The 44,816-nt window shown below is 65.9% G+C and carries 44 protein-coding genes and 4 pseudogenes; 39 read left to right on the forward strand and 9 right to left on the reverse strand.

Annotated elements, in window-relative coordinates; genetic code table 11:
• Positions 1–152 precede the first annotated feature (152 nt).
• The 3 genes and pseudogenes from NHN26_RS14525 to NHN26_RS14535 all read left to right on the forward strand — a co-directional run bounded on the left by NHN26_RS14525 (position 153) and on the right by NHN26_RS14535 (position 1,240).
• Positions 153–647 carry an ArdC-like ssDNA-binding domain-containing protein gene (locus NHN26_RS14525; RefSeq protein ID WP_253090122.1) on the forward strand — a complete coding sequence of 165 codons (495 nt, stop codon included), beginning with the start codon at positions 153–155 and terminating at the stop codon, positions 645–647.
• A 15-nt stretch (positions 648–662) separates the two neighbouring features.
• Positions 663–1,034, forward strand: a pseudogene (locus tag NHN26_RS14530) (zincin-like metallopeptidase domain-containing protein); the annotation flags it as partial.
• Positions 1,031–1,240, forward strand: coding sequence for a hypothetical protein (locus tag NHN26_RS14535; RefSeq protein WP_354595941.1), 210 nt, complete (start codon positions 1,031–1,033; stop codon positions 1,238–1,240). The pseudogene NHN26_RS14530 and the gene NHN26_RS14535, both read left to right, overlap by 4 nt.
• Positions 1,241–1,351: 111 nt before the next feature.
• On the opposite strand, the gene NHN26_RS17745 is transcribed toward NHN26_RS14535, so the two are convergent.
• From NHN26_RS17745 to NHN26_RS14545, 3 genes are read right to left on the reverse strand one after another with little or no spacing between them, the layout of a single operon-like run.
• Positions 1,352–1,486 (reverse strand): VapC50 family PIN domain-containing toxin, encoded by a 135-nt coding sequence (locus tag NHN26_RS17745; protein ID WP_494338023.1) that lies wholly within the window; start codon positions 1,484–1,486, stop codon positions 1,352–1,354.
• Positions 1,440–1,850, reverse strand: a complete 411-nt coding sequence (locus tag NHN26_RS14540) for a PIN domain-containing protein (RefSeq protein WP_253090124.1) — start codon at positions 1,848–1,850, stop codon at positions 1,440–1,442. Before NHN26_RS14540 ends, NHN26_RS17745 begins: the two co-directional genes overlap by 47 nt.
• A gap of 54 nt (positions 1,851–1,904) precedes the next feature.
• Complete coding sequence (locus tag NHN26_RS14545) at positions 1,905–2,369, reverse strand: helix-turn-helix domain-containing protein (protein WP_132694221.1); 465 nt, start codon at positions 2,367–2,369, stop codon at positions 1,905–1,907.
• 964 nt (positions 2,370–3,333) lie between these two features.
• Between NHN26_RS14545 and NHN26_RS14550 the strand changes: the two genes are divergently transcribed.
• On the forward strand, positions 3,334–4,218 hold the full coding sequence (locus tag NHN26_RS14550; protein WP_132694237.1) for a recombinase family protein: 885 nt from the start codon (positions 3,334–3,336) through the stop codon (positions 4,216–4,218).
• A 20-nt stretch (positions 4,219–4,238) separates the two neighbouring features.
• On the opposite strand, the gene NHN26_RS14555 is transcribed toward NHN26_RS14550, so the two are convergent.
• Together NHN26_RS14555 and NHN26_RS14560 are read right to left on the reverse strand one after the other, a co-directional pair.
• Positions 4,239–4,634: a PIN domain-containing protein gene (locus NHN26_RS14555; RefSeq protein WP_132694238.1), complete on the reverse strand. Its 396-nt coding sequence runs from the start codon at positions 4,632–4,634 to the stop codon at positions 4,239–4,241.
• Positions 4,624–4,851 carry an AbrB/MazE/SpoVT family DNA-binding domain-containing protein gene (locus NHN26_RS14560; RefSeq protein WP_132694239.1) on the reverse strand — a complete coding sequence of 76 codons (228 nt, stop codon included), beginning with the start codon at positions 4,849–4,851 and terminating at the stop codon, positions 4,624–4,626. Before NHN26_RS14560 ends, NHN26_RS14555 begins: the two co-directional genes overlap by 11 nt.
• A 209-nt stretch (positions 4,852–5,060) precedes the next feature.
• Here NHN26_RS14560 and repA point away from each other — a divergent pair, with 209 nt between their 5' ends.
• The 12 genes and pseudogenes from repA (at position 5,061) to NHN26_RS14620 (ending at position 20,233) form a co-directional block, all read left to right on the forward strand.
• Complete coding sequence (repA, locus tag NHN26_RS14565) at positions 5,061–6,254, forward strand: plasmid partitioning protein RepA (protein WP_132694240.1); 1,194 nt, start codon at positions 5,061–5,063, stop codon at positions 6,252–6,254.
• Positions 6,238–7,170, forward strand: a complete 933-nt coding sequence (repB, locus tag NHN26_RS14570; protein ID WP_132694241.1) for a plasmid partitioning protein RepB — start codon at positions 6,238–6,240, stop codon at positions 7,168–7,170. The genes repA and repB overlap by 17 nt, the downstream gene beginning before the upstream one ends.
• Before the next feature lie 213 nt (positions 7,171–7,383).
• Entirely contained in the window at positions 7,384–8,598 is a 1,215-nt protein-coding gene (gene repC, locus NHN26_RS14575; RefSeq protein ID WP_132694242.1) for a plasmid replication protein RepC, read from the forward strand.
• A 169-nt stretch (positions 8,599–8,767) separates the two neighbouring features.
• The gene (locus tag NHN26_RS14580) at positions 8,768–10,939 is read left to right on the forward strand and encodes a ParB/RepB/Spo0J family partition protein (RefSeq protein WP_132694243.1); all 2,172 of its coding nucleotides are present in this window, start codon (positions 8,768–8,770) and stop codon (positions 10,937–10,939) included.
• Between the two features lie 99 nt (positions 10,940–11,038).
• Entirely contained in the window at positions 11,039–11,512 is a 474-nt protein-coding gene (locus NHN26_RS14585) for a UCP036055 family protein (protein WP_132694244.1), read from the forward strand.
• 400 nt (positions 11,513–11,912) lie between these two features.
• Positions 11,913–12,077 carry a hypothetical protein gene (locus tag NHN26_RS14590; RefSeq protein WP_009574204.1) on the forward strand — a complete coding sequence of 55 codons (165 nt, stop codon included), beginning with the start codon at positions 11,913–11,915 and terminating at the stop codon, positions 12,075–12,077.
• Between the two features lie 337 nt (positions 12,078–12,414).
• Positions 12,415–13,566, forward strand: a complete 1,152-nt coding sequence (locus tag NHN26_RS14595; protein ID WP_253090125.1) for an efflux RND transporter periplasmic adaptor subunit — start codon at positions 12,415–12,417, stop codon at positions 13,564–13,566.
• Between the two features lie 16 nt (positions 13,567–13,582).
• Complete coding sequence (locus NHN26_RS14600) at positions 13,583–16,705, forward strand: multidrug efflux RND transporter permease subunit (protein ID WP_253090126.1); 3,123 nt, start codon at positions 13,583–13,585, stop codon at positions 16,703–16,705.
• A complete protein-coding gene (locus NHN26_RS14605; RefSeq protein ID WP_132694247.1) occupies positions 16,702–17,400 on the forward strand; it encodes a response regulator in 699 nt (232 codons plus the stop codon). The genes NHN26_RS14600 and NHN26_RS14605 overlap by 4 nt, the downstream gene beginning before the upstream one ends.
• Entirely contained in the window at positions 17,390–18,472 is a 1,083-nt protein-coding gene (locus tag NHN26_RS14610) for an ATP-binding protein (RefSeq protein WP_132694248.1), read from the forward strand. Before NHN26_RS14605 ends, NHN26_RS14610 begins: the two co-directional genes overlap by 11 nt.
• 7 nt (positions 18,473–18,479) lie before the next feature.
• Positions 18,480–19,160: an ABC transporter transmembrane domain-containing protein gene (locus NHN26_RS14615; RefSeq protein WP_243641998.1), complete on the forward strand. Its 681-nt coding sequence runs from the start codon at positions 18,480–18,482 to the stop codon at positions 19,158–19,160.
• Positions 19,161–19,405: 245 nt separating this feature from the next.
• Positions 19,406–20,233, forward strand: a pseudogene (locus NHN26_RS14620) (ABC transporter ATP-binding protein).
• 380 nt (positions 20,234–20,613) lie between these two features.
• Here the strand turns inward: NHN26_RS14620 and NHN26_RS14625 are convergent.
• Together NHN26_RS14625 and NHN26_RS14630 are read right to left on the reverse strand one after the other, a co-directional pair.
• On the reverse strand, positions 20,614–21,165 hold the full coding sequence (locus NHN26_RS14625; protein ID WP_132694249.1) for a GNAT family N-acetyltransferase: 552 nt from the start codon (positions 21,163–21,165) through the stop codon (positions 20,614–20,616).
• A gap of 22 nt (positions 21,166–21,187) precedes the next feature.
• Positions 21,188–22,711, reverse strand: coding sequence for an MFS transporter (locus NHN26_RS14630; protein WP_132694250.1), 1,524 nt, complete (start codon positions 22,709–22,711; stop codon positions 21,188–21,190).
• Positions 22,712–22,787: 76 nt separating this feature from the next.
• On the opposite strand from NHN26_RS14630, the gene NHN26_RS14635 reads away from it, so the two are divergent.
• Complete coding sequence (locus tag NHN26_RS14635) at positions 22,788–23,336, forward strand: TetR/AcrR family transcriptional regulator (RefSeq protein ID WP_132694251.1); 549 nt, start codon at positions 22,788–22,790, stop codon at positions 23,334–23,336.
• 51 nt (positions 23,337–23,387) lie between these two features.
• Here NHN26_RS14635 and NHN26_RS14640 read toward each other — a convergent pair whose 3' ends face one another.
• Positions 23,388–23,708: an H-NS histone family protein gene (locus NHN26_RS14640; RefSeq protein ID WP_132694252.1), complete on the reverse strand. Its 321-nt coding sequence runs from the start codon at positions 23,706–23,708 to the stop codon at positions 23,388–23,390.
• Between the two features lie 428 nt (positions 23,709–24,136).
• Between NHN26_RS14640 and NHN26_RS14645 the strand changes: the two genes are divergently transcribed.
• The 13 genes and pseudogenes from NHN26_RS14645 (at position 24,137) to NHN26_RS14705 (ending at position 31,904) form a co-directional block, all read left to right on the forward strand.
• Positions 24,137–24,541: a single-stranded DNA-binding protein gene (locus NHN26_RS14645; RefSeq protein WP_132694253.1), complete on the forward strand. Its 405-nt coding sequence runs from the start codon at positions 24,137–24,139 to the stop codon at positions 24,539–24,541.
• Positions 24,542–24,684: 143 nt separating this feature from the next.
• Complete coding sequence (locus tag NHN26_RS14650; protein WP_132694254.1) at positions 24,685–24,939, forward strand: type II toxin-antitoxin system ParD family antitoxin; 255 nt, start codon at positions 24,685–24,687, stop codon at positions 24,937–24,939.
• A 46-nt stretch (positions 24,940–24,985) separates the two neighbouring features.
• On the forward strand, positions 24,986–25,381 hold the full coding sequence (locus NHN26_RS14655; protein WP_132694255.1) for a hypothetical protein: 396 nt from the start codon (positions 24,986–24,988) through the stop codon (positions 25,379–25,381).
• A 152-nt stretch (positions 25,382–25,533) separates the two neighbouring features.
• Positions 25,534–26,733 carry a DUF932 domain-containing protein gene (locus tag NHN26_RS14660; protein ID WP_132694256.1) on the forward strand — a complete coding sequence of 400 codons (1,200 nt, stop codon included), beginning with the start codon at positions 25,534–25,536 and terminating at the stop codon, positions 26,731–26,733.
• A gap of 125 nt (positions 26,734–26,858) precedes the next feature.
• Complete coding sequence (locus NHN26_RS14665) at positions 26,859–27,299, forward strand: JAB domain-containing protein (RefSeq protein WP_132694257.1); 441 nt, start codon at positions 26,859–26,861, stop codon at positions 27,297–27,299.
• A 108-nt stretch (positions 27,300–27,407) separates the two neighbouring features.
• The gene (locus NHN26_RS14670) at positions 27,408–27,926 is read left to right on the forward strand and encodes a DNA repair protein RadC (protein ID WP_132694258.1); all 519 of its coding nucleotides are present in this window, start codon (positions 27,408–27,410) and stop codon (positions 27,924–27,926) included.
• 100 nt (positions 27,927–28,026) lie between these two features.
• Positions 28,027–28,518 (forward strand): DUF6878 family protein, encoded by a 492-nt coding sequence (locus NHN26_RS14675; protein ID WP_132694259.1) that lies wholly within the window; start codon positions 28,027–28,029, stop codon positions 28,516–28,518.
• A gap of 10 nt (positions 28,519–28,528) precedes the next feature.
• Complete coding sequence (locus NHN26_RS14680) at positions 28,529–28,906, forward strand: DUF6915 family protein (RefSeq protein ID WP_253090127.1); 378 nt, start codon at positions 28,529–28,531, stop codon at positions 28,904–28,906.
• Between the two features lie 43 nt (positions 28,907–28,949).
• Entirely contained in the window at positions 28,950–29,105 is a 156-nt protein-coding gene (locus NHN26_RS14685) for a hypothetical protein (protein WP_435594212.1), read from the forward strand.
• A 75-nt stretch (positions 29,106–29,180) separates the two neighbouring features.
• Positions 29,181–29,601: pseudogene (locus NHN26_RS14690) on the forward strand (hypothetical protein).
• Positions 29,594–30,238 (forward strand): DUF8835 domain-containing pootine, encoded by a 645-nt coding sequence (locus NHN26_RS14695; RefSeq protein ID WP_132694140.1) that lies wholly within the window; start codon positions 29,594–29,596, stop codon positions 30,236–30,238. Before NHN26_RS14690 ends, NHN26_RS14695 begins: the two are co-directional and overlap by 8 nt.
• Before the next feature lie 57 nt (positions 30,239–30,295).
• Positions 30,296–30,889, forward strand: a complete 594-nt coding sequence (locus tag NHN26_RS14700; RefSeq protein ID WP_132694141.1) for a DUF6088 family protein — start codon at positions 30,296–30,298, stop codon at positions 30,887–30,889.
• The gene (locus tag NHN26_RS14705) at positions 30,882–31,904 is read left to right on the forward strand and encodes a nucleotidyl transferase AbiEii/AbiGii toxin family protein (RefSeq protein ID WP_132694142.1); all 1,023 of its coding nucleotides are present in this window, start codon (positions 30,882–30,884) and stop codon (positions 31,902–31,904) included. The genes NHN26_RS14700 and NHN26_RS14705 overlap by 8 nt, the downstream gene beginning before the upstream one ends.
• 22 nt (positions 31,905–31,926) lie before the next feature.
• Here the strand turns inward: NHN26_RS14705 and NHN26_RS14710 are convergent, their stop codons facing one another.
• On the reverse strand, positions 31,927–32,223 hold the full coding sequence (locus tag NHN26_RS14710) for a hypothetical protein (protein ID WP_132694143.1): 297 nt from the start codon (positions 32,221–32,223) through the stop codon (positions 31,927–31,929).
• A 177-nt stretch (positions 32,224–32,400) separates the two neighbouring features.
• On the opposite strand from NHN26_RS14710, the gene NHN26_RS14715 reads away from it, so the two are divergent.
• The 9 genes and pseudogenes from NHN26_RS14715 to NHN26_RS14760 all read left to right on the forward strand — a co-directional run bounded on the left by NHN26_RS14715 (position 32,401) and on the right by NHN26_RS14760 (position 44,384).
• The gene (locus tag NHN26_RS14715) at positions 32,401–36,759 is read left to right on the forward strand and encodes a strawberry notch family protein (RefSeq protein ID WP_253090128.1); all 4,359 of its coding nucleotides are present in this window, start codon (positions 32,401–32,403) and stop codon (positions 36,757–36,759) included.
• 3 nt (positions 36,760–36,762) lie between these two features.
• The gene (locus NHN26_RS14720; RefSeq protein WP_253090129.1) at positions 36,763–37,794 is read left to right on the forward strand and encodes a DUF7146 domain-containing protein; all 1,032 of its coding nucleotides are present in this window, start codon (positions 36,763–36,765) and stop codon (positions 37,792–37,794) included.
• Between the two features lie 367 nt (positions 37,795–38,161).
• Positions 38,162–39,094, forward strand: a complete 933-nt coding sequence (locus NHN26_RS14725; RefSeq protein WP_253090130.1) for a DUF2493 domain-containing protein — start codon at positions 38,162–38,164, stop codon at positions 39,092–39,094.
• 86 nt (positions 39,095–39,180) lie between these two features.
• Positions 39,181–39,456 carry a WGR domain-containing protein gene (locus tag NHN26_RS14730; RefSeq protein ID WP_253090131.1) on the forward strand — a complete coding sequence of 92 codons (276 nt, stop codon included), beginning with the start codon at positions 39,181–39,183 and terminating at the stop codon, positions 39,454–39,456.
• 48 nt (positions 39,457–39,504) lie between these two features.
• A complete protein-coding gene (locus NHN26_RS14735; RefSeq protein WP_132694147.1) occupies positions 39,505–39,753 on the forward strand; it encodes a FitA-like ribbon-helix-helix domain-containing protein in 249 nt (82 codons plus the stop codon).
• 3 nt (positions 39,754–39,756) lie between these two features.
• Positions 39,757–40,179, forward strand: a complete 423-nt coding sequence (locus NHN26_RS14740) for a type II toxin-antitoxin system VapC family toxin (RefSeq protein ID WP_253090132.1) — start codon at positions 39,757–39,759, stop codon at positions 40,177–40,179.
• A pseudogene (locus NHN26_RS17615) lies at positions 40,176–41,153 on the forward strand (type IIL restriction-modification enzyme MmeI); the annotation flags it as partial. The gene NHN26_RS14740 and the pseudogene NHN26_RS17615, both read left to right, overlap by 4 nt.
• Position 41,154: 1 nt before the next feature.
• Positions 41,155–41,361, forward strand: a complete 207-nt coding sequence (locus tag NHN26_RS14755; protein ID WP_207893975.1) for a transposase — start codon at positions 41,155–41,157, stop codon at positions 41,359–41,361.
• Positions 41,362–41,654: 293 nt separating this feature from the next.
• Entirely contained in the window at positions 41,655–44,384 is a 2,730-nt protein-coding gene (locus NHN26_RS14760; RefSeq protein ID WP_253090134.1) for a sensor domain-containing protein, read from the forward strand.
• Positions 44,385–44,816 lie beyond the last annotated feature (432 nt).

The following is a 44,816-nucleotide window of genomic DNA, read 5'->3' on the forward strand; positions in this document are numbered from 1 at the left end:
CATGAGCCTTGAAACGCTCGCCCGCGTGACCGACAATCCCACCGTCAGGCTGCCAGCCGTGGCTTCCTGATCAAGCCCTGACCTCTCCGAGGGGCGGCGCTCCTACACCACGACGTGGGACACTATCGGCGCACCAAAAGGAGCGACAGAAAATGGCTGCTGAGAAACGCGACATCTACCAGCATGTGACCGACCAGATCATCGGCCAGATCGAGGCGGGAACCCCGCCTTGGCGCCAGCCCTGGACCGGCGGCCAGTCCGGCGTCCACTTCCCCGTCCGCCACAATGGCGAGGAGTATCGCGGGATCAATGTCCTGATGCTCTGGGCGACCGCGGCGCGCAAGGGCTACGTCTCGGCGCGCTGGATGACCTATCGGCAGGCCCAGGAGCTGGGCGGGCAGCTCCGCAAGGGTGAGAAATCCGCCATTGTGGTCAAATACGGGACCATCGAGCGGGAAGACGAGGACGGCGAGGAACGCAGCATCCCCTATTGCCGCGCCTATCGGGTGTTCAACGCCGACCAGATCGAGGGTCTGCCCGAGGCCTGTTACATCCGGCCCGACCCCCCGCGCGACCTCGGCACGACCGCGGATCCCGCGCTGGACGCCTTCGTCCGGGCGACGGGCGCCGTGATCATCACGACCTAGGAGCCCCGCGCCTATTACGACCTGGCCCGAGACCTTATCCACATGCCGCCCATCGGCACGTTCTTCTCGGCCAGCGGCTATTACGGCACGCTCGCCCATGAACTGACCCACTGGACCGGGGCCGACGCGCGCCTGGCCCGGATCCGACGGTTTGCCGACCGGAAGACCTATGCCTTCGAGGAACTGGTCGCCGAGATCGGCGCCTGCATGCTCGGTGTCCGGCTGGGCGTCGAACCGCAATTCGACCAGAGCGGGGACTATGTCGAAAGCTGGCTTGCGGCCCTCAAGGAGGACAAGCGCGCGATCTTCCGCGCCGCCTCGGAAGCCCAGAAGGCGGTGGATTTCATCATGGCGCGGGCCGGTAAGGAAACGGAGGCGGCCGCGTGAGCGGCCCCCCTGCCCCACGTGTCAGTGCGCGGCGCGAAACCATGGGCGGCTCGTCAATGGTGGCCTGTACCGTGCCGATGACCGCTCTGGGCGGCGGGCTGATCGCACTTCAGGCCATGGCGGTCTCGACCGGGCTGCCCTCCACGCTGGTGCTGCTGGCGGCCTGCTACGCGATCATCCGCGGCCTGCTGAACGAGCCGCGCTGAGGCTTCGACTGAACCGGTGATCGGCCGCGTAACCACCGGGATCAGCCTCCGGCAAGCCCGGTGCGGTTCTCAACCGAGGCCAAAACGCATCCGGTCAGGACGGTCCTGCGATCAAAGCAGGTCGGCGAATTGCTCCAGATCGGCAACCGTGGCGACCAGCCCTTGCTGCGTCAGGATCGCGAGATACTCGTCAACGCTTTTAGGCGGGTTCAGTCGCGCGAACTCTGCGCAGCGCCGAGCAAACAAGACCGGGCGCGAGAGAAAGTTGATTTCGGAGAAAATCGTCCGGATGCTGGGTCTCTATGCCGAAGGGCGCAAGGGCCTCTGGCGAGAAGTCCTTCAGGTTCTGGGTCAAGATGGCGTCACAGCGCCCGACGATAGCCGCCGCCAGAACGTGGCGACCATCGGGGTCGGGTAATGTGATGACCGACACCAAGGCCTCATTGCCGGTGACCAGACAATCGCGTGTGGCCCTGTCCATCAAGTCGCGGGTTCGCTCCAGCGCCGCCCGCTCCCGATGAGGTTCGTTACGCAGAAGAGCGTCGATCCATTCCCGATGGATGTCGGCCGTCCACTTGGCCTTGAAAAGGTCCGTGACCGCCAACTGCATCGCGCATCGGCGCGGGATAAAGGGCGTTCGCGTCGAACAGTACCGTGTACTGGCTCATCTGGACCCATAGCCCATGTCCTGCTCTTGAGCGTCCGCGGCCAGTTGATCGAGCACCGCTTCGCGCTCGCTGTCGATCGCGGCCTTGTAGGACATCACGTCCTCCATGCGGACGCGGCGATGCTTGCCGACCTTCCGATGCGGGATGCTGCCATCCTCGAGCAGCTTGATCAGGAACGGCCGCGAGACGTTCAGGACCTCAGCTGCCTGCACTGTCGAGAGCTCGGCGTTCTCGGGGATGAGGGTGACCCCGCGCCCCGCTGCCATCGCCTCAAGGATCTCCATGAGCAGTGATACGGCGCCCGCCGGAAGCTCGATCGGCGTCGTCTGTTCCGAGTCTGTAACGCGAAGCTTCAACGGTGCCCGCGCCTGCACATAGCGTGACAACGCCTGCCCAGAGACGCGCGCGATCGCCGCGTCCTGCGGTGTCGGTGGCAGGTGCCGGTGTGCCAACATGGCCATGATGGTGTCCTCTCCTTCCTCTGCTGTCTATCACCATATATGAAATAAGTGCATTAAGTGCAGCGGTTTTTGTGCAAATCCTGCTTTGCGCGGGCTCTGACACCTCTTCCCTGCGGCCGAGCCGCTTGCCGCGCCGCAGGCCGAGGCCGGACTGACGGTTGCCGCGCTTGCGGAGCGCATCCAGAAGGTCCATCCGGGCGTCGAGCAGATTCGCCGATCGCCCTCGGGCCGGATCAGGTCGTTGATCTCGCCCGCGGCCTCGGTGGCGCGCTGCGCCAGCGCGCGAACTTCCGACGCCACCACGGCAACGGGCGGCGACCGCCAACGATGAATGCCGGATCCCGCTATCCCGCCATGGCACGCAAGTTGCCGCGCCCTGCGCCCGTCCCGCCCCCTCACACCGCCCAGAGCCGGAACCGTCCCTGTCCGGCCACTCGCGCACCAGGTCCATGCGGTGCAGCCGGGCAAGGCCGCGTTCGGCCGTGTCGCGCGACAGGCCGGCCAGCGTGGCGGCGGTGTCAGTGGTCAGCATCGGCCGGGCGGGCAGCGCCTCGACAAGTGCGGCGGTGGCGGGCGCGGCCACCGCGCCCTCGGCCGATTGCCTGGCGCATCGCCCTCGGGCAGTAACCACGGATCGGCCTCGGCCCGCGGGGCCGGATCATCGGGGGTATCGGAGGGGCAGCGGGTCGTCCTTTGTGGGCATAAAAGCAATGGGCTATCGTATCGCAGCCGCAGAATTGTATAGATTCGCGGATTACACGGAGGAGTTCCGATTGCGGCGTTTTCCGGCCTCTCGGTCCCCCTGCCCCGGATGCCCCGCACAAGGCCTCTAACGCCCGAAAACGGCTCTGTTCTGCCTAAAACCGTTGGAATCCGACCTCCCGCGTGCCCCGCGAACGCCCTTGCATGCGATACCAATCGGTCGTTTACTGGTGACATCGTGAATTGAAAGGCGCCCCACCCCATGCCCCTGATCGGCTATGCCCGCGTCTCGACCGAGGACCAGACCCCCCTGCCCCAGACCCAGGCCCTGAAATCAGCGGGCTGCGCCGAGATCCACGAGGAACAGGCCTCGGGCGGCAACCGCGCCCGCCCCGTGCTGGCCCGCGTGCTGGAGAGGATCGGCAAGGGCGACACGCTGGTGGTCGTGCGCATCGACCGGCTGGCGCGGTCGCTGTCGCATCTGCTCGAGGTGATCGAGCGGCTGGAGGCCAAGGGCGCGCATTTCCGCTCGCTGCAAGACCCGATCGACACGGCCTCGCCGCAGGGCAAGTTCACGCTTCAGGTGCTGGGCGCCGCGGCCGAGTTCGAGCGCGCCCTGATCCGCGAGCGCACCGTGGCCGGGCTGGCCAGCGCCCGCGCCCAGGGCCGGATCGGCGGCAATCCCGGCCTGCGCGCCCGCGATCCGGCGGCGCTGCGCAAGGTGCGCCTCGCCCGGCTGGACGGCTACATGCAGCGTCTGGGCGAGACCGCGCAGGACTGGGTGCCGCATGTCCGCCGCCTGCGCCCCGACATGGCGTGGGAGGATGTGCTGCGCATCGTCAACGCCCCCCTGCCCCCGGACCGGCGCTGGACGCAAAGCCGCCTGCTGCGCGCGGTCAAGTCCTATGTCCGCGACGGCTACCTGCCCGACACGGTCCTGGGCCGCGCCGGACGCCGCGAAACCGACGAACGCCTGCCCGCCATCGTCGCCGCGATCAAGGGCGCCGACCCCGACATCACCCTGCAAGCCATCTGCGACCGGCTTGAGGCGATGCGCGAACGCACCCCCCGCGGCCGGACCCGCTGGCAGGTGTCATCGGTCAAGATGCTGCTGGATCGGGCAGAACGGTTGGGCTTGCTCGGCTGAGCAAGGAGGAAACAACCCGCTCATGCAAACGGGTTCACAATCCGCAACTGGTTTTCAACGAGCAGGCCATCTTGCATGTCCTCGCTCCACAGCGTGGTGCAACCCGCAATCAATGCGCTTGCCACGATCATCGCGTCGTAGATCGAGAAGCCGTAGCGCTCCGCCAAGGCACGGCCTACGTCATGGGTGTGCAGCGTCAGGTCTTCGACGGGACATAATGCGCGCACGCCCTCGAGAAACGCCCCGGACTCCTCCCAACTGAGCCCGGCTTTGCGCCGACAGTTGACCAGCATCTCGTTCAGGACCTGGACGCTGATCCGGGGCCCCTGCCCCAGAATGACCTCGGCTCGATCGGACTTCGGGCCGTTGTCGAGCAGGTAGAGGACAATATTCGTGTCCGCGAACTCAGCGCTCATGCGTGACGTCGCGGCTCAGGCGTTCCGAAGCAGGCAACTTGCCCCGGAAGCGGCGCAGGCCGGTCAGCACCTCGTCCGCGCGCGCGAGGCGCCGTACTCTCACCTTCCCGTCGTCCTTGATCAGGTCGATCTGATCGCCTTCTTTGAGGTCAAGCTCACGGACAAGTTCCGCGGGCAAGCGGACGGCTAGCGAGTTGCCCCATTTTGCGACCTGCATCGTGACCTCCTGTAAGGATATACTTTCGTGAACGTATATCAATGGGGTTCGGAGGGCAAGCGAGACCTCTTGCCCGAGCCACTCTTGTGCGTGACTCAACGCCTGACACCAGATTTAGAAATAGCTTGCGCGAATCTGGTCGGTCAGGCAATAGTCTCGAAAAATACCGCGCGGTCACATAAAAATCGCGCCCACGGATCGAGGCAGAGATGAGCGAAGCCGAGCAAGACCTAGACATTGCTATCGGGCACTACGCAGAGCTTCTCGCGTCGAACCTTCACGCGCAACGTGCGGCTCACTTCCCTCCCGACGCCAAGAAGGTCATGCGCAGCCTGACCAGCGGCGAAGCGGCCGAGTTGCTCGGCGTCGATCATACCTATCTTCGCAAGCTTCATCGAGAAGGAAAGATCGCTGACGTCGAGACGACTGCGGGAAGTCACCGTCGGTATACGCTGGATGATGTCTGGGACATCCGCCACGCCCTTGAGGCAAATGCAAAAAAACCTGGCACCTACGTCCCGGGACGCCGTGCCGGGGACGAGCTTCAGGTTGTCTCTGTCGTCAATTTCAAGGGCGGGTCCGGTAAGACGACCACGTCGGCGCACCTTGCGCAACGCTTGGCGCTCAAGGGATATCGGGTGCTCGCGATCGACCTCGACCCTCAGGCCTCCCTTTCCGCGCTGCATGGCATCCAACCTGAACTGGATTTGATGGAGGGCGGCACCCTCTATGACGCGGTGCGCTACGATGAGCCGGTTCCGATTTCGGATGTGATCCGCAAGACCTACATCCGCGGTCTTGACCTGATTCCCGGCAACCTCGAACTCATGGAATTCGAGCACGAAACGCCCGCCGCCATTCAGCGTGGTGGCGCGCGTGCCTTTTTCGCGCGTGTGCGTGACGCGCTCGACAGTGTCGAAGCGGACTATGACGTCGTCGTCATCGACTGCCCGCCGCAGCTTGGCTTTCTGACCATGTCCGCCCTGTCTGCATCTTCTGGGGTCCTTGTAACCGTTCACCCGCAAATGCTCGATCTGATGTCCATGTCGCAGTTCCTGCGCATGACCGCTGATCTGCTTGGTGTCATCCGGGATGCCGGTGCAAATCTTCGTTTCGATTGGCTGCGTTTCCTCCCGACCCGATACAAGGTGGGTGATGCCCCGCAGACAGAGGTTATTGCCTTCATCCGCGGTCTGTTCGGTAGGTCAGTTCTGACCAACCATATGGTTGAGTCGACCGCGATCTCTGACGCAGGGCTGACGAAGCAGACGCTCTATGAGGCCGACAAGAAGGACTTCACGCGTCAGACTTTCGACCGCGCAATCGAGTCCATGAACGCTGTCAACGACGAGATCGCGACGATCATTCAGAACACGTGGGGCCGCAATGGCAAGAAAGCCTAAACTGGGGCTGCCGTTGCAGACCCTTCGCAACGCGCCCGACGCGCTCGAGGGGCGCAGGCTGCGCGGCGGCGTCTTCGAAATTGAGCCTGACCAAATCGAGGCCGCAGGTCGGCTCGATGACCGGCTGCAGATCGAGACTGAGGGTCTCAAAGCGTCGATTTCCAAGAATGGACAGCGCGTGCCGATCCTCGTCCGGCCGCTTGAGGGTGACCGCTACAGCCTGATCTATGGCCGTCGTCGACTGGAAGCTTGCAGGGAACTGGGGATCAAGGTCCGCGCCATCGTCACGGAGATGGAGGGCGATCAGGCGCTTCGCGATCAGCTTTTGGAGAACCAGGAGCGGCGGGATCTGAGCTTCATCGAACGCGCGCTTGTCGCCGCCGCCTTGCTTGACGGTGACCATCTGAGCGCATCCGAACGCACGAACAAGGGTGTCGCCGAGGTTCTCAATTTGACCGAGGCAGGAGTTTCTCAGCTGTTAGGCGTGGTTCGCACCGTTGGGGAGGACTTGATCCTAGCCATTGGTGCTGCGCCGGGTATCGGTCGGCCCCGATGGGAAGAGCTCAAGAAGTTGCTTGGGTCTACGGATGTCGAGCGCGAACGGCTCGCCGCTTTGGCCGGTGAGGCGAAGACCGCCCACCAAGGCGGTATCGACGAGAAATCCGATCATGCATTTTTGGCCGTCCTCTCTGCTGCAGGGAAGCCCGAACAGATCACATCCTCGTCTCGCCCTCGAGGGCAGCTCGGCAGGGTCATTCCGGGCGTCGGTGCCGCCACTGTCACGACCGGACGTCGTGGAAAGCAACTCAAGCTCGAGTTGAAGGCCGAGGATAGTGATTTCGTCAGCTGGTTGGAGGGCAATGCCCCACAGCTGATCGCCGAGCTTCACGAGCGCTGGAAGCGCTCGGAAGATTGAGGAAGAGCAACAACCAAAAAGGAGGCACGAGACAGGCAGAAAAGAAAAAGGCCCCGAGAAGCTAGCTTCACGAGACCTTTCTTAGGTTTCGCACGGGACCAGCCCGCTACAAAACTCAGTTTTCGCACCTCTGAACGTAGCGATCTGGTCCCTTTCCCGCAAGCGCAAAGCGATTCGCGGGCCAGGGAAATTTTGCCTTCGTGAACTGACAACATGGAGTACACGCCGATCTCGCCGTTTATGCGGCCAATTTCGCACGCCCATCTGCATGTAGTTGAGCGGTCTGAGGGATCAGTTCCGGCTAGGCCCGCCAACAAGTGGGAGCTCTTGCGCGAGCTGTCCAAGGCTCAAGGGGCCTTCGGGGTCACAGAGCGCGATCTGACCGTCCTCCAAGGGCTTCTCAGCTTTTTTCCGGGCGATGCGCTTGGCGGGAACGCGGAAATGGTCGTCTTCCCCTCCAACAAGGCGATCTGCGAGCGGCTGAACGGCATGCCCTGCTCGACGATGCGTCGCCACCTTGCCCGTCTGGTGGAAGCTGGCTTGCTTGCGCGGCGCGATAGCCCCAATGGGAAGCGCTATGTCCGCAAGCATGGCGAAGAGCGGGTGGCCTTCGGCTTCGACCTCTCGCCGCTCTACTGCCGGGCAGAGGAGATCGCAAGGGCGGCAGAAGCAGTGCGGGAAGCCGAGGACCGAATGCGGCGACTGAGAGAGGTCGTGAGCCTCATGCGGCGCGACATCGCCGCCCTGGCGGAGTTCGGGGAGGAGGTGCAGCCCGGGCTCGGTCTATGGCACCAGCTCCGCGATAAGGCCGCGCTCACGGCCCGTGCGCTACGCCGCAAGCTTTCGCTTGAGGATCTGTCGGCTTGCCGGACCGACCTTGAGACCCTTCTTGATCATGCGCGCAACGTCATCGATGGTCCAGAGACAGAAAAAATGAACACCAATGATGCCCTATCTGAGCATCACCATCTTAATTCAATAAAAGACTCTACCGATTTTGAACCTGCCTTGAATAAAGGCGGGCCGGCGGGTCCCGGATCCGAACTGGAGCTGGAGCTGGAGCCTGAGGCGGAGATTGAAGAGCCGGACATAAGGCGGGCGCCAAGGATCCCGCTCCATCTGGTGATCAGTGGCTGTCCGTCGCTCAAGACCTTCTACCATGGGGATATCCGACACTGGCACCAGCTATTCGACGCCGCGTGCCATGTCCGACCGGCGATGGGGATCAGTGCATCGGCTTGGGAAGAAGCGCAGCGCTGCATGGGACCAGAGCAGGCGTCGATCGTCCTTGTTGCCATGCTGGAACGTTTTGCCGAAATCAGGTCGCCCGGCGGATACCTGCGTGCGCTGACGTCCAAGGCGGCGGCGGGAGAATTCTCCTGCGGGCCGATGGTCATGGCGCTGATCGCCCGACGGAACGCGGCTTAACAGCTGTTAAGTGCTCGGAGAATGCAGGCCGATTGGTGGTGATTTAACAGCTGTTAAGTCGATTCTTGGCAGCCACCCGGTGTTCAAGAGGGAAAGGACTGGGGGTTTGAGGGTGACGGGAAGCGAGATCGGGAGAGAGGCTTCCGGCGCCCGTCTTGGAGAAGTTCTGATGGCCAAAGCAGCCCAGAAAGTCACCCTGTCCCCCTCGCGGGACGTCCCCTTCGACAAGCTCGTCCTGAGCCAGTCCAACGTCCGGCGCATCAAGGCGGGCGTCTCGGTCGAGGAACTGGCCGAGGACATCGCGCGGCGCGGGCTCCTGCAGAGCTTGAACGTCCGGCCCGTGCTCGATGCTGACGGTGTCGAGACCGGCATGTTCGAGATCCCGGCCGGCGGCCGTCGCTTCCAGGCGCTGTCGCTGCTGGTGAAGCAGAAGCGGCTGACGAAGACCGCGCCGATCCCCTGCATCGTGCGGGATGCCGCATCGGAGATCCTGGCCGAGGACGACTCGCTCGCGGAGAACATGCAGCGCGTCGCCCTGCACCCGCTTGACCAGTTCCGCGCCTTCGTGGCCCTGCGCGAAAAGGGTCAGGGCGAAGAAGCGATCGCGGCCGCCTTCTTCGTCACGCCCCAGATCGTCAAGCAGCGCCTGAAACTCGCCTCCGTGGCCCCTGCCCTGCTCGACGTCTATGCCGAGGATGGCATGACGCTGGAACAGCTCACAGCTTTCACGGTGAACCCGGATCACGCACGTCAGATGCAGGTCTGGGATGCAGTGAGGAACTCCTGGAACAAGGAGCCCTACGCGATCCGGCGCATGCTGACCGAGACCTCGGTCAGGGCCTCGGATGGTCGCGCGGTCTTCGTCGGTATCGATGCCTATGAGGCGGCGGGCGGTGGCGTCCTGCGCGATCTGTTCCAGGCCGATGACGGTGGCTGGCTCGAGCACCCTGCCCTGCTCGACCGGCTGGTCACCGAGAAGCTTCAGGCGGAAGCCGAAGCGCTCGCTTCCGAGGGCTGGAAGTGGATCGAGGTGGCGACCGATCTGCCCTATGGCTACAGCCACGGGCTCAGGCGTCTGGCCGGTGATCCGGCGCCGATGACCGACGAGGAAAGCGCCGCGCATGCCGCGCTCCTCGCCGAGTATCGTGCGCTGGAGGGGGAATACGCCGGCAATGACGAATACCCCGAGGAGATCGATGCCCGGCTCGGTCAGCTAGAGGCGGCGATGGAGGCTCTCGAACAGCGTCCGTTGATCTTCGACCCGGCCGAGGTCGCTTGCGCGGGCGCCTTCGTGACGCTGGATCGGGATGGCAGCCTCGCGGTCTATCGTGGCTATGTCCGGCCTGAGGACGAACCGCGGGAAGAGTCCGCGGTCCCGGGCGACGGCGATGCGGATGCGACGGGGCAGGGGGCAGTTGCTGGAATCCCCGGTTGGCAGCCTTCGGCGTCGTCCGCGGGCGTGACCGTCATCACCTCGGGTGGGCAGCCGATCGGCACGGACCCGTCCGATGATGACGATGACGGGGCGCTGAAGCCATTGCCCGAGCGGTTGGTCATGGAACTGACCGCACATCGGACGCTGGCGCTGCGCGAGGCCATCGGGCGATCTCCCGACGTGGCGTTGACGCTCCTGCTCCTGAAGCTCGTCTCGGACACCTTCCGCACGTCGAGTTCCTCGGGCAGCTGCCTCGAGGCCTCGGTCCGCCATGTCTACATGACCGCGCAGGCGCCCGATCTGAAGGACAGCGTCGTGGCCAAGCTCGTCGACGAGCGTCACGCAGCGTGGGAGGCCGATCTGCCCCTCGGCGACGATGCCGCCCTCTGGGACTATCTGGCCGCGCTCGACCAGAGCAGCCGACTGGCTCTGCTGGCGCACTGCCTCAGCTTCGGGATCAACGCGCTGCATGAGAAGGTGAACCCCTATGGTGCGGGCATTTCTGCCAGCGGCCTGGCGCGGCGGATGGCGCAGGCCGATCTCGTGGCCCGGGCGGTCGACCTCGACATGGTCGAAGCCGGCTGGGAGCCGACGGTCGACGGCTATCTCAACCGCGTGCCCAAGGCCCGGATCCTCGAGGCCGTGCGCGAGGCGAAGGGGGAGGGGACAGCGCAGCTTCTCGACCATCTGAAGAAGGGCGAGATGGCCAGTGAGGCCGAGCGTCTTCTGAAGGGCAGCGGCTGGTTGCCCGAGGTCCTGCGCCGCGCCGATCTGGAAGCACGTGACGGTGAGGCGATCGCAGAAGGGCAGGGGGAGGACGCAGGTCAGCCCGAGGATATCGATCTCCCCGCCTTCCTGACCGCCGATCTGCCGGAGAACGCCGCGTCGATGATGGCGGCAGAGTGATCCGAGCCATCCGGGGGCGGGGAAACCCGCCCCCAGTCAAACAAAATACCGCGATATCAATAAGATGAATGCGAAAGCGCGCATTCGGGAAGAGGAATCATGTCTGCAACGACCATCATCGACACAGCCCCCCTTGGGGCGCTGATCCGCTACACCGACGGCAGTCCCAGGCCGCCGGCACGTTTCACCAAGAAGCTCGCGGCTTGGGAACGATCAAACGGCGTCGGTCGTCTCGTGAAGAAGGAACCACCCCGGCCGTATCCGACCTGGACGGCACCGGCCTCCTTCACGCTGCACGAGGGGAACTTCTCGTCGGACGGGGTGCTCCTCGTCACCATCATGCGCAGCCATTCGACCGATAGCCGCCTTGTCTTCGAGGTGGCCGAGGAACCCAAGCCCGGGCAGGTGCGCGTGCTGCTGGACTTCGGTGGCAACACCGAGCTGTTGCATCTGGCGGAATCCATCATCGCGGCCGGGCTCTGGATCGCGCGGGAAGGCTATCGCAACGCGCGGCTCGAAATCGTCGGTGCCGAGGACGGCGATAGGGCAGGGGGCGCGGACCTGGCCGCCTGAGCCCTGACAAGGCGTGAGGGGCCTGCCGAAAGGCGGGCCTCTCACCAACCACAACCTAGTCCCGCGATGTCGCGGGGCGCCGAAGGTTCCATCCCCCAAGAAGTAGGTCTTCAACCAAGAGCCTGGCCGGGAGGCTGGCGGCGTTAGAAGCATCAGCGGGACAATGGGCTCCTGACGTCGGAGCACCATCCCCCGCTCGCCATTCCCTTCCTTGCCCCGAATCCCGTCTTCGAGATCAACCCCAAGGGGTCGGACTACGGGCGAGCCCGTGCCGCCGGGCGGATTCGGCCCCGTTTGAAGAGGGGGCCGAACGCACCCGGTGATGTCAGCCAGTCTTCGGGCCTGCGGGGTCCTGTCGCGCGGGGGATGGTCCCCCGCCTCCAAGACAGGAGCCAAACAGATGTCCCGCAAAGATGCTCACGCTTTCGCCGCCTCCCTCGCCGCCACGCTCATGGTCTCCATCGTCGTCTTCCAGGCAGGGGATGGAACCTATGGCGCTGTCCCCGCCGATGAAATCGACGGCGACGAGGTCGTGATCGTTTCGGAATACGATCCCTTCGGGTGAGGCATTGGCCTCACTTCCAGCGGGCTCGGGGACGGCGCTGATGCGCCTCCCGATCTATCGCCGACCGCGTGATCGGCGGTGCCGATCTTGGGAACCCAGTGTGCCACTTGCGCACATCGTGGTACCCAAGGGCGGAAAGCGGACCGCTGGCTCTGCGGCATTGCCTCCGCAGCATTCCGCAAAACCGCCCGCTCACGCCGACGAAGCGAACGGGCGCGAACCGGATCAATCTGTGCAGCAATTTCCCGGACCTCCACGAAACCTCCACGGAACCTCCCCGTTTTGTCAACGCCGGCATGTCATCTGGCGCAGCAGAACCGATCCGTGGATTTCCGACATGACATGCCTGCTTGTTCCAAGGCTACTTCTGATCTGCTGCCTTGCTGCGGCGCCGACCCTCGCTTCCGCCGTCGAGGTCTTGGCCGGGGCCGAGCCGGCTGGCGACCGGCCCGTCCAGCTGACGCTCGTCACCCTGACGCCTGAACGGATCGTGCTTTCCGATACATTCCCGGGACGCGTCGCGGCGTGGCGACGGGTGGAGATTCGGCCGCAGGTGGGCGGGATCATCCTGGAGCGGCCGGTGACCGAGGGGATGCGGGTCGCGGCCGGAGACGTGCTGTTCCGCATCGACCCCGCGCCGCTGAAGGCCGATCTCGCGACCGCCGAGGCGGGGCTTGCCCGCGCCAAGGCCGCGGAGGCCCATGCACGGCGCGGTCTGGAACGGTCGGACGCGCTAATGGCGAAGAACGCCACCAGCGGCGAGAAGAACGACGCCGCCCGCAACGATCTGGCGCTGGCCGAGGCGAACCGCGCCGAAGCGCAGGCCATCGTCGATCGCCGCCGGCTGGATCTGGAGTTTGCCACGCTGCGCACCCCCATCGCGGGCCATGTCGCGGGCGGGCTGGCCGATGTCGGGGGGCTTGCGGCGCCGGGCGCCGAGCGGGTGCTGGCCGTGGTGCAGGATCTTGACCGGGTGCATGTCGATCTCCGCCTGCCCGCGGCCTCGCTCGACGCCATCCGGACCGCCGCCGCAGCGGGGCTGGGCGGGGTCGAGATCCTGATGGACGGAGACCGGCCCCATCTACGGCAGGGACAGCTGAAAACCATGGACGTGATCGTCGATCCGGGCACCGGCACCGTCTCGGTCCGGGTCGAGGTCGAGAACCCCGGCCTGGCCCTGCTGCCTGGCATGTATGTCCGCGCCCGGCTGCCGCGCGGTGTGCTGCCCGAGGCGCTGCTTGTCCCCGAGGACGCGGTGCTGCGCGACGAAGCAGGCCAGGCGCAGGTCGTGGTCGTATCCGGCGATGGCCGGGCGGCGCGTCGCCCCGTGACTCTGGGCGACAGCATTGGCGGGCGCGTGGTGGTCGTGTCCGGCCTGAGCGCGGGCGAGGTGATCGCCATTCGCGGGCAGGACCGCGTGGCCGACGGCGTGCCGGTTCCCGTGGCGGCCATGGCCGCCGATGCAGCCCCTGCCTCCGTGAAGAACTGAAGCCCGAGCCGATCCCATGTCCCGTTTCTTCATCGACCGCCCGATCTTTGCCATGGTCATCGCGATCTTCATCGCGCTGGCCGGGCTCGTGGCCATTCCGCAGCTTCCGGTGGCGCGCTTCCCCGACATCGCGCCCCCCGGCATCAGTATCTTTGCCACCTATGCCGGCGCGGATGCCCGGACCGTCAACGACAGCGTGGTCCGCCCGATCGAGAAGGAACTCTCCAGCGTCCGGAACGTGCTTCATGTCGAATCCACCGCGGATTCGACCGGAGGCGCGAATGTCTTTGTGACCTTCAAGCCCGGCACCGATCCCGAGATGGCGCAGGTCGATGTCCAGAACCGGCTGAAGAACGCCGAGGCCCTGCTGCCCGAGCCGGTGCGCCGCGCGGGTATCGGCGTCGAGGCGGCCGAGTCCGGTTTCCTGATGGTCATCACGCTGAAATCGCGCGAGGGCGCGACGGACGAACTGAGCCTCGGCGAATACCTGTCGCGCACCCTTGCCGAAGAGCTCAAGCGCCTCCCCGGCGTGGGGCGGGTGCAGCCCTTCGGGTCCGACCGCGCGATGCGGGTCTGGGTCGATCCGGCGAAGCTGGCGGCCTACGGGCTGACCATGGCCGACGTGACCGAGGCGATCGCGCGCGACAACGCGCCCACGACGCCGGGCCGTGTCGGCGAAGAGCCGACGGTGCCCGGCACGCGGCTCTCGACGCCGCTGATCCTGCGCGGCCAGCTGACGACGCCCGAGGCCTTCGCCGCCATCCCGCTGCGCGCGCAGGCCGACGGGTCGCGGCTGGAGCTGGGCGACGTGGCGCGGGTGGAGTCGGGCGCGCAGACGCTCGCCTTCAGCGTCAGCAGCAACGGCAAGCCCGCCGCCGCCGCCGCGATCCAGATGTCGCCCGGCGCCAATGCCGTGCGCACCGCCGCCGCCATCGAGGCGCGGCTGGCCGAGCTGCGCCCCGCGCTGCCCGGCGACATGGAGCTGTCGATCTCCTACAACACCGCGCCCTTCGTGAAGGTGTCGATCGCCAAGGTGATCAGCACCCTGATCGAGGCGATGGTGCTGGTCTTCTTCGTGATGTTGCTGTTCCTGCAGAACCTGCGCTGCACGCTGATCCCGACCCTCGTGGCGCCGATCGCGCTTCTGGGCACCTTCGCCGTCATGGCCGTCGCGGGCTATTCGATCAACGTGCTGACCATGTTCGGCATGGTGCTCGCCATCGGCATCATCGTTGACGATGCCATCGTCGTGGTCGAGAACGTCGAGCGGATCATGACCCGGCAGGGTGTCACGCCCCGCGCTGCCACCCGGCAGGCCATGCAGGGGATCTCGGGCGCCATCGTCGGCATCACGCTCGTCCTCGCGGCCGTCTTCATCCCGATGGGGTTCGCGGGCGGATCGGTCGGCGCGATCTACCGGCAGTTCACCCTGTCGATGGCGGTCTCGATCCTGCTGTCGGCGTTTCTGGCGCTGACGCTGACGCCCGCGCTCTGCGCCACACTCCTGAGGCCCGGAACGGGTCACGCCACGCGGGGTTTCTTCGGCGGGTTCAACCGCCGGTTCGAGGCGCTGAGCGCGCGTTACACCGGCTGGGTCGGCTGGGGGCTGCGCCGCGGCGGGCGGATGCTGGTGCTCTATGCCGCCCTTCTGACGGTGCTGGCGGTGGGCTACCAGCGCCTGCCGACCGCCTTCGTGCCCGACGAGGATCAGGGCAGCTTCATGGCCGCCGTCGAACTGCCCGCCGGGGCCACGGCCGAACGCACGCGCGCCATCGTGGCCGCCTACGAGGCCTACACCGCCACCCGGCACGACATCGTGGAGAATACGGTGATCCTGGGCTTCGGCTTCTCGGGCTCGGGCCCCAACGCCGCGCAGGCCTTCACCAGCCTCAGGGACTGGAGCGAGCGCAGCTCGACCGTCGACGACGAGATCGCCGCGGCCGAGGCGGCGATGGCCGATGTTCCCGAAGGCATGGTCATGATCCTGAAGCCGCCGGCGATCGAGTCGCTCGGCACGACCTCGGGCTTTTCGCTGCGGCTGGAAGACCGCGCCAACGCCGCCCCCGCCGCGCTGAAGGCGGCGGAGGACCGGCTGATCGCGCTGGCCGCGGAAAGCCCGCTTCTCAGCGACGTGATGTCGGAGGGGCTGCCCGACGGCCCCAGCATCGAGCTGCAGGTCGACCGGCCGAAGGCGCAGGCGCTTGGCCTGTCGTTCGCCGCCATCAACGACACGATCTCGACCGCGGTCGGCTCGGGCTATGTCAACGACTTCCCGAACGGCGGACGCCTGCAACAGGTCATCGTGCAGGCCGACGCCCCCAACCGAATGCACGTCGAGGATGTGCTGCGCCTTGAAGTGCGCAACTCCGAGGGCGGCATGGTGCCGCTGTCCGAGGTGGTGACGCCGGCCTGGACCACGGCTCCGCTGCAACTGGCGCGTTACAACGGCTATCCCGCGGCCCGCATCTCGGGTTCGGCCGCGCCGGGCACCTCGAGCGGCGCCGCGATGGCCGAGATGGAGCGGCTGGCGCAGGCGCTGCCGGAGGGTTTCGCGCTGGAATGGACGGGACAGTCCCTGCAGGAGAAGCAGTCGGCCGGTCAGGCGCCGATGTTGCTGGCGGCGTCGATGCTGGTGGTGTTCCTGGTGCTGGCCGCCCTTTACGAAAGCTGGTCGATCCCGCTGGCGGTGCTGCTGGTGGTGCCGCTGGGCGTGCTGGGCGCGGTGCTGGCGGTGCTGGCGCGCGGCGGCGAGAACGACGTGTTCTTCAAGGTGGGCCTCGTCACCATCATCGGCCTCTCGGCCAAGAACGCCATCCTGATGATCGAGTTCGCGCGCCACCTGCGCGGCCAGGGCGTGGGGCCGCATCGCGCGATCCTGCGCGCGGCGCGCCTTCGGCTGCGGCCGATCCTGATGACCTCGCTCGCCTTCATCCTCGGCGTGGTGCCGCTGATGCTGGCGCGCGGCGCCGGGTCCGAGATCCAGAACGCCATTGGCACCGGCGTCTTCGGCGGCATGGTCTCGGCCACGGTGCTGGCGATCTTCTTCATACCCGTGCTCTATGTCACGGTCAGCCGGATCGGCCGGGGCCTCTCCGCCCCCGGCCTGTCCGCCCCTCCCGTCCGGACCGCAAAGCCATGACCAACGCCCTGATCCTGATCATCGAAGACGAACCCGAGATCGCCGAGATCCTCGAGACCTATTTCGCCCGCGAGGGGTTCCGGGTGATCTGCGCGGGCGACGGGCCGACCGGCCTTGCCCATCACCAGCGGCTGCGGCCCGATCTGGTGGTGCTCGACATCAAGCTGCCGGGACAGGACGGCTACGAGGTGCTGGCGGCGATCCGGCGCCGGGGCGCGACGCCGGTGATCATGGTGACCGCGCTGGCCGAGGATCTGGACAAGCTGCAGGCGCTGCGCATCGGCGCGGACGACTACGTGGTCAAGCCCTTCAACCCGCTTGAGGTGGTGGCCCGCGCGCGGGCGGTGCTGCGCCGCACCCTCGGACGGGGGCCCGAGACCATTCTCCGCCTCGGGCCGCTGACGGTCGATCCGCAGGCGCACCGCGCGGTGGTCGAGACCGGCCGGGGTCCGGTCCCGCTGGACCTGACGCCGACCGAGTTCCGCATCCTCGCCCACATGGCCGCGTCACCGGGGCGCGCCTTCGCGCGCGCCGATCTCGTCGACGCCTGCCTGCCCGAAGGCGAGGCGCTCGACCGCACCGTGGACAGCCACGTCAGCAACCTGCGCCGCAAGCTGGCCGCGGCGGGGGCCGAGGGGCTGCTGAGCGGCGTGCGCGGCGTGGGCTACCGGCTGGAGGCACTCGATGCACCGTGAACGCGGCGGCAGCCTCAATTCCCGCATCACCCTCGCCATGATCGGGCTGACGCTGACGGCCTTTGCCGTCGTCTATGTCGGGATGATGGCCTATTTCTTCGTCATCTACGAATGGCTCTATCCGCAGGCCACCCCTGACGAGAGCTGGCGGCTGGGCGACACGGTGATGGTCGGGCTCGTGCTGGGCTTCGGGCTCATGACGGCCTCGCTCATCGGCTGGCGACTGGCGCGCCGGATCATCGCGCCGCTCAAGACGGTCGCCGCCGCCGCGCGCCGGATCGCCACCGGCGACTTCTCGGCCCGGGCCGATCTGCCGCCCGGCAGCTTCGGCGAGGCGCGGGATCTGGTCGCCGACTTCAACCGCATGGCCGAGCGCCTGCAACATGCCGAGACCGAGCTTGCCTATTCCAATTCCGCCATCGCGCACGAGTTGCGCACGCCGCTGACCATCCTGCGCGGGCGGCTGCAGGGGCTGCTTGACGGCGTGTTCGAGCCGGGCCCGCAATTCTACTGTCGGCTGATTGCGCATGTCGATGACCTCTCCGGCATCGTCGAGGAGTTGCGCACGCTCGCGCTGAGCAATGCGGGCCAGCTGGATCTTGCCGTCACACCGGTCGATCTGGCCGACGAAGCCGCGGCCGCGCTGACCGCGCTGGAAGCCGAACTGGCCGCGGCGGGCATCGCGGTGACGCGCAACCTCGACCCGGCCGCCACCCTCGCCGACCGGGCACGGCTGAGGCAGGCCTTCGTCGCGGTGCTCGAGAACGCCTGCCGCTACGCGCCGCACGCGCCGGTTCAGGTGGAGACCGGCATCGACGGCACCGATGTGGTCTTTCGCTGCACTGACGGCGGTCCCGGCCTTTCCGAGGCCGGCCGGGCCCGCGCCTTCGACCGGTTCTGGCGCGCCGACGAGTCGCGCGGGCGCAGCCTTGGCGGCTCGGGTCTGGGCCTGCCCATCGTGCGCGCCATCGCCCGCGCCCATGGCGGCGAGGCGCTGATCCTGGCCTCCGACACGCCCGGCCTTGCGGTCGAGATCCGCCTGCCGCGCCGCGCATCGCCCGTTTCCGGCTGAGACCTCCATGTTCCCTGTTCACGACGACAGCGCAGGCTACGACGACCTCGCCGCCCGCCACGTGTCCGTGCGCCGCGTGCTTGGGCTGTTTGCCCCCTATCGCATCCGGATCGCCGGGGTGGCGGCGCTGATGATCCTCGCCTCGGCCATCGGGCTGGCCGGTCCCTTCCTGCTGCGCGCCGTGATCGACGTGGCGCTGCCGCAGCACGACCTGACGCTGCTGCTCGGGCTGGTGGCGGGGATGGTCGCGGTGGCGCTGGCTGCCGCCGCGGTAGGGGCGCTGCAGGTGGTGCTGACCTCGCGCATCGGGCAGGCGATCCTGCACGACCTGCGGGTCAGGCTCTACGCCCATCTGCAAAGCCTGTCGCTGGGCTTTTTCGCCGGCACCCGGACCGGCGAGGTGCAGTCGCGCATCGCAGGCGACATCTCGGGGTTGCAATCGCTGATGACCGAGACCGGCAGCGACCTCGGCCGCGCACTGAGCGCGGTCGCGATGACTGCCGTCGCCATTCTGATCCTCGACTGGCGGCTGGCCGTGTTCGTGCTGCTGATCGTGCCGGGAACGGTGCTGATCAGCCACCGTGTCGCCCACCTGCGCGAGACGCCGACCTGTCGGCGGTGGTGCAGGAAACCCTGTCGGTCCCGGGTGTCATCCTGGCCCGTACCATGGCGCGCGGCCCGCACCTGACGCAGCGGTTCGCCCGCATCTCGGGCGATCTGGCGCGGCTCGAGGTCCGCTCGCACACGGCCGGCGAGTGGCAGTGGATGCTGATCGGCTTTGCGCTGGCGGTCCTGCCCGCGCTGACGCTGCTTGCGGGCGGGTTGCTCATGCGCACCGACGATCCGGCCAGCGTCGGCACGCTGGTCGCGATGATCGCCCTGCAGGAACAACTTCTCTGGCCGTTCGAGCAACTGCTCGAGATCGGCCGTGACATGCGCAAGGCGCGTGCGCTCTTCGCCCGCATCTTCGAATATCTCGACAGGCCGGTCGAAATCACCGAGCGCGCGGACCCGGTCATCCTGCCGCGCGCCCGGATGCGGGGCGAAGTCCAGCTCGATCGCGTCCGCTTCGCCTATGCCCCAAGCGGCCGCCCCGCCGTTCATGACGTCAGCCTGACCATCCCCGCGGGCAGCCGCATAGCCATCGTGGGGCCCACGGGCTCGGGCAAGACGACGCTCGGCTATCTTCTTGCGCGGCTCCATGACGTCGACGGCGGAGCGATCCGCTTCGACGGCGTGGACCTGCGCGACCTGAGCTTCGACACGCTGGCGCAGATGCTGGGCGTGGTGTCGTAGGAGCCGTATCTTCTCCACGCCTCGGTGGCCGAGAACCTGCGCTTTGCCAAACCAGATGCGTCCGAAGCCGACCTGATCGCCGCCGCACGGGTAGCCCAGATTCACGATCATGTGGTGGCGCTCCCCGATGGCTACGACACTCTGGTGGGCGAGGGCGGCCATCGTTTCTCGGGCGGCGAGAAGCAGCGGCTGGCGCTGGCCCGGACCATCCTGCGCGATCCGCCGATCCTGCTGCTCGACGAGGCGACGAGCGCCCTCGACACCCGCACCGAACGCGCCATGTCGCTGGCGCTGGACGAGTTGTCGAAGGGACGGACCACGATCACGATCGCGCATCGTCTCTCGACGATCCGGGGTGCCGACCGGATCATCGTGATGCAGGCCGGACACCTGGTCGAGCAAGGCACGCACGACGAACTGGTCGACCGGGCCGGGCTCTACGCGAGCCTGCTGCGCGCGGGGTGAACCATCTCGGGCGCGATACCCAACCCAAGGTCGTTCGGGAAGTGCCGCGATCGTAGGCCCGTGTCGACGATCTGACCGAAGACGCCCCACAGCGCACGGGCTGCACCGTGCGCGCCTTTCCGAGAGCCCTCGACCGGTTTTGCTTCGCAATGCAGGAGTGGCCGCTTCTGTGAAGACGCTCACGACGCGGCGTGTTGGTCAACTGGCGGCGATGGGCCGAGTGTGCAGGTCAGAAGCTGCCCTGCACCGTTCCCATCATGCGAGGCGGCAGATCAGCATAGAGATTGCAAAGCGGTTCGTCGGCCCCGATGCCGCCTCCTGCCTCCTGCTGCCACAATCAGCTAAGAATTTGGCGCAAATGGCCTTGCAAGACGACTTATCTACCCTTTGCTGTTGCGGGTGCAGAGAGCATCCCATTCCCGTCTCAGCAGCGCGTATTGCATGGTGTTCTCGTAGATCGGTTGCCCGGCATCGTCGTTCCGGAAGGAGATGTAGTCTAGGAACAGCCCCTCCCGCCGCATACCCAACTGCTCGCAGAGCTTCTGCGAGGGCAGGTTGTGATCCGCGACATAGGCGTAGAGGCGGCGGATGCCTTGGACCTCGAACAGATCCGTGAAGAGGGCATGCGCGGCCTCGAAGGCATAGCCCCGTCCTGAAAACGCCGGATTGAAGTTCCACCCGACCGAGACCGTGTCGTCCTCGGGATGCGCGAACAGGTCCCCGATCAGCTGGTCGCTGTCCTTGAGGCAGACGGCGATCTGGGCGTCATCGGCGCCGCGACGGTCGGCCTCGGCCAAGGCGGCATCCATGTCCCGCAGGGTCAGCGAGAGAAAACAGCTCGCGACCGGGGATTCCAGATAGGCCAGCAGCCCGGCCGCGTCCTCGCGGCGGAAGTTTCGCAGAATGAGGCGGTCGGTTTCGATCGGTTTCATGGGTTTCGCTTTCGGTCCGGGGTCAATGGTTTGTGGCATCGGCGGGCTGGCGGTGCCCGGCAAGGGCGATCCAGACGGCCGCCGCCAGCGCCATGATCACCGCCGCCGCGCTGGTCAGCAGGACGGCATGGGTCTGACTGAAGGCCGCCCTGCCGACCGCGATCAGCGCCGCGCTCTGGACATCCGACAGCCCCGCGGCGACGATATAGGCATCGCCGATGCTGCGGGATGCAACGGCGGCCAGGTCGGGGGACAGCGACGCAGGTATCTCGATAGCGCGAGCGAAGGTGCTGGCCATGAACACGCCGAAGACGGTGATGCCTAGGCCGGTCCCCAGCTCGTAGCCCGTGGCCTCCAGCGATCCCGCCGCGCCGCCCTTTTCGGCCTCGACGGCGCCCATGATCGCGATGGAGGACGCGGTCAGCCCGATGCTGAGCGTCAGCCCCAGCAGGGCCAGCGCCGCGGGCACATGCCAGCCGGGATCGTGGAAATCCTGACGCGCCAGAAACAGCAGAGCCAGCGCCGCCACCGCCAGCGACAGGGCCGCGACCAGGCGCAGGCCGAGGCGGTTGGACAGCCAGCCCGCGACCGGCCCGCCCACCGCCGCCGCCGCCATGATCGGCACCATGAACAGCCCCGCCTCCAGCGGCGTCTTGCCCAGCACGTATTGCAGCTCCTGCGCCAAGGTCAGCTCAACCCCGGCCAGCGCACCGGAGGCCACCAGCGCCATCATCAGACCCGCCAGGATGGCCGGGCGCGACAGCAGCGACAGGTCCAGCATCGGTGCCGCAGCAAGCAACTGCATCCGCACGAAGACCACCAGCAGGGCCGCACCGCCTGCGATCACGGCAGCCGTCAGCGCGGCCGGGTGCTTGGCGCCGAAGCCTGCCTTGATGCCATAGACCACCGCGATCATCCCCGCGATCAGCAGCAGCGCCTGACCGACGGGCCAAGGGCCCGGGGTCACGCGCTCGGCCCGGGGCAGCAGCAGAAAGCATGCCGGGCCCACGACCAGCATGACCGGCACGTTGATCAGAAAGACCGAGCCCCACCAAAAATGCTCCAGCAGCGCGCCACCGACCAAGGGACCCATGGCCGCACCCGCGGCCCCGACCGTCCCCCAGAGGCCGAGCGCCATGGCGCGTTCGCCCGGATCCTCGAAGGTCTTGCGGATCAGCCCCAGCACGCAGGGCATGATCATCGCCCCGCCAAGCGCCAGCACCACCCGTGCGCCGATCAGCTGCGCCGGGCTCTGCGCGAAGGCCGCGAAGGCCGAGGCGACGGCGAAGACCAGCAGCCCGCACAGCAGGACACGCCGGTTGCCGACCCGGTCCGACAGCGTGCCCAGCGGCACCAGCAGGCCTGCCATGAGCAGCGGATAGATGTCGATGATCCACAGCACCTCGGTCCCCGTCGCGCCGAGCGCCTGTGTCAGCCGGGGCACCGCGACATGCAGGATCGTCATGTCCAGAACTACCGGCAGGAAGGCCAGCATCACCGCCAGCAGGACCAGCCAGCGCTTCGGATCGGGACGGGGGGTGGTCATGGCGCACCTGTTGATGCCTTTGACAGGCGCCGATATAAATACATATGTATGGATTTCAATGGGGCGGAGGACAGCGATGGGGCGGACGGCGATGATCACCCGTGACAGGCTGCTGGAGGTGGCCGAGGACATCGTGCGCAGCCGCGGCGGGGCGGCGCTGACCATCGGCGCGCTGGCGCAGGCCGCGGGCGTGTCCAAGGGCGGGGTGCAGTATTCCTTCGCCAGCAAGGACGCGATCGTGCGCGCGCTGATCGACCGCTGGACGGCGCAGTTCGACGCGCTGCTGGGCGATCCGCCACCCGAGGATCCAGTGCTCTTCGTCGATCGCTACATCGCGGCGACTCGTGCCTCGCAGCAGGCGCTGGATGCCAAGATGGCGGCCCTGCTGGTCAGCTATCTGGAGGATCCGGCCAACCTGCGCGAGACCCGCGCCTGGTATCGCGGCGTCTTCGCCCGCCTGTCAGGCGATGGGCCGGAGGCCCGCGCCGCCCGCGTGGCCTTTCTGGCGGTCGAGGGCCTGTTCCTGATGCGCATCAACGGCATCGACGACAAGGACAGCTGGGCGGGCCTGCTGGACGACGTGGAGGCAACCTTGCTGAGGCTAATCGAAACACCAGTCAAGTGAACGGGTCGACATGCCCAAATGCGCTTGCCCCGCATGATGACGGCCAAGCCTTCAACTGATGGCTAGGTCGCTCGCGGACTTCCCTGCCTCCAACGCCTCCACGAACCACTGCGGTTTGCGCCCCCGGCCGGACCAGGTGAGTGCCGGGTTCTCAGGGTGCCGGTATTTCGCCGCTGCCGGAGCACGGGTGATTTTCGTCTCGGTGCCGACAAGTTCGGCCAGGGAGTAGCCCAGATCCCGGGCGAGAGCTTCCACCTTGGCGCGGGCTTCCGCCTTCTGCCGGTCCTCGAATGTGGAGATCGCCTTGGCGACGTCCCCCTGCATTTTCTTCAGTTCGCTGAGCGACAGTGCCTCGAGATCGTAATCAGCCATAGATGCGCTCCGTGTCCTGAATGTCCCGTTATTGATAGTCTGTCGCGGCAGAGTGCCGCAATTCCCGGAAGGCAAGGGCAGGGGTGGCGGAGGCTTGTGATAGCTGTTTTCGCCGCCATGCAGGTGCTGGACTGGGGTCAGACTGTCCCGATCGGCAGGGTACAAGTTCTGCCATGGGCTCCCGCGCATCTCTGTCTCCTGGGCCATCCCGTCGACTGACAATCCCCTAATCCCGTTCGGTCTCTCGCGCGCAACCCCGCGTCAGTCCGGGCCGTGTTGGCCGCCTCCGGCGTCCTGCCCGCACCAACCCGGTCCTCTGGGGGTTTCCGGCGTCCGTGCCGTCCGCCGTGCACGCGTCAACCGACGGGCTTTTTCCGGGTCTTGTCGACGGGACGGTCCCGAAGACAGGACACACAGGAGCTTGACCCATGCAGAACATCGTCATCCTCGCCGGCAACATTGGCCAGAAACCCGAAGTCCGCACCACCCAGGGGGCTACCCGCATCACCAACTTCAGCCTCGCCACCTCGCGCCCCCGCCTTTCGGAAGGTCGCGTCCTGCGCGACGAGAACGGCTACCGGATCATGGACACGGAATGGCACCGCATCACCTGCTTCAACGGTCTCGGCAAGACGGTCGCGGAGCATTGCGAAAAGGGCATGAAGGTCCTCGTCCACGGCCGCATCCACTACACCAAGTGGATCGACAGCATGGGCAACGACCGCTACGGCTGCGAGATCATCGCCGAGAAGGTCGACTTCCTGAGCCGCCCGAAATCGGCCGAGAACGAAAACCCCGAGCTGGTCGACCGCGACGACGAGATCCCGTTCTGAGGAACGGGGCCTCCCCCTCGGGCCCGGCGGGGTAACCCGCCGGGTTCGGCGCGTGCTGACGGCAAGCCGCGCAGCGCGGCACCGGCATAGTTTGAAAAACATCGCTAATCTGTGCCAACTTCCTCGCAAAGGAGATCGCGACGATGGCCACGATGAACGTCTCTTTGCCCGGTCCCATGAAGGCTTGGGTCGAGGCTCAGACTCAGGACGGGCGCTACAGCAATGCCAGCGATTATGTGCGCGACCAGATCCGCTGCGATCAGGACCGCCAGCAGGCCATTTCCGAGTTGCAGCGGCTTGTCGATGAAGGTCTCGCAAGCGGTCCGGGTGCGCGTCTGGATGTGGAGGCATTTCTTGCCCGCAAGCGGGAGCAGAATACCAGAGCCGAAGATCGTTGAATACCATCTCTCACCCGCGGGGGCCGATCATCGAGAGGACTTGCGCATGAAGGTCGAGGACGAAGAGCGCATCGCGGCCAATCTCTCGAAGATCATGGCGATGATCTGCATCCGCAACACGCGGCTGGAGGATTTGCATGCCGGCATGCAGCCGGTGACGCTGACTGGTGATTACTCGGACGTCAGGGTGATAGACGCGACGGGCCAGACCATTCCGTGGCGCGAGGTTTCGCATGTCGATGATGCGCAGATGGCGGACTTGATGCGGGAGATCGTCAACCGGCTGTTCACTTTCCACATGAGGCGGGACGACCCGAGCTTCCGGGACCATCTGGAGCGCTGGATGACCGCGTCGAATAAATGGGACAACCCGGTGCTCGATACGGCCTTTCTCGACGCAGTGGCCGAGCCGGGAGCCGCCCCGAAAACCCGAGGCGCCTGACGGCTTGACGGTGCCCAAGTCCCAGCCGGAGGCCCGGCCTGCGATGACGGCCTGCGCATCAGCGTGCCGAGAGTCAGAGGGGGGCTGGTCGCTTTCGTGACGGGTTGAGGGCTGGGAGAGTGGCTCCCGGCGCCTGTCACGGGAGATAACCGATGGGCGTTGTTGACATTTTGGATCCGGATCAGCCGGTGCGGACTGGCGGCTGGAAAGTGGATGTGAGCCGGGGTGAGCGGAACGGGCGGGTGTCGTCGGAATGGTTCAACCGGCCCGATGACGAGCGGTATCTTTCGCTCGATGATCTCTGGGCCAACGTGAAGGCTCGGTCCGAGCGCAGCCGCAGCCGTGTGGTGCAGACGGCCGACATCCGCGTCGAGGCGACGCGCGAGAGCGCCGAACGACTGCACCTTGTCCTGCCGAAGGCGCCGGAGCCGGTCGCGCCCACGCACTGGGCCTTCGGCCAGCTTGCCAGCATCGTCGGCGCCCCGGCCTCGTACCTGCGGCAGTTGCCCGCGCCGCTGGCGGGGATCAACCTGCAATACGGTCTGACCAACCACCGCGCAGAGCAAGTGAAGACTTTCGAAACCGAAGATGGCCGCACCGAACTGCGCGCAGTGACCGGCCCCGACTACGGCCGTATCCACGACCACGAACTGGTCGAGGCGGTGCAGCGCATCGCGGGCAATGGCACCGGCGACACGCGCTGGAAGGTGCCGGGCGTGCTCGACTGGTCGACCGGCGTCTACAACCCCGATGTCGAGATCAGCCGCGACACGACCACGCTCTATGCGTCGGACCGGGATGTCTTCCTGTTCCTGGTCGACGATCAAAACCCGATCGAGGCGGGCCGCCTGCCTGACGGTTCCCCCGATCTCTACTTCCGGGGCTTCTACTGCTGGAACTCCGAGGTGGGGGCCAAGACCCTCGGCATGGCGAGCTTCTACCTGCGGGCGGTGTGCCAGAACCGTAACCTATGGGGCGTCGAGGATTTTCAGGAGATCAAGATCCGCCACTCGAAATACGCCGCCTCCCGCTTCGCCCATGAGGCCGCCCCGGCGCTGACACGGTTCGCCAATTCCTCGCCGCAGGGCTTCGTGAACGGCATCAAGGCGGCGCGGCAACAGATCGTCGCGCGGACGGACGAGGACCGGGATGACTTTCTGCGTAAACGTGGCTTCTCGAAGGCCGAATCCGGCAAGATCATCGAGAAGGTGCTGATGGAAGAGGGCCGCCCGCCCGAAAGCATCTTCGATTTCGTGCAGGGCATCACGCGGCTTGCGCGCGACAAGACCCAGCAGGATGCCCGCCTCGACATGGAAGGGCGCGCCAAGAAGCTCCTCGACCGGGTCGGCTGACGCGGACCCCGCCACAGCGACCGCCCGCATGCGCGGCGGTCGCGCTTTCCCCTTCCAAATGCATGCCGCTGGCCCCGCCCCGAGAGGGCAGGGGGCCTTGGTGTGTGCAAGTCAGCGAGACCCCTATGACCCCCCAGGAAGAAACCGTCATCCTTGAGGCCCGTGACATCCTCGGCCGATACCTCAGCCAGAACGCGGTCATCGGCAGCTGGCAGGCGCTGATGGACTATTGCGCACTGACCGTCCGCGGGCCCATCGAGCGCTTCCACGTCCTCTACCTCGACCGCAAGAACAGTGTCATTTCCGATGAGCTTCTCTCGACCGGCACGGTTGACCATGTCCCGGTCTATCCGCGCGAGGCGATCAAGCGGGCGCTGATGCTGAACGCCAGCGCCCTGATCCTGATCCACAACCACCCCTCGGGCGATCCGACGCCGTCGGAGGCCGATCTCAGCATGACCAGGCAGATTCGGAAGGGCTGCAAGTATCTCGGTCTGACGCTGCATGACCACATCATCGTCGGTGCGGGGACGGAGCTGAGCCTGCGGGTCCTGGGCAAGTTCTGAGGGTTCATCAGACCTGCCTCCGTCGCCCCTTCGAGGAAGAGGGCGGCGGTTTGGTCTTTGACGGATGAGGCGGGCAGAGAGGCTTCCCGCGCCGTCGGAGGTTTCCCCATGTTCGACTTGTCCCTGCCTATCCACCCGACCACCGGCGTGCGGGGCGTCCCGCCGGGTTTTCCGTCTGGCGACACCGACCCCAGTCACCCTTTCGCCCTGACCCTGTCGCGCCGCGCACCGGCCGATCTGATGTCGGGCCGCGCCGCCCCGCTGGTCCTCGCCCGCTTCCCGACGCTCGCCGAAGCCATGCAGGGTGCGATCGACCACGCCGAGGGGATGGCCACGGATGCCGCGCCCCAGCTTCTGGCGATCTTCGACCGCGACGAGCGCCTCGTGCTGGCCGGGGCCGCCAGCGACGGGTCCGTCGCGTGGTGCTACCCAGTGACGAGCGCGGCCGAGGCGCGCTGCGTCGTGACCGAGGCGATTCAGCTGCGTGCGCAGGCGGGCCGCGCGGCCGACTGGGATGAGCCCGATCTGGCGCAGCGGCTGCGCCACCGTGCCGATCTTCTGGATGCGCGGCTGGTCGATCCGCTCTGGCGCGCCTTCGCCGCCCGGGCGCTCCAGGTCGCGGCGTGACGCCGGAGAGGCAGAGACGGGCAGGGGGGATTTGGAGCTTGCCCGGGGGAGAGAGATCGTCCGGACCGGCTCCGATCCTTCCCTTTGCCGGAGACACCCGATGACCCTGACTGAACCCACCCTCGCGCCGCCGATGGCACCCTCGACCGTCGACATGGCGCAGATCTTCGCGGCGCACGTCGAGCGCGCCGCCCGGATCGACGCCCTGCGCCCCGGCAACAAGGACCGCCTCTTCGACGGCCTCATGGCCGCCGGCATCACCCATGTCACCGTGACCTTCGACGGTGCCGGGGACAGCGGCCAGATCGAAAGCATCGGTGCCTGGTCCGGCGAGACCGCCATCGACTTCCCCGCGGCCGAAATCGAATATGCGGCGCTGACTTGGGACGACCCCGAGGTCGAGATGCGGCAGCTCTCGCTGGAGGATGTCGTCGAGCAGCTCGCCTACGACTTCCTCTCCGACACCCATGGCGGCTGGGAAAACAACGACGGCGCTTACGGCGAGTTCTGCTTCGACGCCGCGGCCCGCTGCATCCACCTCGAGTTCAACGAGCGCTTCACCTCGTCCGAACTCTACACCCATGATTTCTGAGGGGGCGGCGATGGCACATCCCTATCACCACGCCCTGTCCTCGGTGAAGAAATGGGGCGGCACGGTCGACGATTTCATCGCGGTGCATGCCTGGTTCGATGCCAGCAAGGAGATCACGGCCGACTTCCGGCACCGCGCGCTCCGCCACCATGCCGAGGGCATCTTCATGGCCGAGACGATTTTCGGTCCGACGCTCACCCTCTCGACTGGGCGCATTATCCCGACCCGCTGGGTCGGCGAGCAGCATGTGAAGGAAGACCTCGGCTTCATCCCGAGCTTCGCCGACTGGGTGAAGGCCATCCGGCCCGAGCCCTGGATGGGCCGGTCCGAGCGGATCGAAGCGCTGGTCGATCCGCATCTCGCTTCACCCGTGGTCGAGGTCGCCTGAGATGATTGACCCGGCCTATCAGCGCCTCGGCCTGCCAGCGGAGGTGTCGCCCTACGCCGTCCTGCGCGCGGCAGTCCGGGCGCTGCACCCCGACACGCGCGCCGTTCGCGGCTTTCGCACGGCGCGCAAGCGCTTCTACCGGCAGATGCTCTGCGCGCATGCCGCGCGACAGGCGGCGGGCGACGAGCCAAACGCCTGATCTCCGCCAGCCACCCTTTCATCCCAACCCAGCGCCCGGCCGCTCGGCCGGGTCTTCCCCATCCAGGAGGTCCCCATGGCGGATTACTTCACCCATTTCTCGTGCCTGCTCGATGTCGGCACCCCCGACAAGGCTGCCCGCGCGCTCGCGCTGTTCCAGAGCTTGCGCGAAGCCGATCAGGACGCCGAAGACCCGGAGGTCGCGGGCTTCAACCTCGTGCGTCAGGACGTGCCCGAGGGCAGCAGCCTCTGGATCCATGACGACGAGCACGGCGATGTCGAAGCTGTCATCCGCTTCGTGCTGCGCCTGGCAGAAGAACTCGACCTTACCGGTCTCTGGGGGGTTTCAGTATGCGCTGACCTGTTCGCGGCCTCGCCTCGACGCCTTCGGCGGTGGCGCGCATGCCATCGATCTCGGTGCCCGCAAATCCATCGGCTGGACCAGCAGCCAGGAATGGCTCGCCGCCGCGCTGAACGGGGAGGACACCGATGCCTGAGGTGATCTGCACCACCGTCTACCAGTTCCCCGAACTCTCGGAGGCGGCCAAGGAAAAGGCGCGCAGCTGGTATCGCGAGCTCGGGCCCCGTGACGATTGGTGGGACGCGGTCTACGAGGATTTCGAGCGGGTCTGCGAGATCCTCGGTATCCGCCTGAAAACCACACCCGTCCGCCTGATGGGCGGCGGGACGCGGGCCAGATCCTGCATCTGGTTCTCCGGGTTCTGGAGCCAGGGCGACGGGGCCTGCTTCGAGGGCTACTGGTCCCACGCCAAGGGCGCGGCCGCGCGCATCCGGGACTACGCCCCGACGGATGCGACGCTGCATGGCATCGCGGACCGGCTGCTGGCCATCCAGCGCCGGAACTTCTACCAGCTCGCTGCCGAGGTCAGCCACCGCGGGCGCTACTACCACGAATACACCATGTCGATCGACGTCACGCGCGACAGCCCGACCTGGCAGCCGCCGACCGAGGATGCGGAGGAGATCGTGACCGAGGCGCTGCGTGATCTGGCCCGCTGGCTATACCGCCAGCTTGAGGCCGAATACGACCACCTCACCTCGGATGAGGCCATCGAGGAAGGGATCATCGTCAACGAGTATTCGTTCACGGAAGCCGGGCGGCGGTTCGGGTGAGAGCGCACGGTTGAAAACTGTCAGAAATCTGCGTATATTTCTGACAAAGGAGCGATCATGGAGCGCATGGCCGAGAGCATTATGAATGTCGCTACGGCGTTGCCGGAGGGGGTGCCCTTGGCAGCGAAGGGGCTCCTGCACCTCGGCTCGCGCGCGGCGGTCGATCAGACGCTGTCGCGTCTGGCCGCGCGCGGCGAGCTGATCCGTGCAGGACGCGGCATCTACATGCGCCCAGTCCAGACACGCTTTGGTCCGCGCAGTCCGTCCGCTGAACAGGCGATTGAAGCGCTCGCTGTGCAGCGGGGCGAGACGATCGTGCCGAGCGGCGCTGCCGCGGCAAACGCTCTGGGCCTGACCACGCAGGTGCCGGTCAAGTCGGTTTACCTCACCTCGGGGCGAAGCCGTGTGCTGAACCTTGGCCGGCAAGCAGTCGAACTGCGTCATGCGCCGCGCTGGCAGTTGGCCCTTGGGAGCAAGACCTCGGGCCAGGCCGTCCGTGCGCTGGCCTGGCTCGGGCCGGATGAGGCCCCCAAGGCTCTCCCCTTTCTGCGATCCAAGCTCACGGACACGGCAAAGACCGAACTCGTGTCCGCCGCGCCGCAGTTCCCGACTTGGCTGGCACGATTGGTTGGAGAGATGGTTCATGGCTGAGGCATTCCTGCGCCTCACCGCCAAAGACCGACTGGATGCTCTTGGCGTCGCAGCCGATCGGCTTGGTCGGCCAGCCCACCTCCTCGAAAAGGACGTCTGGGTGGTCTGGGCGATCCAGCAACTGTTTGGATCGCCCGTCGGCACAAACCTCGTCTTCAAGGGTGGCACCTCTCTGTCGAAGGCCTACCAGGTCATTGACCGGTTTTCCGAGGATGTGGATCTGACATTTGATATCCGGGCGCTGATCCCGGATTTGCTCGAGGGCCGTGAAGATGCCATGCCCGCCACATCCAGCGAAGAGCGGCGCTGGTCGAAGCGTGTCCGACAGGCTTTGCCAGAATGGGTGGCCGGGACCATCCAGCCGATCCTGCAGCAGGCGATTGATCGGGACGGGATCGATGCCGGCCTTCGGATTGACGGCGACAAGCTGTTCATCGACTACCCGCACCTCGCCCAAGGCACGGGATACGTTTCTCCGAGCGTGATGCTGGAATTTGGCGCGCGTTCTACCGGAGAGCCGGCATCAGCGCGAGACATTGTCTGTGACGCAGCGGGGGCCGTTGACGGCCTTGAGTTTCCGACTGCTCGCCCGCGCGTGATGCATGCAGAACGGACCTTCTGGGAAAAGGCAACGGCGATCCACGTGTTCTGTTTGCAGAGCCGTATGCGAGGGGATCGCTTTTCCAGACACTGGCATGATGTCGCCCGGTTGGACGCAGCGGGCATCGCCGCTGCGGCCATCGAAGATCGCGCACTTGGGACCGCTGTCGCAAAGCACAAGGCGATGTTCTTTGCAGAGAAGGCAGCGGATGCCACATGGATCGATTACGGCGCCGCAACCTCTGGGCATCTACAACTGGTCCCGGGCGGCGATGCTCTCAAGGCTCTCGCCGACGATTATCGCCGGATGGTCGAGGACGGCCTGCTTGCATCAACACCAGAGCCCTTTGGCGACTTGATGGACCGCTGCGCGGACATCGCGCGCAAGGCCAATGCAGCGTTCAAGCCTGACTGACCATCTTTTCGGAAGATTCCCGTTACTTGTTCCCGTCGATCCACTTCGACATGAGCCCCTTGTTGCGGAAGCACTCATCCGGCACGGCGCGCCGTTTGATCCGGGCGAGTTTCTCTGCGAAGGCCACCTGCTTGGACGTGGGCAGCCGGTCCATGTCGGATACTGGTTTCAGCCGGGCCTGTGCCTCGATCCAGGCACTCAGGGACCGGCGGTCCTGCTGCACCTCCCACGGCAGGAGGGTCTGGTTGCGCAGGGCGAGAGACCGCGCATAGGCGATCTGCTTGGGTGTTGCGGGCAGGGCGTGCGTGGTGCTGTCCATCGGGAAACTCCCTTTCTGGCTTGGGCTTCAATATAGAACATAAGGGGAACATAATCAAGCCAAGCGTCCGGGTTGCGCCGGTTCGAGAGGAAAAGGGGGGCGGGGAAAGATCAGGCCTGAGGGTGCCCGAGAGAGGGTGCCCGATCCTGATCCTGTCCCTCATTCCGGAGTTTCCCCATGACCTATCTCGCCCCTGTTGCGCCTCCCGTTCCTGTTCCATCTCGCGATCCCGCGTCCGCGATCCTCGCTGTCGCCGAAGCGCTGCAGCCCGATCTGGCACAGGGGTTCCAGATCGACGCGGTGCGCCTGCGGCTTGAGATGGAGCGCGCCTTTTGCGGCTCCGATGCCGATGGCGCGTGGGACTGGAAGCTTGCCTATGAGGCGGGCGAGGTGGCGCTGGTCCTCTTCCTGCGGAAGTTCGGCCGCGCGCTGCTCGCCCGGGCGGGCTCGCCCGCTGCCCTGCTGCCGATCCTTACCAAGGTCGCGGGCCTGTTGCCCACGCATACGCGGCGCTCGGAGGAGATGGAGCGGTTCCAGCAATTCAGCACACCGCTGCCCATGGGTCTCGCGGCCCTCGCCGGGGCGCAGATCACGCCCCGAGACCTCGTCCTCGAACCCTCGGCCGGGACCGGACTTCTGGCGATCCTCGGCGAGATCGCAGGTGGCGGTCTCGCGCTGAACGAGCTGGCCGATACCCGCGCCGATCTTCTGCGCCTCCTCTTTCCGGGGCGTCCCGTGTCCACGTTCGACGCCGCGCAGATCGATGATCATCTGGACGCGGGCTTTCGCCCGAGCGTTATCCTGATGAACCCGCCCTTCTCGGCTCTGGCCAATGTCGATGGTCGGACGACCGAGGCGACGGCCCGGCATCTGCGCTCGGCGCTTGCGCGGCTCGCTCCTGGCGGGCGGCTCGTCGCCATCACCGGAGCCGGCTTCGCGCCCGATGCGCCCGCCTGGGCGGACGGTTTCGCCCGCCTGACCGAGTCTGCTCATCTGATCTTCACCGGTGCTGTGTCCGGCACCGCCTTTGCCAAACATGGCACCAGCTTTGAAACCCGTATCTCGGTCTTTGACAAATGCCGCGGTGGAGAGGCGGGCGGCATCGCCGCCGATCTGGCGCGCCCGATATCGCCGGATGTGGCCAGCCTTCTGTCGCTGATCACCACCCATATCCCCCCGCGCCTCGAGTTGGAGCCTGCTGACCCAGTAGGGCCGGGCCGCTCTTCCCCCTTCCCGGGAAATCCTGCCCGTACCACGCGCACGGCCATCAGCACATCGCGCGCTGCGCCAGCAACACCCACCACCACTGGCGCGCAGATCGAGGCCGCGGACCTCACCTACAGCCTGCGGGATGCAACCGAGGCCAGTGCCAGCGCGCGCCTTTCGGATGCCATTTATGAGAACTTCAGTCTGCAGGCCATCCACATCCCCGGCGCGGCACCACACCCGACCAAGCTGGTGCAGTCGGCCGCCATGGCCTCGGTCGCGCCCCCGAAACCGACCTACCACCCCAAGCTGCCCTCCGCCGTCCTGCGCGACGGCCTGCTGTCTGATGCCCAACTGGAGACGGTCATCTATGCGGGCGAAGCGCATGGCGCCTATCTCGCGGGGTCGTGGTCTGTCGATGAAACCGGCGACATGGTCTCGGCCGCACCGGAGGATGCCGCTGACGCTGTCCGCTTCCGTCGTGGGTTTTTCCTTGGCGACGGCACCGGGGCGGGCAAGGGCCGGCAGTCGGCCGGGATCCTGCTCGACAACTGGTGCCAGGGCCGCCGCAAGGCGCTGTGGATCTCGAAAAGCGACAAGCTGCTGGAAGATGCGCAGCGCGACTGGTCGGCCCTTGGCCAGGAGCGGCTGCTGGTCACGCCGCTCTCGCGCTTCGCGCAAGGCCGCGACATCCCGCTGACCGAAGGCATCCTCTTCACCACCTATGCCACGCTGCGCTCGGAGGAACGCGGCGCCAAGAAATCCCGCGTCGATCAGATCGTCGACTGGCTGGGGGCGGATTTCGACGGGGTGATCCTGTTCGATGAAAGCCATGCCATGGCGAATGCCGCCGGGTCGAAGGGCGAGCGCGGCGACACGGAAGCCTCGCAGCAAGGCAGGGCGGGCCTGCGACTGCAGCACAAGCTGCCCAATGCCCGCGTGGTCTATGTCTCTGCCACGGGGGCGACGACGGTCCACAACCTCGCCTATGCTCAGCGCCTCGGGCTTTGGGGCGGGGAGGACTTTCCGTTCGCAACGCGGGCGGAATTCGTACAGGCCATCGAGGCGGGGGGTGTCGCCGCGATGGAGGTTCTGGCCCGCGACCTGCGGTCCCTTGGCCTCTACACTGCCCGGTCGCTGTCCTATGACGGCGTCGAATACGAGATGCTGGAACATGCGCTGACCCCCGCGCAGCGTGGCATCTACGATGCCTATGCCGAGGCCTTCGCCATCATCCACAACAACCTCGCCGCCGCCATGGAGGCCGCGAACATCACGGGCGACAGCGGCACGCTGAACCGCCAGGCCAAGTCTGCCGCACGCTCGGCTTTCGAATCCGCCAAGCAGCGCTTCTTCGGCCATCTGCTGACCAGCATGAAAACCCCTACGCTGATCGCCGCCATCGAAGCTGATCTCGCAGCGGGTCACGCCTCCGTCATCCAGATCGTCTCCACCGGCGAGGCGCTGATGGAACGCCGCCTGTCGGAAATCCCGACCGAAGAGTGGAACGACATCCGCGTCGACATCACGCCTCGGGAATATGTCCTAGATTACCTCGCCCATTCCTTCCCGGTGCAGCTCTACGAGCCCTTCACCGATAGCGAGGGCAATCTCTCGTCCCGACCCGTGGTCCGTGGCGGCCAGCCCATCGAATGCCGCGAAGCCGCCCGCAGGCGGGACGCGCTGATCGAGAAGCTGGCATCACTTCCGCCCGTGGCCGGGTCGCTGGATCAGATTGTCCAGCGCTTCGGCACCGATCTCGTGGCCGAGGTCACAGGCCGGTCGCGCCGCATCGTACGAAAGGGCGAGGGTCCTGCGGCGCGCCTCGTCGTGGAAAGCCGCGCGGGGTCTGCCAACCTCGCGGAAACCGCCGCCTTCATGGACGACCAGAAGCGCATCCTGGTCTTCTCGGATGCCGGGGGGACGGGGCGCAGCTATCACGCCGATCTCGGGTCGAGGAACCAGCGCCTGCGCGTCCACTACCTTCTGGAGCCCGGGTGGAAGGCCGACGCGGCCATTCAAGGCCTCGGGCGTACCAACCGCACCAACCAGGCGCAGCCGCCGCTCTTCCGTCCCGTGGCCACCGATGTGAAGGCGGAGAAGCGTTTCCTCTCGACCATCGCGCGCCGCCTCGACACGCTCGGCGCGATCACGCGCGGCCAGCGTCAGACCGGGGGTCAGGGTCTCTTCCGCCCGGAGGACAACCTCGAGTCCCCCTATGCCCGCGATGCCCTGCGCCAGCTCTACCGCCGCCTCTATCGCGGCGATGTGGCGGGCTGCTCGCTTGCGGCCTTCGAGGATGCGACGGGGCTCAGCCTGACCGACGACACTGGTCTGAAGGACGACCTGCCGCCGATCACGACCTTCCTCAATCGCCTGCTGGCGCTGACGATCGACATGCAGGCCGTGCTCTTCTCGGCCTTCGAGGAACTGCTCGATGCGCGGATCGAGGGGGCCATCGCCGCCGGGGCCTATGACCTCGGGCTCGAGACGCTGCGCGCCGAGAGCTTCCGCATCACCGACGCCCGGGTGATCTATACCCATCCCGGCTCCGGCGCCGAAACCCAGCTGCTGACCATCGCGGAGAAGCGGCGCAACACGCCGACCTCGCTCGCCGATGCGCTCGACTGGCTCGACGATCCGAAGGCGCGCCTGCTGGTCAACAGCCGCTCCGGCCGGGCCGCGGTGCAGGTTCCCGCCACCAGCCTGATGCTGGACGACGGCACCATTGAACCTCGCCTGCGCCTGATCCGACCCACCGAGGCCAGCACGGTTCCGGCCAGGATCATGGAGGACACGCATTGGCTGGAGGCCGACCGCGCGGCGTTCGATGCCGCCTGGACCGCGGAACTGGCCGAGGTGCCGGAGTTCAGCGAGTCCACGCTGCATATCGTGTCGGGGCTGCTGCTGCCGATCTGGAAGCAGCTCCCGCAGGATGAAACCCGGGTCTACCGGCTGCAGACCGACGACGGCCAGCGCCTCATCGGCCGCCGCGTCTCGCCCGCCTGGGTCGCGACCACGCTGGCAGATGACGCGCCGAAGCTCAGTGCAGCGCAGGTCCATGCCCTTGTTCTTGAGGGCAAGACGGTCGTGCGGTTGGCTGAAGGGATGGAACTCCACCGGTCCCGCGTCATGGGCGTCAACCGGATCGAGCTGTCCGGCTTCACCGAGGCCGCCAAAGACCGGCTCAAGGCCGATGGCTTCTTCTCGGAGATCATCAGCTGGAAGCTGCGGCTGTTCTGTCCGACCGACCCTACCGGCATCGCTGTGCTGGATCGCCTGCTTGCACGTTGTCCTGTGACGGGACTACATGAACGCGGAGGGTGTTGAGCCATGTATTCTGAGACCGAAGATGTAATCCGCGCTCTGGCGGAGAATGCCGAGGGCGTGTGTCGCGCCTACCTTCCCGCCGGACGGCGGGAAGGGTCCTACTGGATCGTTGGCGATCTGCAGAACAACCCTGGACGGTCGCTCTTCGTGCGGCTGACCGGGCCTGCATCAGGGCCGGGTGCTGCCGGCAAGTTCGCCGACGCCGCCACGGGAGAGCATGGCGATCTTCTCGACATCATCCGCGAGCGGACCGGCATCTCCCGCTTTCCCGACCTTCTGGCCGAGGCCCGGGCGCATCTCGGTCGTCCGCAGCCGGTCCTCCCGGACGTGCCAGTGCCGAAGAAGTCCAAGGCCCCCGGTGGCACGCCAGCGGCAGCGGCGCGCCTCTTTGCGGCTTCGGTCCTGATCGCAGGCACGCTTGCTGACATCTACCTCCGTTCGCGGGGCGTCACCCAAGGTGGCACCATGAGCGCCCTGCGCTTCCACCCGAAGTGCTGGCATCGGGATGAGGGCCAGACCCGAAGCGTCCCCAGACCGGCGCTGATCGCGGCGGTCACCGATGGGGCAGGGGTCTTGCAGGGCGTGCACCGCACCTGGCTGGCGCCGGACGGACAGGGGAAAGCAGATGTCGAGACGCAGCGGCGTGCCATGGGTCACCTCCTGGGCAATGCCGTCAGGCTCACCCCACATGACGACATCCTCGTTGTTGGCGAGGGCATCGAGACCATGCTGTCCCTGGTTGAGGCAGTGCCCGGCCTTCCCGTCTGGGCTGCGCTCTCGTCCGGTCACCTCGGGGCCGTCCTGCTGCCGGAGGGGGTGCAGCGCCTCTACATCGCCATCGACCGCGATCCGGCCGGGCAGCGCGCGGCGGAGAGGTTGAACGCCAGAGCCCTTGAGGCCGGGATTGCCGTGCGGGTGCTGGAACCACGGCTCGGGGATTTCAACGATGATCTCCGGGCGAACGGCAAAGAGGCGCTGCGCCAGCATCTGGCAGGTCAGATCGGGCCCGAGGATCGGCATCGCCTGTTGGGCTGAGTTACGTCGCGCAAGGGGCGGCCCGGGAGTGCGGGGCGGTGGTCACGGATTTCTATCGTGGCTGTGGATCGTCGCTTTGCCTCTTCCCGGGCAATCTCATCCACCCGTCACCCACACGGCCTTCAAGAGATGGGCAGGCGGCCGTCAAAGGTGCCGCCCCTTCAAGGACGGGGGGCGACTGATTTCCGCCGACGGGGACGAGCCCCGCCTTTGCATCGCGAGGCAAATCAGCCGCCCCCCGTCCTCCTCCACATGCGTTCCGGCCCCGAAAGGGGGTGAAGGGGCGTCCCCCGCGACGGCATCCGCAGCCCATGAAGGCCGCGCGGGATGACGCGCGGACGAGTTGAGGCCCGGAGGCAAGAAACCGATGACGATCCACACCCACGACGACGCGTATGAACCCGCCCACACCGCATCCCAGACCGCCCATGCGCTCGACGAGCTGCAGCTCTATGGCTACCGCCCCTTTGACGAGCCCGATCCGCGCCCGATGCCCGACGGTCAGCGCCTCGCGGTCGCCGTCGCCGACATCTTCGATGCCCTCGTCGCGACCCTGGAAGACACCCGCATGGAACCCGACCTCGAAGAGGTGCTCTGGGGCCAGGTCAACCTCTTCCACCGCGCGACGGCCCGGATCGAGCGGTCGCTCGATGAAAATGAACAGGCGCAGCGCCGCCTCCAACGCGAGCAGGACGGCTCCGAGGTGAAATCCGTCGAACTAGAGCGCCTGACGGCCGAAGGCCTGACGTTGATCGAACGGCGGAACTGCATGGACATGATGCGCGATCACGCAGCGACCGAGTTCGTCCATCACACGGGATCGACCTGGCGCCCCCGCACCGGCTCGATGGTGAACCGCCAGCACATGACCGCAGCGCTGATCGACAGCCGCGACTTCTTGGCCGCCAAGCGCCGCGCGGAAACCGAGGTGATGCTGCCCGCAGGCCCCAAGGTCGCCCTCACCGGTGGGACCGACTTCAACGATCACCGCCTGATCTGGGGCAAGCTCGATCAGGTCCGCACCAAACATCCCGACATGGTCCTTCTGCACGGGGGAAGCCCCAAGGGTGCCGAACTCATCGCCGCCAAATGGGCCGAGTCCCGGGGCGTGACGCAGGTGGCCTTCAAGCCCGACTGGACCAAGCATGCCAAGGCTGCCCCCTTCAAGCGCAACGATGCCATGCTGGACGTGCTGCCTGTGGGCGTCCTCGTCTTCCCGGGCAATGGAATCCAGGAGAACCTCGCCGACAAGGCCAAGAAGCTCGGCATCCCGGTCATGAAGTTCGAGAAGGGGGCGTGAGCCCCCTTTTCCCCTTCGCGGGGAAATCGAGGTGGAAGCGCAGACTTCCACCTGATATTGTGGCAAAAACCTTACCCGATCACTACATGTACCACAGCCCGATCCAGCTCCATGTCTTCCCGACCGACGTGCAGATGCGCCGGATCGATCCGGCGTGCAACATGCGTCGCTTCTATCGGCTGAGTGTGCAACGCGACCTCTTCGGTCGCGCCAGCCTCGTACGCGAGTGGGGCCGGATCGGCTTTCGGGGGCAGATGATGGTCGAGACCCACCCAGATGAAGGCAAGGCCATCACCGCTTTGATGAAGCTCGCAGCGGTGAAGAAGCGGCGGGGCTATGAGGCTCTGCACTCAGGCGATTAGTCTTGATCGCATTGATTGCGATGATTACACTCTTCTCAGGAGGATATCATGGCAAGCATTACCATCCGGAACCTTGACGATGACGTGAAGCGCCGCCTTCGCATACGCGCAGCCGAGCATGGCCGCTCGATGGAGGAAGAGGCGCGCGAGATCTTGCGCCATGTCGTCGGCGAAGCGAAGCCATCCCACGATCTTGCCGCGGCCATCCGTGCACGGGTCGCGCCTCTGGGTGGCGTTGATCTCAACCTTCCGCAGCGTGAAGCCATGCGTGAACCGCCCGCGTTCGACCAGGCCTGACGCATGATCATCCTCGATAAGAATGTCATCTCGGAGCTGTTGCGCCCGGCTCCGGAGCCCAAGGTCGAACACTGGCTGTCCGCTCAGGACGGGCTCAACGTCTACCTGACCTCGATATCGGAGGCAGAGCTGCGCTACGGCCTCGCGATCATGGGGAACGGCAAGCGCCGCGCCGCGCTGGTTGACGCCGTGGACCGTATCCTGCGCGAGGACCTCGCCGGTCGCATCCTGCCCTTCGACAGCGACGCCGCGCAGTCCTATGCCACCATCGCCGCCGCACGTCGCGCCGCCGGGCGACCGATCGCCCAGGCCGATTGCCAGATCGCCTCCATTGCCCAAACCCGTGGTGCCACCGTCGCCACGCGCAATACGCCTGACTTCGAGGGTTGCGAGATCGACCTGATCAACCCCTGGACAGCCGCATGAACGCCGTTGAAATCGAACAAGCCGTTTCCGAACTTGCCGAGCAGCCCTTTGATGCGGCCGAATTCCCCTATGCCTTCCTCATGGCCTTTGGAAACAAGGACACGACCATCAAACGGCTGCGCACCGGCGCGTCGAACAAATCCGACCTCGGCGGCGTCCTGCAGACCAACAACATCCACCTTGCCACCTGCGCGCCGGGCGACATCGCGGCGACCCTGACCGCCCTTCGCGACAGCCCCGCCACCACCCGCGCCAAGGCAAAGTTCATCCTCGCCACCGACGGCATCGACCTCGAGGCCGAGGACATCACCACCGGCGAAACCATCGCCTGCCGCTACACCGATTTCCCCGACCATTCCGGCTTCTTCCTGCAGCTGGCCGACATCTCCATGGTCAAGCAGATCCGCGAAAGAGCCTTCGACATCCGCGCGACCAGCCGCCTCAATCGGCTCTATGTCGAACTTATCAAGGACAACCCCGACTGGGGCAGCGCCGACAAGCGCTACGACATGAACCATTTCATGGCGCGGCTGATCTTCTGCTTCTTCGCCGAAGACACCGACATCTTCGTCAGCGACAACCTGTTCACCGCCACCATCGACTAGATGGCAAACCGCGACGGGTCGAACACGCACGAAGTCATCGGCGAGATTTTCCGGGCGATGAACACGCCCATCCCCAAACGGGCCGAGGCCAAGCTGCCCCGTTGGGCCGACACCTTTCCCTACGTGAACGGCGGGCTCTTCTCGGGCAGCACGGATGTGCCGCGCTTTTCCAAGATCGCGCAGCGCTACCTGTCCCATATCGGCAGCCTCGACTGGACACAGATCAACCCCGACATCTTCGGCTCCATGATCCAGGCCGTCGCGGATGAAGAGGAACGCTCGGTCCTCGGCATGCACTACACCTCGGTGCCGAACATCCTGAAGGTGTTGAACCCGCTCTTCCTCGATGATCTGCGGGCAGAGCTGGAGGTTGAACGACGATGAGAAGCTCGAGATCGTTTTATCGGTAGGCATGGGCGGCGCGACGGTGACGCAGGTTGCGCAGCGGCACGATGTGTCGCGGCAGCAGATCTATGCCTGGCGGCATGAGTTGAAGAAGCAGGGTCTGCTTTCGGCATGTCCGGAGGCGCAGTTTCTGATGAGCGACAACCAATTTGGCCGACGTATTGCCTCATGAAGGAATGTTCCCGAAGCGGTGGCTGTCGCCTCATCCGGAATGTTGCCGAGCTCCTACCGTTCAGGGGCTGCGGGTTCCTCGCAAAGGAGATCGCGACCATGGCCACGATAAACGTCTCTTTGCCCGGTCCCATGGCCGAAGCAGTAACGCGCGCGGCGCCGGACGCCGCGGCGTCTCCGCGATGATTGTGCGCGGGGCCTCTTAAGAAATGTAATAGCATTTCGTGGCTTTCCAGTCAGATGATATTAATCTTTGCAAGCTATGTTTTTTCACGATTCGGTATTTAGAACGAGATGGCCATAAAACGCAGCTTGACACTCAGCCCGTTCGTATTCGCGCTGTGTTACGCAATCTTCGGCGCCGGGTACATCCTGTTCAGCGACCGAATTCTGACCAGCTTGGCGGGCGACTACGCGCATTATCAACAGCTTCAAACCGCCAAGGGGTGGGTCTTCATCCTGTTTACTGCCGTTGGCCTGTGGCTCCTGATGCGCCGGGCTTGGGCACGACTCTCGCAGGCGGCCGAGGCGGCGATCAAGGCGGAAGACCGGCTGCGACTCGCGCTGACGGCCGCGGGTGGGTTGGTCTGGCAGGCACGCGTTTCGCCCGAAATCGGCACCGAGTGGCAGGTGACGGGGGGCCTTGCCCGTCAATTGAATCTGCCTGAGGGGCGATGGTTCGGCTTTGACGAGATGGCCGCGCACCTGCATCCGGCCGACCTGGCCGAGTTTCGGCGCCATTTCGAGCGCATCGTTCCGGGCCATCCCGAGATCGTGGAAAGCCTGTTGCGGTTCGACATGCCGGATGGAACCCGTCGCTGGATCAAGCTTGTGCCGGATTGTCGCAACGAGGCGGGTACGTCCGAGGAACCGCTCCTCGGGGTAGCCTTCGATCTGACCCGGCAGCAGGAGGCGTCGCAGGATCTGGCCGAGGTGATCTTTGGCGCCGGGCTCGGCACCTGGCGGTTGAATGTCGCCACGAGAAAAAATCAGATCAATGACAGATATGCCGAGATGCTGGGCTACAGCCGCGAGGAACTGGAGCCGGTGACGGAGGAGAGCTTCCTGACCCTCGTTCATCCCGAAGACGCGGTGAAGCTGTACGAAAACCGGGTGGCCCGGTCAAAGGCCGGGGATTACGTCTTCTCCGATGAGATCCGCATGCGGCACAAGGACGGGCACTGGGTCTGGGTGCTGAGCCGCTGCCGCCCCGTCGATTTCGCTTCGGATGGCACGCCAAGCGTGTTGTCGGGCGTGCATATCGACATCTCCGACCGCAAGGCACTGGCCGAGAAACTGCGCCTAGAAAGCGATTTCCTCAAGCGGCTGGTCGAGACCTCCGTCTCGGGCATCGTGGCGTTTAACGACAAGGGGCGCATCTATTTTGTCAACAAGGAGGCGACCGCGATTTTGGGCCTGACGTCCGAGCAGCTGATCGGGTTGCCGCTGGTGAACGATTACTGGACGTTGACCGAACTGGATGGTACGCCGATGGTGCCCGAGGATTTTCCCGGTTTCAGGGTGATTGCGACCCAAACCACCGTGCGCGATCGTCGGGTCTCGATCCGGCGACACGATGGCAAGACCCTGTCAATCTCGATCACTGCGGCGCCGATGCGGATGTCCGATGGGGGGTTGCAGGTGGTCGCCACCCTGACCGACATCACCGCGCAACTGGCGAACGAGGCGCTGTTGCATAACGCGGCTGCCGAGGCCATGCACGCCGCCCTGCATGACCCGGTCTCGGGTCTGCCGAACCGGGAATTGTTCGAGGATTCCCTCGCCGCGGCCATCGTCAAAGCGCAGCGTGACCGGGGATATTTGCTTCATGTCTTTCTGGATATCGACAATTTCAAGCAGGTCAACGACCGATTCGGCCACCATGCCGGAGACCTGCTGATCCGCAAGGTGGCAGCACGGCTCGAAAGGATCCGGCAGGGGCCGCAGGTTCTCGCGCGGGTCGCGGGCGACGAGTTCACCTTCCTGCACCCCTATGCCCCCGGCGAGGACACGCGGGAGGTGCTGACACGGCTTGCCTCTGTTTTCGAGCTGCCCTTCGACCTCGGGGGCTATGTTGTTCATATAAGTGTCAGTATGGGCGTCAGCGTCTATCCCGAGGATGCCACCTCTAGCGAGGAGTTGTGGCTGAGCGCCGATCTGGCAATGTATGAGGCGAAGGCGCGCGGCCGCAACCAGACTGTGCGCTTTACGGCTCCCCTGCGCGAGCGCGAGGCAGAGGAGGCGCGCATCGCGCAGATATTACAACGGGCGCTGAAGGCTCGGGCCTTCGAGATCTTCCTCATGCCGCTGGTGGATTTGCGGCAAGGGGGCCGGGTTGTCGGCGCCGAGGCTTTGTTGCGCAGCACTGAGCCGGATTTGCAGGGGATCGGTCCCGCCGTCTTTCTGCCGGTGGCCGAGCGCACCGGCCTGATGCGGGCGCTTGATCTGATGGTGGTCGACATGGTAGGTGCTGCCACGGCACGGCTGCGCGCGGCGGGTTATGCGCTGCGTATCTCGGTCAACCTGTCTCCCGACAGCCTGCATGAGACCGGCTTCGGCCTCGAGCTGCTCTCGCATCTGGATCAGGCCCAGCTTGGCGCGAGGGATGTACGCTTCGAGTTGACGGAAGGGGCGCTGGTTGATCTGAGCAGTCCCGCCCGCGAGGTTATCGACCTGCTGCATGATCGCGGCTTTGAACTTTCGGCCGACGATTTCGGCACCGGCTATTCCTCGCTGAGCTATCTTCACAAGCTGCGTCTGAGCGAGCTGAAAATCGACCGCAGCTTCGTGCAACGGCTTGAAACGGCGGAAGAACCTTCGGACGAGATCGTGCGTGCAATTCTCGCCATGGGGCAGGCGCTGGGGCTGTGCGTTGTAGCCGAAGGGATCGAGACAGAGGCGCAACACGATTGGCTGCGCCGTCACGGCTGCCCCCTCGGGCAGGGGTATCTGTTCGGCAAGGGTGTCGATCTCGACACCTTCTTGCAGCAGCATCTGACGCCGAAGGTGCTTCAAGGATCCTGAAGTGCGCCTAGGTGTTCCTGCTAGCCCCCCATTTCGGTCGCTTCTGCCGACTTGGCTGAAGCGGTAAGTCTTGCGGCAGCTAGATGAACGTCGATTCCAGCAGTCAGAACGGCCGTGGCTGCGGCATCAAGCAGAAGGGCAGCGGCGTGCGACATTTGCCCGCCTGCTGCGCTAGCTGCAGAGGCAATCACTTCGGCGATATCCTCTTCATCAAATCTCGCACTCATTTTTGGAACCTCTTACTCTTCAACGCTCAAAAGCTCTTGCTCAGCTGCCAGACGACCCAGACTTTGTTAATCATGCAATGGCCTGCTGCCGGTTTCGTGGACACGAAGATAAGATCGTGACCAAGGACCTGGAGATCGGACATGGTAAGACGGAAGTTCACGAAGGAGTTCAAGTTTGAGGCTGTGAAGCTGGTGACAGATCGGG

The sequence above is a fragment of the Rhodovulum tesquicola genome (assembly GCF_024128855.1).
Lineage (GTDB): Bacteria > Pseudomonadota > Alphaproteobacteria > Rhodobacterales > Rhodobacteraceae > Rhodovulum > Rhodovulum tesquicola.

What these genes read in the sequence shown, in the direction of transcription:
- NHN26_RS14525 (WP_253090122.1), top strand. Translation starts at nt 153, where the DNA reads ATGGCTGCTGAGAAACGCGACATCTACCAGCATGTGACCGACCAGATC.
- NHN26_RS14540 (WP_253090124.1), bottom strand. Translation starts at nt 1,850, where the DNA reads ATGCAGTTGGCGGTCACGGACCTTTTCAAGGCCAAGTGGACGGCCGAC.
- NHN26_RS14545 (WP_132694221.1), bottom strand. Translation starts at nt 2,369, where the DNA reads ATGGCCATGTTGGCACACCGGCACCTGCCACCGACACCGCAGGACGCG.
- NHN26_RS14550 (WP_132694237.1), top strand. Translation starts at nt 3,334, where the DNA reads ATGCCCCTGATCGGCTATGCCCGCGTCTCGACCGAGGACCAGACCCCC.
- NHN26_RS14555 (WP_132694238.1), bottom strand. Translation starts at nt 4,634, where the DNA reads ATGAGCGCTGAGTTCGCGGACACGAATATTGTCCTCTACCTGCTCGAC.
- NHN26_RS14560 (WP_132694239.1), bottom strand. Translation starts at nt 4,851, where the DNA reads ATGCAGGTCGCAAAATGGGGCAACTCGCTAGCCGTCCGCTTGCCCGCG.
- repA (WP_132694240.1), top strand. Translation starts at nt 5,061, where the DNA reads ATGAGCGAAGCCGAGCAAGACCTAGACATTGCTATCGGGCACTACGCA.
- repB (WP_132694241.1), top strand. Translation starts at nt 6,238, where the DNA reads ATGGCAAGAAAGCCTAAACTGGGGCTGCCGTTGCAGACCCTTCGCAAC.
- repC (WP_132694242.1), top strand. Translation starts at nt 7,384, where the DNA reads ATGGAGTACACGCCGATCTCGCCGTTTATGCGGCCAATTTCGCACGCC.
- NHN26_RS14580 (WP_132694243.1), top strand. Translation starts at nt 8,768, where the DNA reads ATGGCCAAAGCAGCCCAGAAAGTCACCCTGTCCCCCTCGCGGGACGTC.
- NHN26_RS14585 (WP_132694244.1), top strand. Translation starts at nt 11,039, where the DNA reads ATGTCTGCAACGACCATCATCGACACAGCCCCCCTTGGGGCGCTGATC.
- NHN26_RS14590 (WP_009574204.1), top strand. Translation starts at nt 11,913, where the DNA reads ATGTCCCGCAAAGATGCTCACGCTTTCGCCGCCTCCCTCGCCGCCACG.
- NHN26_RS14595 (WP_253090125.1), top strand. Translation starts at nt 12,415, where the DNA reads ATGACATGCCTGCTTGTTCCAAGGCTACTTCTGATCTGCTGCCTTGCT.
- NHN26_RS14600 (WP_253090126.1), top strand. Translation starts at nt 13,583, where the DNA reads ATGTCCCGTTTCTTCATCGACCGCCCGATCTTTGCCATGGTCATCGCG.
- NHN26_RS14605 (WP_132694247.1), top strand. Translation starts at nt 16,702, where the DNA reads ATGACCAACGCCCTGATCCTGATCATCGAAGACGAACCCGAGATCGCC.
- NHN26_RS14610 (WP_132694248.1), top strand. Translation starts at nt 17,390, where the DNA reads ATGCACCGTGAACGCGGCGGCAGCCTCAATTCCCGCATCACCCTCGCC.
- NHN26_RS14615 (WP_243641998.1), top strand. Translation starts at nt 18,480, where the DNA reads ATGTTCCCTGTTCACGACGACAGCGCAGGCTACGACGACCTCGCCGCC.
- NHN26_RS14625 (WP_132694249.1), bottom strand. Translation starts at nt 21,165, where the DNA reads ATGAAACCGATCGAAACCGACCGCCTCATTCTGCGAAACTTCCGCCGC.
- NHN26_RS14630 (WP_132694250.1), bottom strand. Translation starts at nt 22,711, where the DNA reads ATGACCACCCCCCGTCCCGATCCGAAGCGCTGGCTGGTCCTGCTGGCG.
- NHN26_RS14635 (WP_132694251.1), top strand. Translation starts at nt 22,788, where the DNA reads ATGGGGCGGACGGCGATGATCACCCGTGACAGGCTGCTGGAGGTGGCC.
- NHN26_RS14640 (WP_132694252.1), bottom strand. Translation starts at nt 23,708, where the DNA reads ATGGCTGATTACGATCTCGAGGCACTGTCGCTCAGCGAACTGAAGAAA.
- NHN26_RS14645 (WP_132694253.1), top strand. Translation starts at nt 24,137, where the DNA reads ATGCAGAACATCGTCATCCTCGCCGGCAACATTGGCCAGAAACCCGAA.
- NHN26_RS14650 (WP_132694254.1), top strand. Translation starts at nt 24,685, where the DNA reads ATGGCCACGATGAACGTCTCTTTGCCCGGTCCCATGAAGGCTTGGGTC.
- NHN26_RS14655 (WP_132694255.1), top strand. Translation starts at nt 24,986, where the DNA reads ATGAAGGTCGAGGACGAAGAGCGCATCGCGGCCAATCTCTCGAAGATC.
- NHN26_RS14660 (WP_132694256.1), top strand. Translation starts at nt 25,534, where the DNA reads ATGGGCGTTGTTGACATTTTGGATCCGGATCAGCCGGTGCGGACTGGC.
- NHN26_RS14665 (WP_132694257.1), top strand. Translation starts at nt 26,859, where the DNA reads ATGACCCCCCAGGAAGAAACCGTCATCCTTGAGGCCCGTGACATCCTC.
- NHN26_RS14670 (WP_132694258.1), top strand. Translation starts at nt 27,408, where the DNA reads ATGTTCGACTTGTCCCTGCCTATCCACCCGACCACCGGCGTGCGGGGC.
- NHN26_RS14675 (WP_132694259.1), top strand. Translation starts at nt 28,027, where the DNA reads ATGACCCTGACTGAACCCACCCTCGCGCCGCCGATGGCACCCTCGACC.
- NHN26_RS14680 (WP_253090127.1), top strand. Translation starts at nt 28,529, where the DNA reads ATGGCACATCCCTATCACCACGCCCTGTCCTCGGTGAAGAAATGGGGC.
- NHN26_RS14695 (WP_132694140.1), top strand. Translation starts at nt 29,594, where the DNA reads ATGCCTGAGGTGATCTGCACCACCGTCTACCAGTTCCCCGAACTCTCG.
- NHN26_RS14700 (WP_132694141.1), top strand. Translation starts at nt 30,296, where the DNA reads ATGGAGCGCATGGCCGAGAGCATTATGAATGTCGCTACGGCGTTGCCG.
- NHN26_RS14705 (WP_132694142.1), top strand. Translation starts at nt 30,882, where the DNA reads ATGGCTGAGGCATTCCTGCGCCTCACCGCCAAAGACCGACTGGATGCT.
- NHN26_RS14710 (WP_132694143.1), bottom strand. Translation starts at nt 32,223, where the DNA reads ATGGACAGCACCACGCACGCCCTGCCCGCAACACCCAAGCAGATCGCC.
- NHN26_RS14715 (WP_253090128.1), top strand. Translation starts at nt 32,401, where the DNA reads ATGACCTATCTCGCCCCTGTTGCGCCTCCCGTTCCTGTTCCATCTCGC.
- NHN26_RS14720 (WP_253090129.1), top strand. Translation starts at nt 36,763, where the DNA reads ATGTATTCTGAGACCGAAGATGTAATCCGCGCTCTGGCGGAGAATGCC.
- NHN26_RS14725 (WP_253090130.1), top strand. Translation starts at nt 38,162, where the DNA reads ATGACGATCCACACCCACGACGACGCGTATGAACCCGCCCACACCGCA.
- NHN26_RS14730 (WP_253090131.1), top strand. Translation starts at nt 39,181, where the DNA reads ATGTACCACAGCCCGATCCAGCTCCATGTCTTCCCGACCGACGTGCAG.
- NHN26_RS14735 (WP_132694147.1), top strand. Translation starts at nt 39,505, where the DNA reads ATGGCAAGCATTACCATCCGGAACCTTGACGATGACGTGAAGCGCCGC.
- NHN26_RS14740 (WP_253090132.1), top strand. Translation starts at nt 39,757, where the DNA reads ATGATCATCCTCGATAAGAATGTCATCTCGGAGCTGTTGCGCCCGGCT.
- NHN26_RS14760 (WP_253090134.1), top strand. Translation starts at nt 41,655, where the DNA reads ATGGCCATAAAACGCAGCTTGACACTCAGCCCGTTCGTATTCGCGCTG.